The 57,671-nt window shown below is 35.7% G+C and carries 49 protein-coding genes, 3 tRNA genes and 1 other annotated feature (2 of these 53 cut by a window edge); of the genes, 2 read left to right on the top strand and 50 right to left on the bottom strand.

The genetic code is table 11. The features are described from left to right. From MWH28_RS00525 to glmS, 23 genes are all read right to left on the bottom strand, one after another. On the bottom strand, window positions 1-13 hold the start of the coding sequence (locus MWH28_RS00525) for a valine--tRNA ligase (RefSeq protein ID WP_248617305.1). Its footprint begins 2,648 nt before the window's first position; 13 of the gene's 2,661 nt are visible here — the first part of the coding sequence; its start codon is at window positions 11-13; its stop codon lies beyond the left edge, outside the window. A 333-nt stretch (window positions 14-346) separates the two neighbouring features. After that, window positions 347-570: a binding site (T-box leader), on the bottom strand. Between the two features lie 178 nt (window positions 571-748). Then, entirely contained in the window at window positions 749-1,333 is a 585-nt protein-coding gene (gene yihA / locus MWH28_RS00520) for a ribosome biogenesis GTP-binding protein YihA/YsxC (RefSeq protein WP_248617304.1), read from the bottom strand. After that, a complete protein-coding gene (lon, locus tag MWH28_RS00515; protein ID WP_248617303.1) occupies window positions 1,323-3,674 on the bottom strand; it encodes an endopeptidase La in 2,352 nt (783 codons plus the stop codon). The genes yihA and lon overlap by 11 nt, the downstream gene beginning before the upstream one ends. 112 nt (window positions 3,675-3,786) lie before the next feature. Then, window positions 3,787-5,475, bottom strand: a complete 1,689-nt coding sequence (gene lonB, locus MWH28_RS00510; protein ID WP_248617302.1) for an ATP-dependent protease LonB — start codon at window positions 5,473-5,475, stop codon at window positions 3,787-3,789. A 94-nt stretch (window positions 5,476-5,569) separates the two neighbouring features. Further along, on the bottom strand, window positions 5,570-6,823 hold the full coding sequence (clpX, locus tag MWH28_RS00505) for an ATP-dependent Clp protease ATP-binding subunit ClpX (protein ID WP_248617301.1): 1,254 nt from the start codon (window positions 6,821-6,823) through the stop codon (window positions 5,570-5,572). Window positions 6,824-6,843: 20 nt separating this feature from the next. After that, window positions 6,844-7,440 (bottom strand): ATP-dependent Clp endopeptidase proteolytic subunit ClpP, encoded by a 597-nt coding sequence (gene clpP / locus MWH28_RS00500; protein ID WP_248617300.1) that lies wholly within the window; start codon window positions 7,438-7,440, stop codon window positions 6,844-6,846. Between the two features lie 64 nt (window positions 7,441-7,504). Next, window positions 7,505-8,782, bottom strand: a complete 1,278-nt coding sequence (tig, locus tag MWH28_RS00495; RefSeq protein WP_248617299.1) for a trigger factor — start codon at window positions 8,780-8,782, stop codon at window positions 7,505-7,507. A gap of 306 nt (window positions 8,783-9,088) precedes the next feature. Next, window positions 9,089-9,165, bottom strand: a tRNA-Arg gene (locus tag MWH28_RS00490). 97 nt (window positions 9,166-9,262) lie between these two features. Next, window positions 9,263-9,339, bottom strand: a tRNA-His gene (locus tag MWH28_RS00485). A gap of 121 nt (window positions 9,340-9,460) precedes the next feature. Continuing rightward, window positions 9,461-9,537 (bottom strand) — tRNA-Arg (locus MWH28_RS00480). A gap of 115 nt (window positions 9,538-9,652) precedes the next feature. Then, window positions 9,653-10,156: a metallophosphoesterase family protein gene (locus MWH28_RS00475; RefSeq protein WP_248617298.1), complete on the bottom strand. Its 504-nt coding sequence runs from the start codon at window positions 10,154-10,156 to the stop codon at window positions 9,653-9,655. Further along, complete coding sequence (locus MWH28_RS00470; RefSeq protein ID WP_248617297.1) at window positions 10,156-10,755, bottom strand: XTP/dITP diphosphatase; 600 nt, start codon at window positions 10,753-10,755, stop codon at window positions 10,156-10,158. The genes MWH28_RS00475 and MWH28_RS00470 overlap by 1 nt, the downstream gene beginning before the upstream one ends. Before the next feature lie 2 nt (window positions 10,756-10,757). Then, window positions 10,758-11,504, bottom strand: coding sequence for a ribonuclease PH (gene rph, locus MWH28_RS00465; RefSeq protein ID WP_248617296.1), 747 nt, complete (start codon window positions 11,502-11,504; stop codon window positions 10,758-10,760). Between the two features lie 299 nt (window positions 11,505-11,803). After that, entirely contained in the window at window positions 11,804-12,733 is a 930-nt protein-coding gene (gene glsA / locus MWH28_RS00460; protein WP_345894737.1) for a glutaminase A, read from the bottom strand. 132 nt (window positions 12,734-12,865) lie between these two features. After that, window positions 12,866-13,762, bottom strand: a complete 897-nt coding sequence (locus MWH28_RS00455) for a histidine phosphatase family protein (RefSeq protein ID WP_248617294.1) — start codon at window positions 13,760-13,762, stop codon at window positions 12,866-12,868. A gap of 2 nt (window positions 13,763-13,764) precedes the next feature. Next, on the bottom strand, window positions 13,765-14,304 hold the full coding sequence (locus tag MWH28_RS00450) for a Fe-S-containing hydro-lyase (protein ID WP_248617293.1): 540 nt from the start codon (window positions 14,302-14,304) through the stop codon (window positions 13,765-13,767). A 15-nt stretch (window positions 14,305-14,319) separates the two neighbouring features. Further along, window positions 14,320-15,165 (bottom strand): fumarate hydratase, encoded by an 846-nt coding sequence (locus MWH28_RS00445; protein ID WP_428323565.1) that lies wholly within the window; start codon window positions 15,163-15,165, stop codon window positions 14,320-14,322. Beyond that, window positions 15,165-17,228 carry a sigma-54 interaction domain-containing protein gene (locus MWH28_RS00440; protein ID WP_248617291.1) on the bottom strand — a complete coding sequence of 688 codons (2,064 nt, stop codon included), beginning with the start codon at window positions 17,226-17,228 and terminating at the stop codon, window positions 15,165-15,167. Before MWH28_RS00440 ends, MWH28_RS00445 begins: the two co-directional genes overlap by 1 nt. Before the next feature lie 276 nt (window positions 17,229-17,504). Next, window positions 17,505-17,831 (bottom strand): DUF4387 domain-containing protein, encoded by a 327-nt coding sequence (locus tag MWH28_RS00435; protein WP_248617290.1) that lies wholly within the window; start codon window positions 17,829-17,831, stop codon window positions 17,505-17,507. Further along, window positions 17,824-19,197 carry an acyclic terpene utilization AtuA family protein gene (locus MWH28_RS00430; RefSeq protein WP_248617289.1) on the bottom strand — a complete coding sequence of 458 codons (1,374 nt, stop codon included), beginning with the start codon at window positions 19,195-19,197 and terminating at the stop codon, window positions 17,824-17,826. Before MWH28_RS00430 ends, MWH28_RS00435 begins: the two co-directional genes overlap by 8 nt. Window positions 19,198-19,512: 315 nt before the next feature. Then, window positions 19,513-20,754, bottom strand: coding sequence for a methylaspartate ammonia-lyase (locus tag MWH28_RS00425; protein ID WP_248617288.1), 1,242 nt, complete (start codon window positions 20,752-20,754; stop codon window positions 19,513-19,515). Window positions 20,755-20,971: 217 nt separating this feature from the next. Beyond that, window positions 20,972-22,420, bottom strand: a complete 1,449-nt coding sequence (locus tag MWH28_RS00420; RefSeq protein ID WP_248617287.1) for a methylaspartate mutase subunit E — start codon at window positions 22,418-22,420, stop codon at window positions 20,972-20,974. 1 nt (window position 22,421) lies between these two features. Then, on the bottom strand, window positions 22,422-22,862 hold the full coding sequence (gene glmS / locus MWH28_RS00415) for a methylaspartate mutase subunit S (protein WP_248617286.1): 441 nt from the start codon (window positions 22,860-22,862) through the stop codon (window positions 22,422-22,424). A gap of 613 nt (window positions 22,863-23,475) precedes the next feature. On the opposite strand from glmS, the gene MWH28_RS00410 reads away from it, so the two are divergent. Then, window positions 23,476-23,649 (top strand): hypothetical protein, encoded by a 174-nt coding sequence (locus MWH28_RS00410; RefSeq protein WP_248617285.1) that lies wholly within the window; start codon window positions 23,476-23,478, stop codon window positions 23,647-23,649. 133 nt (window positions 23,650-23,782) lie between these two features. Here MWH28_RS00410 and hutH read toward each other — a convergent pair whose 3' ends face one another. The 21 genes from hutH to MWH28_RS00305 all read right to left on the bottom strand — a co-directional run bounded on the left by hutH (window position 23,783) and on the right by MWH28_RS00305 (window position 48,932). Next, window positions 23,783-25,312 (bottom strand): histidine ammonia-lyase, encoded by a 1,530-nt coding sequence (gene hutH, locus MWH28_RS00405; protein ID WP_248617284.1) that lies wholly within the window; start codon window positions 25,310-25,312, stop codon window positions 23,783-23,785. A 224-nt stretch (window positions 25,313-25,536) separates the two neighbouring features. Continuing rightward, window positions 25,537-26,868, bottom strand: coding sequence for a Na+/H+ antiporter family protein (locus MWH28_RS00400; RefSeq protein ID WP_248617283.1), 1,332 nt, complete (start codon window positions 26,866-26,868; stop codon window positions 25,537-25,539). A gap of 187 nt (window positions 26,869-27,055) precedes the next feature. Next, the gene (locus tag MWH28_RS00395) at window positions 27,056-30,124 is read right to left on the bottom strand and encodes an AAA family ATPase (RefSeq protein ID WP_248617282.1); all 3,069 of its coding nucleotides are present in this window, start codon (window positions 30,122-30,124) and stop codon (window positions 27,056-27,058) included. A 215-nt stretch (window positions 30,125-30,339) separates the two neighbouring features. Next, window positions 30,340-31,587, bottom strand: a complete 1,248-nt coding sequence (gene hutI, locus MWH28_RS00390; protein ID WP_248617281.1) for an imidazolonepropionase — start codon at window positions 31,585-31,587, stop codon at window positions 30,340-30,342. Then, entirely contained in the window at window positions 31,587-32,489 is a 903-nt protein-coding gene (ftcD, locus tag MWH28_RS00385) for a glutamate formimidoyltransferase (RefSeq protein WP_248617280.1), read from the bottom strand. Before ftcD ends, hutI begins: the two co-directional genes overlap by 1 nt. Before the next feature lie 116 nt (window positions 32,490-32,605). Beyond that, window positions 32,606-33,208: a cyclodeaminase/cyclohydrolase family protein gene (locus MWH28_RS00380; protein ID WP_248617279.1), complete on the bottom strand. Its 603-nt coding sequence runs from the start codon at window positions 33,206-33,208 to the stop codon at window positions 32,606-32,608. A gap of 181 nt (window positions 33,209-33,389) precedes the next feature. Further along, window positions 33,390-35,414 (bottom strand): urocanate hydratase, encoded by a 2,025-nt coding sequence (gene hutU, locus MWH28_RS00375; protein ID WP_248617278.1) that lies wholly within the window; start codon window positions 35,412-35,414, stop codon window positions 33,390-33,392. Between the two features lie 138 nt (window positions 35,415-35,552). Next, window positions 35,553-36,368 (bottom strand): histidine racemase CntK family protein, encoded by an 816-nt coding sequence (locus tag MWH28_RS00370; RefSeq protein WP_248617277.1) that lies wholly within the window; start codon window positions 36,366-36,368, stop codon window positions 35,553-35,555. A gap of 271 nt (window positions 36,369-36,639) precedes the next feature. Further along, a complete protein-coding gene (gene glmL, locus MWH28_RS00365) occupies window positions 36,640-38,028 on the bottom strand; it encodes a methylaspartate mutase accessory protein GlmL (protein WP_248617276.1) in 1,389 nt (462 codons plus the stop codon). A 227-nt stretch (window positions 38,029-38,255) separates the two neighbouring features. Further along, the gene (locus tag MWH28_RS00360; RefSeq protein WP_248617275.1) at window positions 38,256-38,996 is read right to left on the bottom strand and encodes an MBL fold metallo-hydrolase; all 741 of its coding nucleotides are present in this window, start codon (window positions 38,994-38,996) and stop codon (window positions 38,256-38,258) included. Between the two features lie 242 nt (window positions 38,997-39,238). Further along, a complete protein-coding gene (locus tag MWH28_RS00355) occupies window positions 39,239-40,324 on the bottom strand; it encodes a GerAB/ArcD/ProY family transporter (RefSeq protein ID WP_248617274.1) in 1,086 nt (361 codons plus the stop codon). Window positions 40,325-40,366: 42 nt separating this feature from the next. Then, on the bottom strand, window positions 40,367-40,516 hold the full coding sequence (locus MWH28_RS00350) for a hypothetical protein (RefSeq protein ID WP_248617273.1): 150 nt from the start codon (window positions 40,514-40,516) through the stop codon (window positions 40,367-40,369). 16 nt (window positions 40,517-40,532) lie between these two features. Continuing rightward, the gene (locus MWH28_RS00345; protein ID WP_248617272.1) at window positions 40,533-41,678 is read right to left on the bottom strand and encodes a Ger(x)C family spore germination protein; all 1,146 of its coding nucleotides are present in this window, start codon (window positions 41,676-41,678) and stop codon (window positions 40,533-40,535) included. Between the two features lie 3 nt (window positions 41,679-41,681). Next, the gene (locus MWH28_RS00340; protein WP_248617271.1) at window positions 41,682-43,274 is read right to left on the bottom strand and encodes a spore germination protein; all 1,593 of its coding nucleotides are present in this window, start codon (window positions 43,272-43,274) and stop codon (window positions 41,682-41,684) included. A gap of 323 nt (window positions 43,275-43,597) precedes the next feature. Then, on the bottom strand, window positions 43,598-44,083 hold the full coding sequence (gene folK, locus MWH28_RS00335; RefSeq protein WP_248617270.1) for a 2-amino-4-hydroxy-6-hydroxymethyldihydropteridine diphosphokinase: 486 nt from the start codon (window positions 44,081-44,083) through the stop codon (window positions 43,598-43,600). 1 nt (window position 44,084) lies between these two features. Further along, complete coding sequence (folB, locus tag MWH28_RS00330; protein ID WP_248617269.1) at window positions 44,085-44,453, bottom strand: dihydroneopterin aldolase; 369 nt, start codon at window positions 44,451-44,453, stop codon at window positions 44,085-44,087. Window positions 44,454-44,461: 8 nt separating this feature from the next. Then, a complete protein-coding gene (gene folP / locus MWH28_RS00325) occupies window positions 44,462-45,253 on the bottom strand; it encodes a dihydropteroate synthase (protein WP_248617268.1) in 792 nt (263 codons plus the stop codon). A 392-nt stretch (window positions 45,254-45,645) separates the two neighbouring features. Next, complete coding sequence (gene folE, locus MWH28_RS00320; RefSeq protein ID WP_248617267.1) at window positions 45,646-46,209, bottom strand: GTP cyclohydrolase I FolE; 564 nt, start codon at window positions 46,207-46,209, stop codon at window positions 45,646-45,648. Between the two features lie 42 nt (window positions 46,210-46,251). Next, window positions 46,252-47,013: an aminotransferase class IV gene (locus MWH28_RS00315; protein ID WP_248617266.1), complete on the bottom strand. Its 762-nt coding sequence runs from the start codon at window positions 47,011-47,013 to the stop codon at window positions 46,252-46,254. Continuing rightward, the gene (gene pabB / locus MWH28_RS00310) at window positions 47,003-48,352 is read right to left on the bottom strand and encodes an aminodeoxychorismate synthase component I (protein WP_248617265.1); all 1,350 of its coding nucleotides are present in this window, start codon (window positions 48,350-48,352) and stop codon (window positions 47,003-47,005) included. Before pabB ends, MWH28_RS00315 begins: the two co-directional genes overlap by 11 nt. After that, complete coding sequence (locus MWH28_RS00305) at window positions 48,336-48,932, bottom strand: anthranilate synthase component II (protein WP_248617264.1); 597 nt, start codon at window positions 48,930-48,932, stop codon at window positions 48,336-48,338. Before MWH28_RS00305 ends, pabB begins: the two co-directional genes overlap by 17 nt. Before the next feature lie 226 nt (window positions 48,933-49,158). Between MWH28_RS00305 and MWH28_RS00300 the strand changes: the two genes are divergently transcribed. Beyond that, window positions 49,159-50,355, top strand: coding sequence for an amidohydrolase family protein (locus MWH28_RS00300; protein WP_248617263.1), 1,197 nt, complete (start codon window positions 49,159-49,161; stop codon window positions 50,353-50,355). A gap of 263 nt (window positions 50,356-50,618) precedes the next feature. Here MWH28_RS00300 and MWH28_RS00295 read toward each other — a convergent pair whose 3' ends face one another. From MWH28_RS00295 to MWH28_RS00270, 6 genes are all read right to left on the bottom strand, one after another. Next, window positions 50,619-52,565, bottom strand: coding sequence for a TRAP transporter permease (locus MWH28_RS00295; RefSeq protein ID WP_248617262.1), 1,947 nt, complete (start codon window positions 52,563-52,565; stop codon window positions 50,619-50,621). Continuing rightward, window positions 52,547-53,059 carry a DUF1850 domain-containing protein gene (locus MWH28_RS00290; RefSeq protein WP_248617261.1) on the bottom strand — a complete coding sequence of 171 codons (513 nt, stop codon included), beginning with the start codon at window positions 53,057-53,059 and terminating at the stop codon, window positions 52,547-52,549. Before MWH28_RS00290 ends, MWH28_RS00295 begins: the two co-directional genes overlap by 19 nt. Window positions 53,060-53,117: 58 nt before the next feature. Beyond that, window positions 53,118-54,080, bottom strand: coding sequence for a TAXI family TRAP transporter solute-binding subunit (locus MWH28_RS00285; protein WP_248617260.1), 963 nt, complete (start codon window positions 54,078-54,080; stop codon window positions 53,118-53,120). A gap of 616 nt (window positions 54,081-54,696) precedes the next feature. Continuing rightward, a complete protein-coding gene (locus tag MWH28_RS00280; RefSeq protein ID WP_248617259.1) occupies window positions 54,697-56,337 on the bottom strand; it encodes an ABC transporter substrate-binding protein in 1,641 nt (546 codons plus the stop codon). A 79-nt stretch (window positions 56,338-56,416) separates the two neighbouring features. Beyond that, window positions 56,417-57,385, bottom strand: coding sequence for an ABC transporter ATP-binding protein (locus MWH28_RS00275; RefSeq protein ID WP_248617258.1), 969 nt, complete (start codon window positions 57,383-57,385; stop codon window positions 56,417-56,419). A gap of 13 nt (window positions 57,386-57,398) precedes the next feature. Continuing rightward, on the bottom strand, window positions 57,399-57,671 hold the final stretch of the coding sequence (locus tag MWH28_RS00270) for an ABC transporter ATP-binding protein (RefSeq protein WP_248617257.1). It continues 717 nt past the right edge of the window; the window shows 273 of its 990 coding nt (coding positions 718-990); its start codon lies beyond the right edge, outside the window; it ends in the stop codon at window positions 57,399-57,401.

The raw sequence follows: 57,671 nt of genomic DNA, 5'->3' as shown, positions 1-57,671 counted from the left end.
TTTGTTCACCCATCTTTTTATTCCTCCCTTTTATAATTTTCTTTAAAATGAAACAATGTTGATATAAAGCTTCACAATTGACAATTGACGGAATGTACAATTTACAATGGATAGAAAAAAATCTAAGAGATGATTTTTTCATCACGAAGGGTTCAAAGAACCCGAAGGATAAGATCAAGTTCTTAAAAACTTAAGTTCTCTGAGAAACCCTGTAATAATAAGCTTTGTTTGATTTTGCTTATAAGATTTAAAGGTTTTAATTGTCAATTTTGTAAATTGTACATTGTAAATTGAAGTTAAGCTATTTTGTAATATGATAAAATAAAAAATCCCTCTCACCCTAATTGCTAAGGACGAAAGAGAAATTAATTTCCGCGGTACCACCTTAATTGATCACAAGACTCCACTCAACTTCTGCTAACGGTCAGATACCGGTTTAACCTACTTTAATTTCAGCTTAACAGCTCCAGAGCGACTTTAGTCAACCTTTCCTAGAGTGCCTTCCAGCTTAAAAACACTCCTCTCTAGCAAGAAAGTTATTAACTTACTACTCTCCTTCAACACCTTTCAACAATTATTCTATTGCAAATATATAATATAACTATTTAGACTGCTTGTCAATATTTATCATCAAATTTATCCTAAACAATTCATTGCTAGCTTTAATTTCCAAAATATAAAAGAATAAAAAAGTTAGGCAATATTACATAGCATATTATTACCTAACTTTTCAAATTTTATTAATTTTTTAATCCAAAAACTGACTAATAAATTCCATGATCTGACCTTTACCTTCTCCAGTTTTAGCTGAAAAGAAGGTGAAAGGAGTAAATTCAGTTAAATTCAATTTATTTTTAATCAATTTTTCCTGCTTATTTCGTTGACTATTTTTGACTTTATCTACCTTAGTAGCTACTACTAAAGTAGGCATATTCATCTCTAATAACCAGTTATACATCATTAAATCATCATCAGTTGGTTTATGTCTAGCATCGATTACCAATAATACACTCTCTAAATTTCTGCGATTAAACAGATAACTTTCAATCATACTCCCCCATTCATCTTTGACCTCTTGGGGAACTCTAGCAAAACCATACCCTGGCAAATCAACAAAGTAAAAATAATTATCCACTTTATAAAAATTGATTGTCTGTGTCTTACCTGGCTTAGAACTGGTAAAAGCCATCTTACGTCGATTAACAATATTATTAACCAATGATGACTTTCCTACATTAGAACGACCAGCTAAAGCTATTTCAGGAAGATGATGTCTTGGATAATCTTCAAACTTAGCAGCACTAGATACATATTCAGGATTATTAATCTTCATCTTCTTCCTCCCCTATAATAGCTGCTTCAAGGACTTGATCCATATCTTCTACAAAAATAAACTCTAAATCCCGCTTGATATTATCAGGAACATCTTCTAAATCTTTTTTATTCTGCTTACATAAGATTATTTTATCATTACCTGCCCGATGAGCTGCTAAAACCTTACTCTTAATTCCTCCTACAGGCAATACTCTACCACGTAAGGTTATCTCTCCACTCATAGCCACTCTTCCACTGACTGGCTTATTACTTAAAGCAGATACTAATGCTGTAGCTAATGTTATCCCTGCTGATGGCCCATCCTTAGGAATAGCACCCTCTGGAATATGAACATGAATATCATACTTTTTATAAAAATCTTCGATGAAATTAAACTCTTCAGTCTTAGTTCGCACATAACTCATTGCTATTTGAGCTGATTCTTTCATTACATCTCCTAGTTTCCCTGTTAAGATTAATTCTCCATCACCTGGGCTTATTGATACTTCTATATTCAAGATATTTCCCCCAGCTTGAGTCCAAGCTAAACCAGTTACCACACCTACCCTCTGTTCATCTTCTATTGTTCCATACTTATACTTGGGAATTCCCAAATACTTTTTTAAATTTCTGACAGTTACTCGACTTAGCTTTTCTTTACCATCTACAACTTCCTTAGCTACTTTACGACAGATAGTAGCTAATTTTCTTTCTAATGTTCTAACTCCAGCTTCCCGAGTATATCGTCTGATAAGTTTTCTTAAAGCATTTTCAGAAATATTAATCTGTTCTTCTGTCAATCCATGATCTTTAAGAGTCTCTGGCAACAGGTGTCGTTGGGCTATCTTTACTTTATCTTCTTCAGTATAGCCTGAAATATTGATTACTTCCATTCTATCTAATAATGGTGCTGGAATAGTATCTGTAACATTGGCCGTTGTAATAAAGATTACATCTGATAAATCAAAAGGAAGCTCTAAATAATGATCACTGAATTCATCATTTTGCTCTGGGTCTAATACTTCTAATAAAGCAGAAGCTGGATCCCCTCTAAAATCTCTATTAATTTTATCCACTTCATCTAATAAAAAGACTGGATTTTTAGTACCAGTATCACGCATGGCGTTAATTATTCTACCCGGTCGAGCACCTACATAAGTTCTTCTATGTCCTCTAATCTCTGCTTCATCACGTAGCCCTCCTAGAGATAACCTAACAAATTCTCTTCCGATTGATTCTGCAATTGATCTACCTAAAGAAGTTTTACCTACTCCCGGCGGGCCAAAAAGGCATAAAATCGGAGTCTTCATTTGATCACTTAATTTTCTAACAGCTAAATATTCTAAAATTCTTTCTTTGACATCAGTAAGTCCATAATGATCTTGATTCAACCGCTCTTCTACTTGATCAATAATTAATCTATCTTCACTATAATCATTCCACGGCAAATCTAAAATACAATCTAAATAATTCCTAACTACAACAGCCTCATTGGCTCTAGAAGGCATCTTCTTTAATCTATCTACTTCTTCTAATGCCTTTTCTTCAACATTTTCAGGTAAATCTGCTTCTTCTATTTTTTCCTTATATTCTTTACTTTCTTGATTGCCACCATCTTCTCCTAATTCTTTTTTGATTGCTTTCATCTGCTCTTTTAAATAATACTCTTTTTGCCTTTTTTCAACCTGTTTTTTAACTTCACTGTTAATTTTATTCTTAACTTTTAAAATCTCTAATTCTTTTTCTAAAATATTATATAACTTTTCTAAGCGTTTTCGATAAGAAATTGCCTCTAAAATATCTTGTTCTTGCTTAACTTTCAGTGACATATGAGAAGTGATGATATCTACTAAACGCCCAGGGTCTTCTAAATTTGTGATAGTCATCATCGTTTCTGATGGAATCTGCTTATTCAATTTGACATATCTTTCAAATTTATTAATTACACTCCTCATCAAAGCTTCTATCTCTGTATCCTTTTCTTCCTCACTTTCTACTTCAGTTATATCTACCCTGAAATAAGGCTTTTCTTGTGAAAAGCTTTCAATTTTAGCTCTTTTTAACCCCTCAACTAAGATTTTGATCGTCCCATCTGGTAATCTCATTAGCTGCTTAATTTCAGAAAGTGTTCCCAAACTATATATGTCATCTGTACCCGGTTCTTCTACTGCTTCATCATGTTGAGCAGCTAATAATATCTTTTTATCCTCAACCATAGCTTCTTCTAACGCTTTGATTGATTTATCTCTTCCTACTAGTAGTGGAATCATCATATTTGGAAAAACTACTATCCCCCGTAATGCTAACAGGGGTTTACTATTTTTATTTTCAACTTCTTCTTTTTTACTTTCTTCAGCCATAACTACACCTCCATTGATAATCTACACATTATTATTCTATTACTTTGCTTAATCTCCTGCACATTGCTTTAAAAATATCATACTTATTAATTTGGTTTAAGATTAATTAATCTTAAACCAAAGGGGCAGAATAAGCTTCTGGATCTAATTCAAGCTCTAGTTCATCGTCAATTTCTTCTTGCTCCGTTATTGCTTGATCTAAAGCTTCAGTTAAAGTTCCAATCTTTATAATCTCAACTCCAGAAAAGTCATCTTCTTTAAATATTTCTTGCCAATTTTCTGTAGGAATTAAAATTTTATCTACTCCTGCCCTAATAGCAGCTTTTACTTTAGGAATAATTCCACCTATTGGTCTAATAACACCATTAATAGAAATCTTACCTGTCATAGCTACCTTATTATCAATTGCTTTCCCTGTCAACGCTGAATACAAAGCTACTGCCATTGTTACTCCTGCAGATGGACCATCAACAACAGCATCACTTGTAAAGTCAATGTGAATATCATAATCTTTTAAATCAATATCTATTACCTTTTTTAAGACAGTAATTACATTTTCAGCAGAACCTTTAACCATACTCTTTCTTCTGATCTTTTTGTGGCGATTACCTTGCTCTTCTTCTTCAGCTACTCCTGTAATATTTAATTTTCCAGCTCCAGCACCTACTTTAGTCACTACTACTTCTAATTGATCAACAGTTCCAATATTAGCACCCATAACTGCTAAACCATTAACAACACCAACTCTAGGCCCTTCAGGAATCTCATCAGTCGGCCGGGGTCTATATTGTCCATTCATCACTACTCGCTCTATATCCTCTACAATAATTTTCTGGCGATCATAAGTTAAAGCAATTCCTCCTGCTGTCTGAATCATATTAACCGCTTGTCTACCATTAACAGCATATTTTTTAATAATCTCAATTACTTCTGGATTGACTTCAAAATCTATCTTATCTATTGCTGTTCGAGCAATCTTTTCGATATCAGAAGGCGTTAATAGACTAAAGAATATCTCCAGACAACGTGAACGAATAGCAGGTGGTATAGTCTCCGGTCTTCTTGTTGTAGCAGCTACCAATCTAAAATCTGCTGGTAAACCATTCTGAAAAATTTCATGAATATGACGAGGAATATTATTATCTTCTTCACTATAATATGAGCTTTCTAAAAAGACCTTTCTATCCTCCAAAACTTTCAATAACTTATTAATTTGAATATGATGTAGTTCTCCAATTTCATCTATAAATAACATACCACCATGAGCTTTAGTCACTGCACCTGGTTTAGGTTGAGGAATTCCAGCTGTCCCCATTGCACCTGCTCCTTGGTAGATTGGATCATGAACAGTTCCAATTAATGGATCGGCAATACCTCGTTCATCAAAACGGGCCGTTGTAGCATCTAATTCTATAAATTTAGATTCACTATCAAATGGAGAACCAGGATTCTTCTTTGCTTCCTCTAGTACCAATCTAGCAGCTGCAGTCTTACCTACTCCCGGTGGCCCATAAATAATGACATGTTGAGGGTTTGGCCCGCATAAAGCAGCTCGCAAAGATTTCAATCCTTCTTTCTGTCCAATTATTTCAGAAAAATTACTAGGTCTTATCTTCTCCGATAAAGGCTCAGTTAATGATCTACTTCTCATTCTATGTAATTTTTCCATTTCTTTTTTAGATTCTCTATTAATAGCTTTTTTGTTACTACGTTGTTTTTGTAACATATTCCAAAAATACATCCCAATTACAATTGCAAAGAAAAATTGAATTAAACTAAAAGCATTTAAAGCAAAATTCATAAAAACTCCTCCTTGAAAAGTTTAATTTATCAATATTTAGTATTAACTTCAGGAGAAGTTTTTATCCTTATAATAAAGAAGAAACTGCTTAAATTTAAGCAGTTTCTTCTTTAGGATCATCTATTTTGATTAATTGCGGGGTAGCATCATTATCAATTACCTCTTCATTAATAATGCATTTAGCAACATCCTCTTGAGAAGGAATATCATACATGATATCCAAGATAGCTTCTTCAACTACCGAACGCAATCCTCTAGCTCCAGTCTCTTGAGCTATAGCTTGATCAGCAATTGCACTTAAAGCTTCTTCAGTAAACTCTAATTCAACATTATCCAACTCAAAGAATTTAGTATATTGCTTTACTAGTGCATTACGTGGCTCAGTTAAAATTCTGACTAATTCTTCTTCATTTAATTTATTTAAGGTAACAGTTACTGGAATTCTCCCTGCAAATTCAGGAATCAAACCATACTTTAATAGATCCTGTGACATAACATGCTTCAAGATCTCACCAATCTCTTCTTCCTCTTTACTCTTAATATCTGCACCAAATCCAAGTACCTTTTCATCTATTCTAGATTTAACTACCTTATCTAACCCATCAAAAGCTCCTCCACAGATAAAGAGAATATTTGAAGTATCAATTTGAATAAACTCTTGATGAGGATGCTTTCTTCCTCCTTGTGGTGGAACACTTGCTTCGGTTCCTTCTAGAATCTTTAACAAGGATTGTTGGACTCCTTCACCTGATACATCACGAGTAATAGACGGATTCTCAGATTTACGAGCTACCTTATCTATCTCATCAATATAAATAATTCCTTTTTCTGCCTTTTCAATATCATAATCAGCAGCTTGAATTAACTTTAATAGAATATTCTCTACATCTTCTCCAACATAACCTGCTTCAGTCAAAGAAGTAGCATCAGCAATTGCAAATGGTACATCCAATATTCTAGCTAAAGTTCGAGCTAATAAAGTTTTTCCACAACCTGTTGGCCCAATCATACAGATATTACTCTTTTCTAATTCAATATCATCAACTTTCATTCCTGAATTAACACGCTTATAATGATTGTAAACAGCTACGGCTAAAGCTTTTTTAGCACGACCTTGCCCAATCACATACTCATCTAAAATTGATTTTATCTCTTTAGGTTTAGGTACAGTATCTAAGTTTAATTCAACTTCTTCATTTAGTTCTTCTTCTATTATCTCATTGCATAGTTCAATACATTCATCACAAATGTAAACTCCAGGGCCAGCTACAAGTTTCTGCACTTGGTCTTGAACCTTCCCACAGAAAGAACACTTCAGTTGTCCTTTCTCATCACCAAACTTGAACATTTTATCACCTCTTTAGTAGTCTATGCTTCCAACTCACTCTGTCGAGAGATAACCTCATCAATAACACCATATTCTTTAGCCTCTTGAGCTGACATAAAGTAATCACGTTCTACATCTTCTTCAATCTTTTCAACTGATTGCCCAGTATGCTTAGATAAGATTTCATTAATATTCTTCTTTAATAATAAAATCTCTTGGGCTTGAATTTCAATATCTGTAGCTTGACCTTTAGCACCACCCATCGGCTGATGAATCATAATTCTTGAATATGGTAATGCATAGCGCTTACCATCTGTTCCACTTGCTAATAATAAAGCAGCAGCACTAGCACTTAATCCCATACAAATCGTAGATACATCTGGTTTAATGTACTGAATTGTATCATACATCGCTAACGCAGAAGTTACCGATCCGCCAGGACTATTAATATATATATAGATATCTTTATCAGGATTCTCAGCTTCTAAAAATAATAGCTGAGCAATCACAGAATTAGCTACTTCATCATTAATTGGTCTCCCTATAAAAACGATTCTATCTTTTAATAATCGAGAATAAATATCATAGGAACGTTCTCCACGATTAGTCTGTTCTACCACCATAGGAACTAAATTCATATTTTCAACCTCCCCCTCTTATATATACCCATCTTTAACAAGTTTTAAACTTATTAATCTTAATTTAATTATTTTCCACTAAAAAACCAACAGTTTTTTGCATTTTTAAGCTATTTACCAAAGAATCTAACTGACCTTGCATCTGCAAAAATGATTTGACCATCTCCGGTTCCTGACCTTGTTGTTCAGCAATTTCAGCTACTTGTTCCTCTATTTCCTCATCACTAACTTCTATTCCTTCTGCTTCTGCAATTGCTTCTAAAGTTAAGTTAGCTTTAATTCTCTGTTCAGCTTGTTCTCGATACTCTTCTTTCATTCCTTCTTCATCTAAACCAGACATTTCTAAGTATTGATCAAACCCAATTCCTTGTTGCTGAATCTGCGCTTTAAATTGATCCAACATGCTTTCAATTTCTTGCTCAATCATTGTCTCAGGAATGCTAACTTTAGAGCTAGCAGCTATCTCTTCAATTAGTTTGTTTTCATACTTTCTCTTTGCTTTTTCTTCAGCTTCAGCAACTAATTGCTGATTAATACTCTCTTTTAAGTCAGCTAAAGAATCAAATTCTAGATCTTTAGCGAATTCATCATCTAATTCAGGAACTTCTTTTTCTTTAATTTCTTTAACTTCAACTTCAAAAACTACATCTTGCCCAGCTAATTCAGCAGCTTGATACTCTTCAGGAAAAGTAACTTCAACCTTTGTCTCTTCTCCAACTTTAGTACCAATTAATTGCTCTTCAAAACCTGGAATGAACTGTTCAGAACCAATTTCTAAATTATAATCTTCTCCACTACCACCTTCAAAAGCTTCTCCATTCAAAGAACCTTCAAAGTCAATTAAAACATGATCTCCATCTTCAACTTCTTCTTTATCAGTAGCTACTAATTGCGAATGTTGATGTCGCTTAGTTTCTAATTCATTTTCTAGCTGCTCATCAGTTACTTCAACTTCCTCTTTTTCAACTTCAAGTCCTGTATAATCTCCTAATTCAACCTCTGGCTTGACTTCTACTTCAGCAACAAAAGTAGCTGGTTTTCCTTCTTCAATAAATACATCAGTAATTTCTGGTTGATCAATTGGCTCAATTTCTGCTTCTGTAATTGCTTGATGATAATTTTGTGGAATTAAAACATCTAAGGCATCCTTATGTAGTACTTCCTTCCCAAATCTCTTTTCTAAAATACTTCTTGGTACCTTACCTTTTCTAAAACCATCAATTTCTACCTCTTTAACTATCTTCTGATAGGCTTTCTCTAAAGCTTCATCTACCTTTTTTTCATCAATTTCTACATTCAATTCAACTTTATTTTCCTCAATTTTTTCTTTAGTTACCTTCATTTATCCTTCCTCCTTATAATATTATGCGTATGTATATGATTTTTATTTCATTTTATTTATTTTCTACATCTATAAAGAATTAATTCTAGATATATATTATATCTCCTCCATATTATTTTATTATATTAGATATATTTAACAAATGATAAAATTTCTAAATAAAAACAATACCTCGGGGCACGACTAGAGTCGTTCCGAGGTTATATGATAGTTGAGATTAGTTTTTATTTAGATATTCAATTTTCTTTATTGCTCAGATATTAGTTTATTAAATATTAATTTAGCTATTCTTTATTCTCTGTTTTTTGGCGCGCCCGGGAGGAATCGAACCCCCAACCTCCAGATTCGAAGTCTGTCACTCTATCCAGTTGAGCTACAGGCGCATAATATCAATTGATAGTGTATAGTTTATAGTTAACAAGATAAAAGCTTTTGAATTTCAACTGTCAATTATCAACTATTAACTATCATCTGTTTTTTTGGGGTGGATGATGGGATTTGAACCCACGGCCTCAGGAGCCACAATCCTGCGCTCTAACCAACTGAGCTACACCCACCATATAAATTCAATTAATAGATAATAATTAATAGTGAATAGTTAAAACCTTAAAATCAAATTCTTTTAAGCTCTTGATTTTCAACTATTCTCTATTCACTGTTCACTATTCACTGATTTAATGGCGTGCCTGGGAGGATTCGAACCCCCGACCCACGGCTTAGAAGGCCGTTGCTCTGTCCAGCTGAGCTACAGGCACTGATTACTCTTTTATCTAGAACATCTAATAGTATAACCAAAAAAGCAATCAATATCAAAGCTCTAAATATACTAAAAATAATAATTAACTCATCTCTCATCGTATTTACTCTATATTACTCTTGTTTTCTCACTTTTAAATCTTCTTTTGTGAAATCATAATGCTCAGCCGTTATATTTCCATCACTAATTTCAATTATTCCATAAGCAGGAGCAGCTCCATCTCTTGGTAAAGATATACTACCAGGATTAAAAAACAAAATCCCCTCTTCTTCTTTAATAAATCGTGAGTGGGTATGGCCAAAAATAACTATATCTGCTTCTAACTCTTGAGCCCGATAATAAATTGAATTCAAACCACGCTTAATACTATAATTATCACCATGGGTTACAAATATCTTTTGACCTGCTATCTCTACTAGCTTTTCTCTAGGCAAATCAGGATTGAAGGTATGATTACCCCTGACTGCTACTACTCCAAGTTCGTCTAGATCAACATCTTTTAAATCAGCAAATTTATCTCCTACAAATACTAAACAATCAATCTCGGCTAATTTAGATAATACTTCATTAATTCTCCACCCTTGACCATGACTATCACTAAAGACAGCAATCTTCATTATCTATTCACCTGCCAATCTACTAAAAAATCCTTCATTTTTTCTAAAGCCTTGGCCCGATGACTAACTTGATTCTTAGTTTCAGCTCCTAACTGAGCAAAAGTCCGCTCGTAACCATCTACAATAAATAAGGGATCATACCCAAAACCAGCTTCTCCTTTAGGCTCTAAAGCGATCTTTCCTTCACACCTTCCCTGTACTACCTTCTCTTCTCCTGTTGGGCTCACAAATGCCATAGCACAGGCAAAGTAAGCTGTTCGCTCTTCTAACGGAACTTCTGCTAGAGATTCCAATAACTTTTGGTTATTTGCTTCATCTGTTGCATCCTCTCCAGCAAAACGAGCTGAATAGACTCCAGGTTGCCCATCTAGTGCTTTTACTACTAAACCAGAGTCATCAGCTATTGTAGGCAGTTGAGTCTGTTGGCCCAACTCTCTTGCCTTTTTCAAGGCATTACCAGTAAAGGTAGTAGCATCTTCTACTACCTCTGGTAATTCTCCAATATCAGCCTGAGACAAAATTTCAATCTCTGTATCACTTAAGATCTCTTTCATTTCTTTAACCTTATTTTCATTTCCAGTAGCTAAAAAAAGTTTCATTCTTATTCCTCCTTAGCAAAATCAGCAACCTCTCCTAAAGCTTCTCTTTGATACTTTACCAGCTCTTTAATTCCTTGCTCAGCTAATTCAACTAACTCAGTTAAATTTTCTCGAGAAAAAGGGCTTTCTTCTCCTGTACCTTGAATTTCTATTACTTCACCTTCTCCAGTCATCACAAGATTCAAATCAACTTTAGCATTAGAATCTTCTGCATAACATAAATCTAATAATAATTCTCCATCTACAATCCCTACACTAACTGCAGCAACAAGACCATTAACTGGTATCTTTTCAATCATTTCTTCTTTTATCATATAATCAAGTGCATCAATTAAGGCTATAAATGCTCCTGTAATAGATGCTGTTCTTGTTCCACCATCAGCTTGGATAACATCACAATCAACCCAAATAGTTCGTTCTCCTAAAGCTTCTAAATCAACTGCTGAACGTAAAGCTCTACCAATTAAGCGTTGAATTTCTTGAGTTCTGCCACTCAGTTTTCTTTTAGCTGCTTCTCTGATATTTCTATCCTCAGTTGCTCTAGGTAACATTGAATACTCTGCTGTTAACCAACCTTTATTCTGCCCACGCAAAAAGTAAGGAACTCTATCTTCTACTGAAGCATTACAGATCACTTTAGTCTCTCCTGCCTCGATCAATACTGAACCTTCTGCATATTTAGTGAAATTTCTAGTTATCTTAATCTCCCTTAATTGATCATTTGCTTCTCTTCCATCAGGTCTTGTCATATTACTTCCCTCCATTAATTTGGCTTATTAAAATTAACCCTTAATCTTCATCTTTAATTCTAATATGCTCATTAATATAATATTTAATCACTAGCTTCTGTCTTCAATATTTTTACCTTTTCAATCAATTATATTAGAGATTTACTTCTAATACTACTTTAATTCACAGTTCTCCAACCTAAACTAAATTTTTTTATCTTTTCTTTTAACTAATTACAAGTTACAAGTCACTAGTTACTATTATCTGATGTCTATTATATCAAAAGCTTCTACAATTAACAATTATATAGAAATTGTGTTTAAAAAATACTTAAGTTTAACTTCTCAGATAACTCTTTTAAAACCCTCATTCCTACTATACTATTTCCTTTGTCATCTAATGTTGGCCCATAAACACCTATTCCAAACCTTTCTGGAACCTCAGCCATTATTCCTCCTCCAACTCCACTCTTAGCAGCTAAACCTACCTCAATTGCAAAACTACCTGATTTATCATACATGCCACATGTAGCCATTAAAGTTCTAACTATTCTTGCAATCTTTTTGGGAATAATTCTTTCTTCAGTTACTGGATCTATTCCTTGATTGGCTAAGATAACTGCCATATTAGCTAGATCTATACAATTAACTTTAATTGAACATTGCTTAAAGTATAAATCTACTATCTCCTCTATATCTCCTTCGATTATATCTTGATCCCTCATATAATAGGCTAAGGATCTATTTCTATCTCCAGTATCTTTTTCAGAAAGATAAGTCTCTTGATCTAGCTCTAATTCATCATTTTTAGCTAATCTCCTAAAGAATTTAAGTATCCTATCAAATTTTTCCTCATTATCTTTACCTTTAATCATCGATGTTACAGCAATAGCTCCTGCATTAATCATTGGATTGTATGGTTTAGCAAAACCAGTCAATTTAATTATTGAGTTGAAAGGGTCTCCTGTAGGTTCTACTCCTACTTTATCAAAGACTAATTCTGTGCCATTGTCCAGAATTGCTAATATTAGAACAAGTGGCTTAGAGACACTTTGAATAGTAAAATTTGTTTCAAAATCTCCTGCTGAATAAAAATCACCTTCAACATCGACCATACTTATCCCTACTGCTTTAGGATCTGCTTTAGCTAAGGTCGGTATATAATTTGGAAGCTCACCTTGTTTATAATAGTTTTGATTATTCTTCAAACTATCTTCTAATATTTGGGTTAACTCTTTTTTACTTCCAATAACCTTCACTCTTTTCACTCCTTAACATCTATTTTTAAGATTAAAGTATCATTTTTTACTTTTTCCTCCTAAATTAAAAAGAAAACTCCTTTGATTAAATGAGTAAGTTTTCATCAAAGGAGAATCTCTCTACTATATTTGACTTAATTTAAATTGACTCTTCTCTTCTCCTACCAATCCAGCTAATAAATACATCCCTGATTTAGAATCATACTGTAAATCTTTTAATTTAAAACCTTTAATTTGACCAGTTCGTGTAACATTAATCCTTGGTCCGCTACATGCATGGACTTCCTCTCCTATTTTAATATGCTCATCATCATAATATTTAACCGGTAAATCCTGTTTTATGCAGTCTTTAACTTCTTGCTCTATTTTAGAAATATCAAATTGAATTTTCTCATTAAATTGCAACACAAATCCACTCTTTATATCACTATAATAAGGGTCAATTCTTCGTCCTAATTTTTCTTTTAAAATTCCTACAGTCAAGATTTCAGCAGTATGGGCCATCCACCTATAACGAATCGATTCAAAGACGATATCAGCTATCTCTTTAGGATACGGGCCAAATAATCCAGGTCTAGTGACCAATACTTCCTCTCCAATTCCAATCAACATATCTGCCCTTAAATTTAAATGCTGTGCTAGTAAGTCAAAATGTTCAATTACAACTTTTTTCTCATCTTTAAGTGCCTCTTTAATTGCCTCAGCTAGCTGCCAAGGCTGAGTAAATGCAGTTTCAAATCTAGCATCAAGATGATATGTATGACTGGAATAATCACTATTTTCTACATCCTCAAGTAATGGCAACGGACGAACATTGATCCCTCGATCATCATTGGTCAAACATAACCCCGGGAACATTCCTCGGATTAATAATGACTTACCTGCCCCTCCTTCACCGATCAAACCAATCAATTGATCTTCAGGGTCCATATATCTTTGTGAAATTTGATTGCCTAAGTTCATCAACCTCTTTTTGCCACGTGGAGCAAAATAGATTGATTGGGCAAAACCTGTATTCATACTCATTCACCTGCTCTATGATAAAGATTATTACCGTTACTATCTATTACACAGATCAAAGGTAGATCTTCTACCTCTAACCTTCTTACCGCTTCCGTACCCAAATCATCATAAGCAATTACTTCAGCTTGCTTAATACATTTAGCAATCAAAGCTGCTGCTCCACCAATTGCTCCTAAATAGACAGCACCCTCTTCTTTCATTGTCTCAATTACTTCTGTGCTTCTTTCACCCTTACCGATCATAACTCGTAAACCTTCCTTGATCAAACGTGGAGCAAAGGGGTCCATCCGATAGCTGGTCGTTGGCCCGGCTGAGCCTATTACTTGACCTGGCTTAGCAGGGCACGGGCCAACATAATAAATCCCTTGGCCCTCTAACTCCATCGGCAATTCCTCTCCTCTTTCTAAAGCATCTACTAACCTAGCATGGGCTGCATCTCGAGCTGTATAAAGTACTCCAGATAAAGCTATCTTATCACCAGCATTTAATTCTCTAATTTCAGCCTCAGTTATTGGCATTTCCAATTTGATTTTTTCCATTATTATACACCACCTTTAACCTAAAGTAATTTCTTTATGTCTAGTTACATGGCAATTAATATTAACTGCCACTGGTAAACCAGCAATATGGGTCGGATAATCATTAATATTAACTGCTAAAGCCGTCGTCGCTCCACCAAAGCCTTGCGGGCCAATCCCTAATTGATTGATCTCAGTCAATAACTCCTCTTCTACTTGGGCCAACTCTTCTTTTTGATTATGAAGACCAATTGGTCTAACTATCGCCTTTTTAGCCAATAAAGCTGCCTTTTCAAAAGTACCACCAATTCCAACTCCAACTACAATTGGTGGACAAGGATTAGAACCTGCTTCCTCAACGACCTGAAGTACAAAATCTTTGACCCCTTCTACTCCATCAGCAGGTTTTAACATCTTAATCTGGCTCATATTCTCACTACCAAAGCCCTTAGGAGCTACCGTCAACTTAATCTTATCTCCTGGCACCAATTCAGTATGAATTATCGCAGGCGTATTATCTCCTGTATTCTGGCGTTCCAAAGGATCAGCCACTACTGATTTACGTAAATAACCCTCTTGATAACCTTGCCGCACCCCTTCATTAATTGCCTCAGTCAAACTTCCACCTTCAATTTCAGCATCCTGACCCAACTCTAAAAAGATAACTGCCATTCCTGTATCCTGACAGATAGGCATCTTCTCTTCTTTAGCAATCTCTGCATTCTCAAGCAAAGTCTCTAACACCTCTCGAGCCACCTCAGATTCTTCCCGCTCTAAAGCCTCTTGATAACCCTCCAATATATCTGCTCCTAATATATAATTAGCTTCCTTACACATTTTAGCTACTGCTTCTGTTACTTGCTCCACATGAATAGCCATTATTATCTAACCTCCTTCTTTGTCATTGCCTTCAAAAATTTAATCCCTTTAGAAATAATTTCAGTTCCTTGCCTACCTCTACCGATACTGACTAGCCCATACTCTTCTAACTTCTTCAACCTGCTTCTAACCATCTGTGACGAAAGGTATAATTCATTGGCTTCAGCATTATTAGCAATCTCTCTTCTTCCTATCTTCTCCCCTAATTGCTTAGCTAAATATAACTCATTCAAAATAAAAATATACTGATCTATCTTGCCTAATTCATCTAACTTCTCTTCTATCTCTCTGATATCCTGTTGCTTTTCTTGTCCATTAGTAGGCCTTAAATATGATGGTAGATCTGCTAGCTTCACTTCACTCTCACAGACTTGAGTAATATATTCAACACAATTTTCTAACTGTCTGATATTACCCTGCCAGTCATAATTATATAACCTACTGATTGCTTCTTTGCTCAATCTTAAATCTTCTCTAGCAAACTTATCTAAAAAATAATCGATCAAGACTGGAATATCCTCTCTTCTCATCCGTAAAGGAGGAAGCTGTAACGATAAAATATTCAACCTATAATAAAGATCTTCCCTAAATTCACCGGCTGCTACTAACTCTTCTAAATCCTTATTGGTAGCAGCTAAGATCCTAATATCAATCGGAATTACTTGCGTAGCACCAATTCTCATGACCTCTTTTTCCTGTAAGACTCTCAATAACCTAGCTTGAATATTTAACGGAATATCACCTATTTCATCTAAAAAGATACTCCCTGTATGAGCTTGTTCAAAGACCCCAGGTTTCCCTCCTTTTTTGGCCCCAGTAAAGGCCCCTTCTTCATAACCAAACAGCTCACTTTCCAATAGATTTTCAGGCAATGCAGCACAATTGATTGCTACAAAAGGTTTGTTGCTCCGTTGAGAGTGGTTATGAATCGCACCCGCAAATAACTCTTTTCCTGTTCCACTCTCCCCTTGCAATAAGACAGTTGATTTACTTTTAGCCAACTTCTTTGCTTTCTCAATCACCTGCTTTACCTCTCGACTCTCCCCTATTATATCTCTAAATTTATACTTGGCCACATGACCTTTATTCTTTAATTTTCTTCGCAGATCTTCTTCTAATTTTTTTACTTCCGTTACATCCTTAAAAGTTGCTAATGCTCCAATAATATCTTCCTCTCTTTTTAAGGGCACTCTAGTAGTAACTATCTTTTTATCTCCTACATTTTGTAATGCATTGATCTCTTTGAAACCATTTTTCAAAACACGATTCAAATTGGTATTAGCAATCTTATTTCCAATCTTTTGACCCAACATTTCCTCAGCTTTAACCTCAAAAATCTCCTCAGCCCGACGATTAAAGACTTCTATTTCTTCATTTTCATTAATATATATTATCCCATCATGGACATGATTAAGCACCGCATCTAACTTTTTGTTGGCCCGTTCCATATCTATAATCTTTCTATTTAAGCGCTTACTAAGCTCAACTAATTGCCTTACTTGCTCAGATATTAAAAGATTTGCTCTCTCCCCTAATAAATCAAGTTTAATTAAAATTTCAACAATGGTAGTTAAATCAAGAATTCGACTTCCAATATTAATTACTTTAGTTATCGAATCAGGAATATACTTTTCTTCACCTAAATTAATTGCTAATTCAACTTCCTTAACTTCTTCTTTATCGCAACCTGGATAAAAGGGTATCAATTCTAAATGATCAATTCCAACTTCTTGTAATAATGAATGCGTCTCTAAAACTGCTAATTTAGTATTATTGATCAATAAAGCCTTTTTAGCAGTAGGTAATTTAATCAGCTTTTCTAGTGTCGATAAGTCCAAAGCCCTTCTAGCAAAGATGACTTCACTATCTTCTGCTATATAATTCTCTATTTCAGCACCTAAGGATTTAGTCGTCAAAACCAGATCAGCATCAACCTGCTCAACTATTGAATCATCAAGTGAATATCCTCTTACCTCTATTCTGTTTTTTAAAACATCTTCTAATTGCTCTTTGAATAATTGATTAGTTGCTTGACTCATTGTAATTATTGCTAACTTCTGTTCCATTTACTCTGCCACCTCTAGCTTATTTATTAAAGCTTTAATCTACTTAAACCTATTTCGGTAAAGTAGAATAAATCCCTTTATCTAATCATTTAATCTTTATAGGTAGCAGAATAATCGTTACACTTAATGCTAAGTTTAAAGCTAAGTCTAAGTTCAAGTAAAACCTAAACCCTTATGTTTTTAACGGTTGGCTTAGACTTAAACTTAAACTCAACCTTAAACTTAAGCTATAAAGGCCATACCAGAAAAAAACTGATATAGCCTTTATTATTATCATTATTGAATTGGCACTTCTATATTCAACAAAGGTGCATGTTGTTGAGCTCCATAAACATCCCGCTCTCCAATTGCTCCTGAAGAGTAAGGTCGAACAATTGTTGCCTTGATCGCTTTAGCTGGATCATAATTAATTACTGAAATCACTTGCTCTAAATCTATACCATACAGTTGAGCAATCAACTCTTCATTGATCACTCCTGACTTCTTTACCTGTTCATAAATCTCAAAACTCTTAAAGATCAGATCAAAAGTCAATTCATACGGGCCAGCATTCTTACTCCGCACAACATCAACCAATTCTCTGATATTTTTAGCTTCAGCCAATTGTCTCACCTACCTCTTCTATCTGAACTGGAAATAATTCTGTCGGATCATCGACCTTAATCAAATGATGTACATTAAATTCATAAACCTCTCCTGCTTTCAAATCTGATGGAGAATAAGGAAAAGCTAGATTCCCTGCAGTAGCTACCCGACCTGGATAACCATAGTGCAACATCGTTGAACGAGCAAAACTACAGATTGTATTGGCTAATTCTTGGCTCTTAGCTACAACCTCAATAATAATTCCTACCTCATGACCTGATACCTCTTGCTCTGGCTCGAGGTTACCCATTACTCCATCTCGACCATAAATCCTAAAGAGCAAATGATAATCATCAGCAGCTAAGTCAACAAAGTTATCTTCAACTGTTTCTTTAACTACTTCAATAATATGATCTAGCTGCTCAATCATAATTGGATCTCTAGTCCCTGCAATCGATACCGTTCGATAACCAACCTGTTTAGCTCCTTCTAACTTGATGGTATACTCATCAGCAGCAACAAACTTACTTCCGCTCACTTTGACAGTCCGCTCATCATACTGTTCAAATTCAGTTTCTGATAAATCAATAACCCCACCTGGTCCTGGAAGTTTAGTTGGATTGGTCTTTTCATATAGGGTATGAGCTGCTACTGAAGTAGTAGTACATCTTCGCTTCGGATTTAACGGTTCTAACAGAAAATGGTCATCACGCAAGATACCGAACATAGCATCACTACCACTACCAGGATTTGCTGCTATCGATGCACACTCCATAATTTTACCCATATGTAGTGCCAAACCTGCTGGCAAACCTTCTCTAATACAGAAGCTAGCAAAGACCGTCGGATCATAGGCCCTTCCAGCAATAATTACCTCTGCTTCTTGATCTAAAGCTTCAATAAAAGGCTCTACTCCCATCTGACCTACAATTCTAGTACTACTTTTTAGCTCTTTCTCAGTCAGCTCTGGAGCAGGATATAACGGACTTATCTGTCCTGCTTGAAACTTCTCTAAGATAAACTCTTGCTCCTGTTCAGCTTGAATAGTCGCTAATTTAAAACTTAAATCTTCCTCTTGAGCAATCTCCTCTACAATCTCAGTACACCACTCCAAATGAGAAGCAGCTCCTGCACCTCCAGCAGTTCCTACAATTACAGGAATATCCTTTTCTTGTCCAGCCTTGATCATTAATTTAAGATCCCTTTTAACAGCGGTCTTATCTGTAAAAGAAACTCCTGCCCCTAAGTAATAAGGGCCAGGGTCACTTGAACCAGCATCGACTGCAATCAGATCTGGTTCTTTATCTAATCCACGTTCAAAGGATTCAACTGGAAATCCATAACCCAAAATTGCTGTTGGGGATAGAACTCTAATTTCTTTCATATTATTCATCCCACCTTTCTTTATCAGTTGACAGTTTACAGTGTACAGTGTACAGTTGACAGTTAAAATCATTAAAACCATAAAAACAAATCCAAACTATCATGAGGAATGTTTCGCAGTGACATCTAGATTTTTTCGTTTAGTTTCTTGATGAACCGAAAATCAAATTAGAGCATGAATTAGTTAATTTTCCTATTTTAAAATTAACTTGCTCTTGTTTGATTGAAGGTGAGTCTTAGAAACTCAGAAAAAATCTTTCCGAACGAGAAACTTTCCTCATATTAATAACATATCGAAAGTGACACAATATTGTAATTAAGATCTAGTTTTAAGTAAAGCCAAGACTCGCTCCATCTCATTTTTAACGATCATAAATCCTTCATCAACACCCATTCCTGGTTTAGCTAACATCTGATCAGGTCTGGTTGCCAAGGCTAAATTAACACAGACTTGAGCAGAACGATCCGTTTCATTACAGGTTCCGCCCTGATAAGCTCCTACATCATTCTTTTTACAATATAATACCGCTTCTATTGTATTATTAATTCCACCTAGATCAGGTGTCTTAATCTGGACAACATCTGCTGCCTCTTGATCAACAAACATCTTGATATCTTCAAGGGTATTACACCATTCATCAGCCACCAATTCGACTGCTATCTCTCTGTTTTGGACTTCTTCCCTTAAAGCCTTCATATCCTTAATCTGTTGTTCTCTGCTACCAGAATCCATTGGCCCTTCAATTCTGAGAGTATGTGGCTTGGCAGCCTGGGCCAACTCTTCTAAATAATCTGCCATCTGCTGCGGATCATTATCGAATGCTAGACCGATCGTACCATAGACATCTATATGAAAGATAGGTAGATAGTCTGAGCTCGGTCGTAACTTCCTAACTCTCTTCTTTAACCAGCTAACATACTCTAATAACTTCTCCCCGTCTTCACCTAGCTTCTCTTCAACATTATTGATCAACGCATGAGGCATTACATCTGTATGCTTAATCACCATCTTATCAACGTTAACATATCTATCATCACCAGTCTGGGTAAAGATCGGTACAGGCTTAGCAATCAATTCTAAATCATATTCTTCAACTACTATCTCTGTCATCGTCTTTCGCTTAGCTTTAGCCACTGCATCCAATAGTGCTTGAGTGATACCATAGCGAATTGCTGTGTGTAACCTCTCTCCATCTCTAGAAAATTGCTCGATCTCCTCTGCTAATTCCTTAAAAGAATCTAACTCTCTTCCAATTAAATGAGGGGCAATCTCTTCTTCAATCACTGGAATAAACTCCTGGGCCAAAAATAATGGATCTCTTCCTCCAGCTCCAGAATACTGAACTGCCGCACAATCACCATAAGCTACTTGATCATCTTCTAAAATAAGCATTACTGAAATTGATTCTCCAGCTTGACGAATTGAACTAAATCCTTCAGTCTTAGCTTGACCTACATAAGAGAATTCATCATTTTCAGCACCATCCTTAATCGCTTGCTGATCATCAAAATAAAATCCTGTCATTCCTGGAGAAGTAATTACTTGCTTAATTTTCATCTTAATCCCCCCCTGTTTACTATTCACTACTTTTAACTGAATTTAATTCCATCATCTCAATTTCTAGCATAACTTTAAATTTTTCTGCACTCTCGTTCTAGTTTACAGTGTACAGTTTACAGTGTACAGTTAAACCCTTTTAAAACCTCAAAATCAAGACCAAATAAAACAAAATTTTGCTCTTAACCGTCAACCGTTAACTGTCAACCGTCAACTATTACTCCCGCGGTCTTCCTACTAGTTTACCCTTACCGATAGCATAAATATCATCAATTACCATCTGGAAGTTAGGCTCTCGTAACTCCTCTTTTCCACGCTCTTCTAATTTAGCTTGATTAAATTCTAATACTTCATCTGAGAAAGGTAGATTACCTGGATTTAAATATCTTACTGCTCCTTCATTATCTCTAGCAGGCAAGATATTACCAGCATTATACCTACTTGGTGCAAAAGGTATATCTATAATCCCTGATGTAAAAGCTTTAACCGTACCTTGAGCTATATCACCATCACCTAACTCAAAGACCCGATCTAAAATCTGTCTAGTCTCTTTTTTAATCATCTCTTTTTCTTTTTCTAATCTGCCATTAGAAGCAAACTCTTGATCTTTAAGCATATTGATCAACTGCTTAGTAGTTCTTAAACCTTGGGCATTTGCTTCTTTAGTTGGAATCCCTAACGCTTCATGTGGTGTCTTAACAATAACCTTAGTTGCTTTAGCTAAAGCAGCTGTAGCAGCTCCCCACGAAATAACTCCAAAAGCTTGTGCTTCATCTTGAGGGAAACCACCCATCCATTGATGAAAGACTGTAGTCAACATTATATCATCATAATCAGCTAAGTATTCTTCCGCCAATTCCTCTAAAGTCTTAATCGCAGCAACATCCTGAATCAAATTACCACACTGACCATATCCTAAAGTTAGATTCTTAACCCCCTGTTCAACGGCCAATAATGCCTCTATAATTGCTACACTATGAGAAACAGAAGGTGGTACTAAAGTTCCAGTCAACGGGCCAAACGGCTCACGATTGATCTTGACTCCCCGCTCTTCATAAAGTCCAATCAAACGATCAACATACTGCCAATCATATAATGTCTGTTCTATTGAGACATCCTTAGCATAAGGGATATTATAAGAGATTCCTCCCCCTTCATAATCAGTAAATCCACCTGCTAAAGTAATCTCAGCTAATAATCTAGCATCTGGAGTACCATGTCTAACCTGCAATGGAGCATCTAAAGCTTCAACTAGCTGTCTACAACCGTCAACTCCATGATTAACCGCTGGAAATCCATTTAATAATGATCTACCTTCATTACGGCTCTCCTCAATCCCATCCGCTGCTTCTTGATAATTATTCTGTCTAGTATAACTATCGATCGTAGTCGGTAATACATCCGCTCTTCCTTCTTCCCTTAAAAACTGTAATAGCTCAATATGTTGATCAATCAAAGCTACTCCTGCTCGCGGCTGAATTAAAGAAACCCCTTCTTTTTTAGCTGTTGCTAATTTATTAGCCATCACCTTCTCTGGTGCTAAATTTTTATGATAAGCAATAGCTTCATCTAAATCTACTGCGTCTCCTGTCGGCCATTGCCCTAAAACTTCTGCTCTAATTTGGTTGAATTTTTCTAAGTCCCACTTCTGATTTTTTAGTTCCATTCTACTTTCCCTCCTGATTAGTTTCATTATTTATTCCTAAATCCTGCCTCAAATCAGCAATTGGCTCTTCAGGTAATGTACCTGGAGGATAGACCCTATCAAATCCCATCTCTAAAAACTTTTTCTCAGTTGGTTCCCACTCCTGCTTACCAACTACTAAATTACCACCAACATATAATATAATATCATCCAAGCCGGTTTCAACACATTTAGCTCTAAACCCTTTGCAATCAAGTTCTCCATGACCATACAGTGAAGAAACCAAAATAGCATCTGCATCTGTTTCAATAGCAGCATTAATAAACTCTTCTTGCGGGGCCAACACCCCAATATTGACAACATCAAAGCCTGCTTTTGTAAACGCTTCTTCTAAAATTCTATTGCCTACTGCATGAACATCTGAACCAATAACCCCCATTACAACCGTCTTCTTTTCTACCATAGACTCTCCCACCTCTAATCTAATTTTATTGTAAGCAAAAATATCAAAAATTTAATCTTTATTGTAAGCTCACTATACATAATCATACCTCTACTAAAATCTTAATGCAAGTTAGATACCATTCTTAAAAAAATTAATTACTTAACTGATTTTGTGTAATAAACAACCATTTAAACCTTCTAGCAGACTCCTTATTCAATATTTTCAACATAATCAAAATAAATTACTCAATTATAATAAGTTTAAATCAATATTGAATGGGTTATCTGATTGAAAAATAATAATTTATTAAAGTGATTAACCCAATCCCTACTTAAAATATATTTTAAGTTAATCATAAAGTATCAACGTCAAATAAAGGTCAATTTATAAATTTAAGTTTAAGGTTAAGGTTGAGGTTAAGTAAGAGCCCTAAACTTTTATGCTTTTTTATGATTGACTTAGTCTTAAACTTAACCTTAGACTCAATTTTGTTTTCTTACGATAATTCTTTAAAGCAATAAAGGATTTTTGTAAGCCATGTCGAATAAATTAGTTAAGAGCAATTTAAATAGATATCTAAATTTAAAACTATAAACTAATCTAAATTGGATAAAGAAAGGAGGGAACAAATATGAATCAAGTAGAAACACCTACTCCTAAAGATTACAAAATTGATAAATTGACGACAGAAATTTTAGATAATATTGACATCTCTAAAACAGATGAAAAATATTCTAAAAAATATACTGAGATTTATAACTTATTACGTAACAAAAAATTTAGTGCTGTGCAATATGGATGCTAAACAAAATGGCCTTCGGCCATAGTCTAAGAATAAGTCTAAGTTTAAGTAATTCAAAAACTTATCAACAAAAAACTAGAAGCACCCTCCCCCAAGGATGCTTCTAGTTTATCTTCAAATTTTTTATTATTATACTTTAATCTAATTGACCTACTGCTTCTTCTACAGCTTCAACTATAACATTTTCTTCAATTAAAGAAGCAGATTGGTTAATATCTAGATACATGATTCTATCTTCAGTCAATTTATCTATACTTTCTCTAATTTTTTTGTAAGCAACTTGGGTTCCTTTTCCTAACTGCTCAGCTTCAATTCTTAAATCTATTGCTTGAGCTGCTGCCATCAATTCAATTGCTAAGACATTTTTCGCATTATCTAAAATCTGCTTGGTCTGTCTGGCAGCAGTAGTTCCCATACTTACATGATCCTCTTTATTGGCTGAAGATGGAATCGAATCAACACTAGCTGGATGGGCCAGCACCTTATTTTCAGAGACCAATGATGCTGCTGAATATTGAGTAATCATAAAGCCAGAGTTAACCCCACCATCATCGATTAAAAATGGTGGCAAACCACTTAAGGTTGGATTTACAAGCCGCTCTATCCTTCTTTCTGCAACATTAGCTAATTCTGCTAAAGCCATCCCTAAAAAATCAAGCGGTAAAGCCATCGGCTGTCCGTGGAAGTTACCACCAGAGATAACTTGATTCTCTTCAGCAAAGATCAAAGGGTTATCGGTTGCAGAATTGATTTCAACCTCAACCTTCTCTTTGACATATTCAATAGCATCTTTACTAGCACTATGAATCTGTGGTAGACATCTTAAGGTATATGCATCTTGAACTCTTACTTCCCCTTGTCTAGTTGTAGATTCGCTACCTTCTGTCAACTTCAATAAGTTTTTAGCACAATTAATCTGATGTTTATGTGGTCTAGCTTGATGAACCTTTTCATCAAACGCATCAGTAATTCCATTCAATGCTTCGACTGTTAAAGCTGAAGAAATCTCTGCTATCTTAGCTAAGTTAATAGCATCATAAACGGTCAATGCTCCTACAGCAGTCATAATCTGAGTTCCATTAATCAAGGCCAATCCTTCTTTAGCTTTAAGCTGAACTGGCTCTATACCAGCCTTTTCCATTGCTTCTTTTCCAGAGATTCTTTCACCTTGATAAAATGCTTCTCCTTCACCAAACATAACCAATACCATATGAGATAATGGAGCCAAATCTCCACTAGCACCTAAAGAACCCTGTTGAGGAATCACAGGATGTACCCCTTGATTAAGCATCTCAATTAATGTATTTAAAGTCTTTAATCTAATCCCTGATACTCCCTTAGCAAGAGCGTTGGCCCTTAGAAGCATTACTGCTCGAGCTACTTCTTCTTCAAATGCTTCACCAACTGCACATGAATGGCTAATAATTAAATTCTTCTGTAAATCTTCAGTCTTATCTTTAGATATATAAACATTACTGAGTTCTCCAAAGCCAGTAGTAATTCCATAAACAACCTCTTCTTGTTCAACGAAATGATCGACTACTGCTCTAGCTTCCTTCACTTTCTTGACAGCATCATCTGTTAGTTCGACCTTTACTCCTTCTCTAGCAACCTTAATTACATCTTCTAAAGTTAAACTATTACCATCAATTAAAATAGGATTCATATTATCTACTCCTTAATTTTTTTTAGATAAAATTAAAAACCATCTTTTTATTTTATATTGTAATGATTAATGCTGGGAAATAAGTTATTATTAATATAATAATTAGTTGGTATATCAGACCTTTAAATTATTAATTTTTAGGATCTTTTTATCAAGTGACAAACTAAATATTTCAGGGAAGTAGTCCATTACTCCCCTGAAAATTAGTTGATTATTAGACATAATTAAAATATCAATGCTGCTATAATTCCAAAGATCATAATTGGAATATTAAAGTGTAAGAAAGTAGGAACACAAGTATCCCAGATGTGATCATGTTGTCCATCTATATTCAGACCGGCCGTTGGCCCTAGAGTACTATCTGAAGCAGGAGATCCAGCATCACCTAACGCTGCAGCAGTACCGATCAAAGCAATAGTAGCCATTGGACTGAATCCAGTAGCAGATGCTAAAGGAACATAAATCGCTGCTAAAATAGGAATAGTTCCAAAAGAAGTTCCAATTCCCATTGTGACTACTAATCCTACCAAAACCATAATTATTGCTGCGATCAGTTGACTCCCACCCATCATTCCTGAGGCTGTGTCCACCAATAAATCTACTCCACCAGTCTCTCTAATTACTTCTCCATAACCAGAAGCTACTAACATTACAAATGCTACAAAGCCCATCATTCCAATTCCACTTTGTATCAACTCATCGATATCTTCCCATTTAATTGCTCTAAAAACTAGCATAATACCAAGACCAACCATGGCTCCTAAAGGTAAAGAATCAGTCAGTAATTGAATAACTAAAGCAGCACCAGCTCCTACTAATGATGCATAATGAACTCCAGTCATCTTTACATCCTCTGTTGTAGCAGCCATTTCAGCAATAGCATCATCTTGAATTCCTAAGTTAGATTCTTGTAGTGGACTATACTCTCTATCCTTTCTATAAGTAAAGAAGATTGCCACAAGCAATCCTAATAACATCCCTAAACCAGGTATCCACATTACTCTCCAGATCATAGGTGTAGCTACTTCCATCCCATTAGCTATCATTTCATCCCTGATAATATTATGGAAAATCAATCCAAAACCAGCAGGGATAGCTACATAAGGAGCCTTCAATCCAAATGTCAAAGCACAAGCAACAGCCCTTCTATCTATCTTCAATCTATTCATAACACCAATCAAAGGCGGAATCAAAATTGGAATAAAAGCAATATGAACTGGAATCAGATTTTGAGAGAACATAGAGATAAATGCAATGATTCCAACCAAAATCATTCCTTTACCCTTAACCCAACTAGCTATCTTTTTAGCTAAGATCATAGCAACTCCTGTCTTTTGAACAGCAGCAGCTAAAGCACCTAACAGAATATAACTTAAAGCAGTTTCAGCATTACCACCCATCCCACCAATTAAAGTTGACATCGTTTCATCGATTGGCATTCCGGCTAATCCTCCACCAACAAGACCAGCTACTATTAAAGATAAAATTACATTTAGCTTTAACAAACACAAAACAGTCATTACAAGTACTGAAACAACAACAGGATTAGTTAACAAAGTAATACCCCCTCTTTGATATTATTTCTTTAGACTAGCTCCTAGCTTTTATTATCACCTCCTCTTTAAAACCTTAAATTCTTCATATATATCCACTAGTTTCAAAAACTTATTAGTAATTTTGCTAAAGATTTAGACTATTTGCTCATTTATATATTAACAAGTAATCGTCAATTAGACGTCAAAATTATTCAACCTTATTAAAGTCACCTTGTACTAACTTGACCTCATAGTTGGCCCCTATTTCTTCTAAAATCAAGGAAGCTTGTTCTGCATAGTCACTATAATTTTGATCTAAATAATCTTTAAACTTCCTTTTTAACTCACTATCTTTTCTCATTTTGCTAGCAATTTCAGCCTTGACCCGATACAAAATTCCAACCCAATATCTCTTATGATACTGTTTAATAACAGCATCAGCAGTCTTTAAGTACTGATAAGCTTGCTCATAATTATTGGCTCTAATAGAAAGTAAAGCCATAAAACCATTAGTAATCGTGGAATAGCCCCAAATTGTCTTCAATTGCCCAAAAATATCTAAAGACTTTTCAAAATAGGCTCGGGCTTTGTTATAATCTTTAAGCTGATAAAGAACTTGTCCAGCATTGGTATAAAAGATTCCAAGGCCACAGAGAATATCTTGCTCTTCACAAAGGTTAATTCCACGTTCATAATAATTAATAGCCTCAGTAAATTGCCCTTGATGCCTTTTAACCTCTCCCAAATAATTAAATACGGCAGCAATACTTAAAGTATATTTAGTTCCCAACGTTTGGGCTTCCTTAAAAGTCCTTAATGATTGATTAAATAACCTTTCAGCTGCTTTATAATTCTTTTTATAAATTTTAACGATTCCCAAAAAGCGTAAGGCTAGTCCCATTTTTACATCATTTTTCATATTTTCAGCTAAGTTATACATCTTTTCTGCATTATCTTCTAACAAAGAAATATCTTCTTTTTGGATTCCTATTCCAACCAACTTCTGATACCCCATTAATATACTTGACCAGTCATCTACTGACTTAGCTTCAGTAATCATCTCTTTAACATCAGAAATAGCCTGCTCATACTCTCCCTCACAGATTAAAAAAGAAGCTCTCATCATTAAGAATTTAACTTCCATCTTTCGTAATAAAGGTATTCTACCCTTTTCTTGTTCTACCTCTTGTAACAACCCTTCAATCTCAACCAAATACCGCCTTGATTCGTCTTGATTGAGTGATAAAATTCTACTTTTCTCTAAATTTTTATCATTATTAACTGGAAAAAGTTCATGGGTATGATGAAAGTAGACCTCTGCTTCTTTAATTAAATATTCTAACTGCTTTAACTTATCTCCAGCTCGAGAATAATGATATATTAATTTAAGGTACTGATCTCGTACTCCAACTCCAGACTGCAACCGTTCTTCTAGCAGTTGAGCAATCCTTTTGTGAAGTAAGTTGGCCCTGGAAAAAGATTGTTCTTTATAAATAAACTGACGTATTTTTGAATGAGTAAACTTATAAGCTGGCCCTTGCCCTTTCTTCCCAGCTAGCTCTTCAATTAAATAATGATTCTCTAATTCTTCAAGTAACTCTATTAATTCAAGATCATTTTTACCGCTAATAGCTGACAATAAATCATAACTAACCTGATCAAAACAGACAGAGATTAACTTTAAGATTTTCTGTGCTTCTTGAGAAACTGATTGGACTCTATTTCTTAAAATATCTTTAGTCTTAGTAGTAAGTAACTGGGATAAAGCATCTGCCCCTTCTTCTTCTAATAAATTTAAAGCTTCAACTAAAAAGAAAGTATTGCCCTCTGTCTCTTGATAAATCTTCATTAATACTTCTTGGGAAAAATTATAATTTGGCAATGTAGCTTGGGTAAGTTCTTCAGTTTCGGATAAAGTTAACCGACCTAGCTTAACCTCTTTCATAAGTTCATATCTCTTTAAATTTGAAAATATCCTTTCTACTCTTTCTTTTCGTTCATTACGAGATGTTGCCATAACTAAAATATTCTGCTCTTGCTCTTGGATTAAATCCCTTAATAAAAAAAGACTCTTATCATCACACCACTGTAAATCTTCAAAGACAAACAGTAACTTTTTCTCTTTAGCTGCTTCCTTCAAAAGAAAGATAAGGGCCTCTATAGCGGATTGGCTCTGGATGGATTGAAAATTAAAGATTTCTTTAGGTAATAACTCCTCCTCTTCAGCTAGAAACGAAGGGAATAGAAAAGAAATTATCTTCTTCCAAGGCAAAGAAGTATTTATCTGTTCAAAATTGATCTTACCTTTAAGCTGTTGTAAGATATTCTGCCACGGCTTAAAGATATACCGCTCTTCTGCTTGAAAGCAGTTAGCTTTTAAAACTAAACAGTCATCTACTTCAAGCATAGATAATACTTGCTTAACTAAAGCAGTCTTTCCAACTCCCGCTTCCCCAGTCACCAAATAAGAATAGCTTTCTTTATCCCTTAAAAACCTATATAAGTTATCTGTCAACCTCTTTAATTCTTTTTCTCGAGCAATAAAATTATTGCTTTTTATCGCACAATCCTCAATTTTATTAAGTGAGTTTTCTCTAATCTTTTGCAAAAGCTGCCTAGTCTTTTTATCAGGGGTAATTCCTAATTCTTGCTCTAACCGCTTCTCTAAATCTTTATAAGTATCCACCGCTTTAGCTATAGCACCTTGCTTAGCATGTAATTTCATCAAATCACGATAAGCAGCCTCATCAAATTCATCAATTTTAATTAATAGCTGTACATGATCGATTGCTTCGCTCAATTTCTCTTGATCTTTGAGACTATTAATATAATTCTTTAAGGAGCTGATATATAATTGTCGATAATAACTTCTTTCTTCAAAAATCCAATCTGTAAAGGTAGCTGCATTTTTAATTAAAAAATTATTCAGGAATTCCCCTTGATAAACTTGAATAATCTCTTGGGCACTACCAGTTTCAAAAACATCTAAATCTAAACTCAAATCATAATCATCATTAACGACAATAGTAAATCGATCTGGAGTTAAAAGAATTTCATCTCCTACAACCTTTTTAAGTTGATAAAGAGCATTACGAAGGTTCTTTTTAGCCTTACTATCTAACATATCCCCCCACAATAAAGAGGCCACCTTCTCCCTCATTACTTTCTTTTTTACTATCAGATAATAAAAGAGGGCTTCAACCTTTTTATAAGGAAAATCGATAACTTCTCCATTTAAACTTACCTTTGGTATTCCCAGTAGCTCAACCTTTAACATCTTTATTAGCCCCTCCTGTGTAAAATGTCGTTATTTCTGTTTTTTGGATGTTCCATGTTTATTCTATCCTGTTAATAACATAATTTCAAATAATAATTGATGTTATTTTATTCATAATACCTAATTGTATTTCTAAACAACAAAATATGCTAGGTTTGCTCATCTAAAAGATTTGCCAAACCTAGCATATTATAATTAATAAACCTTATATTTAATTAACCGTTCACTACCAACTGACCATTCTTAATAACCTTATCTACAATATTAACTCCGATATGATATGCCAAATGAGTATAAGAAGGAGCATCAAGAATTACTAAATCCCCTGCTTTTCCTACCTCAATACTACCTATCTTAGCATCTCTATCAATAGCAGCTGCTGCATTAATAGTTAAGGCTGTTATTACTTCCTCTAAAGTCAATTCCATCTGTAATGTAGAAAGAGCAATTAGCAGTGGAATTGATTCTGAATAACAGCTACCAGGATTAAAGTCTGTAGCCAAAGCTACTGGCAGCCCATTATCGATCATATATCTCCCCCGAGCATAAGGCTCTTTAAGACTAAAAGCAGTAATCGGTAGCAAAGTACCTATTACACCCTCTTCAGCCATCAACTTTATTCCTTCATCAGAAGCTTTAAGTAAATGATCAGCTGAGACTGCTCCTAGCTCTGCTGCCAATTCTGCTCCTCCAACTTGAGCAATTTCATCAGCATGAATCTTTGCCTTCAATCCTAACTCTTGCCCTTTTAATAAAAGTTTACGAGCTTCATCTACTGTAAATACTCCCTGATCACAGAAAATATCACAAAATTCTGCTCCACCTTCTTCAACTGCTAGAGGCATAACTTCTTCTATCAAATAATCTATGAATTCTCCAGACCGCCCTTCATATTCAGAAGGAATAGCATGGGCACCCATAAAAGTAGGGCTAATATCTACCTTATGTTCCTCTTGTAATTCTTTCATTACCCTTAACTGCTTTAATTCAGTCTCTAGCTCAAGACCATAACCACTCTTTCCTTCAGTAGTAGTTACTCCAAAGGAAAGCATAGAGTCTAATCTCTTCCAAGCACTCTCTTTTAACTCTTCAAAAGAAGCCTCTCGAGTACCTGCTACAGAGTTGATAATCCCTCCGCCTCGTTCCATAATTTCAGTATAAGGTACTCCCTGCAATCTCCAACTATACTCATCTGCTCTATAACCCCCAAATACAAAATGAGTGTGAGAATCAATAAACCCTGGTAACACAGGTTTCCCAGCAGCATCAATAACTTCAAATTCTTCTATATTAATATTTTTTAAAATCTCATCTGTCTTACCTACTTGAGTAATCAGACCACCTTTAATTACTACTGCACCATCAGTAATAATCCCTAGTTCATTCATCTCAGAACCAGTCTTAGGAGCTTGGCCCTGACAGGTAATTAGTTCTCCAGCATTCTTGACCACTACATTCTTCATTATAGATCCTCCAATAATCTATTTTCCATTATCTGTTCTGGAGAGAAGTCTTCAACTCCTAAATAATATTCTGCTACATCAAATAATGCTTGAGCAGGTAATAACCCAATTAGCTCACTACCGATAATATTGACACCATATCTTTTAGCTTCAAATTTGATCATTTCAAATGCTTGATACAGTGAAGTTTTAGTATAATTTGTTAAATTCATAGACACCTGAACAATACCTCTCTCACTCAAATCAATACCGATAGCCTTACAATACCTCAAACCTCCACCAGAGTGACGAATCTTGCGAGCAATATTATTTGCAAGTTCCAAATCATCTGTATCAAGATTGACATTATAAGCTACTAACGGCATCCGAGCTCCTATCACGGTAGCTCCTGCAGTTGGGTGAACTTTAGCCGGGCCAACATCTGGCTTCCATTCTGGTTGTTGTACCTTCTCAGCCATCGCTTCATATTCACCCCGTCGAATGTCAGCTAAATTCTTTCGTTCAGGACTTGTCGCAGCATCTTCATAGAAATAGATAGGAAGATCAAACTTTTCAGCAGCCTCTTGAGCTACCTCTTTTGATATCTCTACAGCTTCTTCCATGCTTACATTCCGAACTGGAGTAAATGGTACTACATCTACTGCTCCCATTCTTGGATGCTCTCCTGTATGCTCATTCATATCGATCAGATCAATAGCTATTTCCATTGCCTCTAACATAGATCTCTTCAAACCAGCTGGACTTCCAATCATCGTAACTACAAGTCGATTATGATCTTTATCCGCTGAATAGTCCAGTAACTTAACCCCATCAGTCTGCTTAAATGGTTCTACAATCTTCTCTATCTTTTCTTCATCTCTTCCTTCACTGAAGTTAGGAATACATTCTAATATCTGACTCATTATTAACACTCCTTTAGAATTAAGTTTAAGGTTAAGTATGAGTTTAAGTAAGAGCTAAACCCTTATTTTTTTAATGATTGACTTAACCTCAACCTTAAACTTAAGCTATTTTGTAATTAAATCTTACTCTCAACAATCTCTTCAATCTCAGCAGCTAATCGTTCTGACTTAGAAATTATCTCACTAGCTTCATCTTTTAACTCTGTAGCAACTTTTTCATCTTTTAACGACTCAGCATTGATTAAAACATTATAGCTACCACCTTTAACCGTACTTAGAGCCATCAATCCAGCTACTCCTATATCAGAAGCTGCATTAGGATTTCCTTCCGTAGCTACCTCCCTGGCAATCTCTAAGACCTTGAGACCTAATTTCATTGTATTAAGTGGTGTAATACTAGCTCCCTTTAATGCTTCTTGAATCTGCTTACTCCGCTCTTCTTGCTCTGCTTCAGTCTCCTTAGGTAATCTAAAAGCAGCCATCACCTTATCGAAGCTCTCAGAATCTTCATCAATCAACCTTAATGCTTCGGATTTTAGATCTTCTAACTCAGTAGTAAATTGCTCTATCTCAGAATCCTTAGTCAACCTAATCACCATCAAAGCTAACGCAGAGGCTAAAGCTCCACCTAATCCCGCAGTACTTCCTCCACCTGGCGTAGATGATTTGCTAGCTAATTCTTCTACAAATTCATTTAAAGTATAATCAGAAAAACTCATCTTTTCTCCCCCTTTATATATCAGTGTACAGTTTACGATTTACAGTTGACAGTTAAGAACATTAAATCCTTAAAATCAAAAAGCATATAAACCTGTAGGCATAGGGCTTTTTAGAGGTCTCTATTTTTTAGCTTTTGAGTTTTAACTGTAAACTGTTCACTGTTAACTGCCAACTCAATCATTACTCTTTATCTAAATAATCAGCAACGATACCCTCAACCAATCCTTCTTCTGGTCGATAAGGAATTGTTACATGACCTCTACCTTCATTTCTTTGATTCCAATCTTGCATAGTTTCAATTGCATGTTCGTTTCTAGCCCAAGCTCTTCTAGCAACTCCGCCGTGAACATCCCAATCTAAAGCTGATTTGATAATCTCATCAACCTTCTTACTTCCATCAAGTACTAAACCAAAACCACCATTGAATGATTTACCAATACCAACTCCACCACCATTACTCTCTACAGCTAAAGTCATTCCTCGAGCACAGTTTCCAGCAAAACACTGCACAGACATCTCAGCCATTACATTACTACCATCCTTAATATTAGCTGTTTCTCTAAATGGAGAATCCGTTCCACTAACATCATGATGATCACGTCCTAGCATCACCGGGCCAATCTCACCTTTACGAACCAATTCATTAAACTTAAGTGCAATCTCAACCCGTCCTTGACCATCAGCATACAAGATTCTAGCTTTTGAACCTACTACCAGATCATTCTCTTCAGCATCATTAATCCACTGATAATTATCATAATCTTGTGCTCTTCTGTCTGGATCAATACAGCTTTTAGCAGCTTCATCAGTCTTTCTTAAGTCTTCATCCTTACCACTTAAGCATACCCAACGAAATGGCCCATAGCCATAATCAAAACAGATTGGCCCCATTATATCTTCTACATAAGATGGGAAGATAAATCCTTGGCTTGGATCTGCTTCATTTTTAGCTATCTCTTTGACCCCAGCATCATAAACAGCCTTCATAAAGCTATTACCATAATCAAAGAAGTAAGAACCTCGATCTACCAACTCTTCAATGAAACCATAATGCTTTCTTAATGTCTGATCTACCTCTTCTCTAAACTTAGCAGGATCAGTATTCAATAACTCTCTACCTTCTTCAAAATTATATCCTACTGGGTGATAGCCACCTGAATAAACAGCATGGCAAGAAGTCTGATCAGATAATAAGTCTACCTTAATATTATTTTCAACAACATACTCTAATAAGTCAACTACATTACCATGATAAGCAATTGAGACTGCTTCGCCTTTTTCCTGATATTCTGCTACCCAGTCAAAAATCTCATCTAAATCATCCGTAAACTCACTTAACCAACCTTGTTCATGTCGTGTCTTGATTCTAGACATATCAACTTCAGCGATCACTCCAACTCCTCCAGCAATCTCTATTGCTTTAGCTTGAGCTCCACTCATACCACCCAAACCAGAAGTAATATAGAACTGACCAGCTAAGTCTTCATCTTTGTCATTTCCTAAAAACTTCCGACCTGCATTAAGTAATGTAATATAAGTACCATGTACTATTCCCTGCGGGCCAATATACATCCAACCACCAGCAGTCATCTGTCCATAATTAGCAACTCCCATAGCTGCTGCTTTATTGAATGCTTCATCATTATCGAACATTCCTACCATTAAGCCATTAGTAGATATTACCCGTGGAGCATCCGGTTTAGATGGGAATAAACCCAATGGATGACCAGATTGAACTACTAAAGTCTGATCCTCAGTCATCTCCTGCAAGTATTTCATAATCAATCTATACTGCATCCAGTTTTGGCATACCTGACCAGACTCACCGTATGTCACTAGCTCATAAGGATAAAGTGCAATATCAAAATCCAAATTATTATCGATCATTAATTGTAATGCCTTACCTTCTGTCGTTCTTCCTTCATATTCATCAATAGGCTTAGCCTTAATATTTCCACTAGGACGATATCGATAACCATAAATTCTTCCGTGCGTCAATAACTCCTCCATAAATTCCGGAGCCAACTTGTGATGCAACTTAGGTGGGATATACCTTAAAGCATTCTTTAAAGCAACTTTCATCTCATCTTGATTTAAATTAAGTTCCCTTTTAGGTGCCCTACGAATTCCCTCTTCAAATTCAGGCATTTCTGGCAATTCATCAGACAAAGTAAATTTCATAGCTTTAGAAACATCAAATTCCATTTTATAATCCCCCTTCAATTATTTAATTAAAAATCAATTAGCTCAATTAATTTTTATATCCTATTCTATCAGAATGTTGTAATTTAATTATATGAGGGCATCGTCAAATAAAAGTCAATTTCTTTAATTTTTACTCTATTAAATTAAAATAGTACCTTGACATGTAACATCGACTTCTGTTTCCAAAAAAGCCTCCTTAACTATAAATCCCTTGCCAGCAGAAGCAACTATCTTCACTTTAATAACCCCTCCTGGCTGCTTGACATCAATTTCGATTGACTCTTTTCTCTTCCTAGCTAAATGAATCCCCATAGCCAAAGTCCCTGAGCCACATCCTCGTTCAAAGACCAAACTTCCAGTCTGCTGGACATAGACACAAGGTTTAATCGAGTAACCTTCTTGCTTGTTATATATAATTAAGCCTACAGCTTCTGCATCAATCTCTGAAGCTAACTCTTTAAGTAACTGCTCTATCAGTTGATCAGTTAAAAACTCTCTATCTTCAATCAATAAATGAGTGATCCCTTCAAACTGAACCATCCTTCCTGCTAACTTTAGCCCTTGAAACTTATAATTCCAGTTTCGGTAATTATAATCCACAGGCATTGCTGATCTAACCTGATAACTATGCTGCTCAGACTGCTCAGCATAACAGTCTAAAGGATGATTGACTCCAGAAGATTCCAACTTGAAATTATTATTAGAAGTTAACTCTAAATGTTTGGCTAAAGCTGCTGCTGCCAAAACTCCATTACCACAAAACTCCCCTCCAGACATCTCTAACCTAAAGAGTGATTCTCTATCTTGAGGCTTTTCAATAAAGCCAACCTGTTCTGCATTAAGATAAGTATAATCCATCACTTTACTAGCCACTTCAGGATATAATTTATTTTGAAGATAATTATTGATTAAGATAGTAGTATTCTCTGCAGGACTGAGTTTTATAAAGTTCAATTTGATTTTAATCTCCCCCTCACTAAAGATTAGTATTCTTGATATAAAGCTTAAGTTTAAGGCTGAGTTTAAGTCAACCATTAGAAACATAAGGGCTTAGCTCTTACTTAGACTTAGACTCAAACTTAAACTAAATTGTAATAAAGCTCCTCTTTAAGGTTAAATATTTATCTAAAGCTACTTATAACTGTTATCTTTACCGCTAGAAATCATTCACATCTCACAGTCACACAAATATAAAATCTCCCCTTTTGACTCAGTTTAATAGATCTTAAACCTCTGTTAAATAATTTTTAGATAACTGTAAAGCTTCTTTTGGTTTAATCTCAGCTAGCAATCCAATCGCTGATAAGATATAATCTTGGTCTAACATCAACTTAGGTTCCAACGGGGCCAAAATCTGTGGTTCTTCCTCATTAAATAATCCCTCTTCCAAAATTTCAGCCGGCTTCTCACTATGAACCACTACCCCACCAGTCCCAATTATCAAATCTAACTTGGTTAAATCCTTACCATACTGAACATATTGCTGACCAAAAGGACTATAGACCGTCTCAATCCGTCCCACGTGTCTATTAATTGCAGCATTAGTAGCAGCCTTGGCAAGTGCTAAATCAAATTCTTTTTCTTCTTGTTCAGTAGGTACATAATCAACCTCTACTCCAATCTTATCTATATAAGCCAATAACTGATCTTTTAACTCCTCTTCAACAAAACTTAATACCTCTTCCTCTCCAACACTCTCCATTAAAGATGAAGCACTATAACGCATCCCTAAATCCCCTTCAACAGTCCGCTTAACATAAGGCTCTTCTAATCCTCTTAAGTTGACTCCTCCTTTAGTTGGTTGGCCCTTAGCCGCTGAATGAATATCAGTGGTAGCCCCTCCAATATCGACAATCATCAACTCTCCTAATCCTTCTTCATGGGCAGTACCTTCAGCAATCAACTCTGCTGCTTTCATCACTGCAGAAGGTGTCGGCATGATTACCCCTTCTAAATAGCCTTCAACCTGATCTAACCCTTTAGCATAAATAATCTGTTCTAAAAATACCTCCCGAATCTTTTGACGAGCCGGCTCAATATTCAACTCTTCTAACTTAGGCATTACATTATCGGTCAGATAAACCTCTTTTCTTCCAGCCACTAAGGTCTCTTCAACCTCCTTAGCCACTACTTTATTGCCTGCTACTATCACTGGAGCAGCCAATTCAGATTCGGCTAACCGTTTAGCATTCTCTAAAATTATATCTTGATTCCCTCCATCAGTTCCTCCAGCCAACAATATCACATCTGGTTCAGCTCCAATAATCTCCTCTATCTCATCTGCTGTTAGCTCATATGAATAAACATCAGCAACTTTGGCCCCTGCTCCCAAAGCAGCCCGTTTAGCAGCTTCCGCAGTCAGTTCAGGTACCAATCCTACTGCTACCATCTTCAAACCACCTGCTGCACTGCTACAAGCTAACTTATGGTCGATCTCTTCAAGTTCAACTCCCTGTTCAGTTAACTTATCAAAAACCTCTTTTAAACCCTGATCTATCCCTTCTTTAATCGTAGTAAATGCTTTTACCGTCGCTTTTAAACTAAGCTCTGTCAAATTAAAGACGGTAGCTTTAGTATATGTACTCCCAATATCAACTAATAAAGCTAATTCCATACTTCCACCCCTCTTAGTAAAAATTGATAATTGATAGTTGACAATTGTCAGTTAAAATCAAAATCTAAAATTATTCACTCATTATCAAATGCAAAAATAATACCAAGCACCAATTCACCATTGATTTCATCAATTCTCGTCATTGTTTACCAACTAAAATTTTTAAAACAACCCAACAATGGGTTGTTTATAAAGATTAGCTATTATAAGATATGTAATTAACCCACTTAAAAAGAATATTCCTCTAATACTCGGGCCAACTCTACCTCTATTTCAGCTTCTGGTATTTCAGCAGCAACTTGACTTTGCTCATACTCGGGCCAAAAATGGGTCAATAATACCTTCCCAACTTGAGCTTCAATCCCCAATTGAGTAGCCTGCTTGACAGTCAAGTGGCCTGCCTTTGTATACTGACTATCTTTTTCTAACAAGCTCGCCTCTGCTAACAATAAATCTACATTCATAGCGAACTCGACTAATGACTCATCCCAACCAGTATCCGCAGTATAGACAAACTGCTTAGCTCCATCATCAACCTTGATTGCATAACACTCCTTAGGATGATTACTTCTTTGAAAACTGACCTTTAAATTCTCTAGCTTAAGCTCCGTCTCTTGAGTAATCTGCTGTAAATGAAACTCATCTCCAACCTTAGCCTGAATAAATTGCAACTCATCCCCACCATCAAAAGGCAGATAGACTGCTAATGCTTCCTCTCTCTTTCCTTGTTCGATACTCTTCGCCATCCCATAATGCATCGGCAATAGATCTAAACAATGGTCTTGATGTAAATGAGAGATAATGATCGCATCCAATTGATAGAAAGGGATTATCTGCTGTAAATTACTCAATGTCCCCGGGCCAACATCAATTAAGATCTTCTGCTCTCCAGATTGTAGTAAATAACCTGAACAAGCAGCATCCTTAGTCGGATACGGAGAACGATTACCTAAGACAGTCAATTTCATGATTAACACCCCATTTTCTCTTTAGTTTCTATTATAACATACTCTGCCTGACTCGCAATCAATATTGATATTTAGTGGCAAAGTGCCACTAAATATCAGTGTACAGTTTACAGTTTACAGTTGACAGTTAAAAACCTAAATTCAAAACCAGTCTAAATCTGTAAATATAAGGCTTTTCAGAAGTCTTAAGCTTTTAAGATTTTGATCTTAACTGTAAACTGTTCACTGTTAACTGTCAACTATTAATCGCTTTCCCCGACGCCTCTCACCCTTGCAATCAAATAATAGACCGGAAAGAGCCCAGCTAATGGAAGAACCAGATACATTGACAGATCCTCAAGCGAATTCTTCAACATTTCAAAATTCTCTGGTACCATCGCTACTCCTAGTACAATCAAAGCCAACGGTAAGACCAACGGTTTATAATCCTCTAAATTCAGCCATTGACCAATTCCTACTGCTACGGGAAAGAAATAACCTGCTATCGTCATATAGGCGATTGGAAACCAAACAATTGTCAAGATCCCTTCAAATCCTTTTAAAAAATCAGCAATCTCTAGTAATCTAGTTACAGAAAAGATAGGAAATGTATGAAATAGAGTGCTCTCCACTCCTAAGACACTGATAATCAAAACAACAATCATCAACATCTGAACCATAACAATAAAAAAGCCGCCTCCACTTATCTGTTCCATCAGATCTAATTTCCTCAAATAAGCCAGCCAAAAAGCCATAAATACTACTCCCATACTTAACAGAGCAATCACCCGCAGACTACCTATGAAGACAGGTTCCATTCCAAATTCTAAAAATGGTCTAAACCGCTCCAAACTCCCCCGTTCAATCCCTACTAAGAAGATAATTATTAATCCAGTCAAAACAAAAGGAACAAAGAACTGACATGTCCTAACATAAACCTCAAACCCTTTCTTTACCACATAGATAGTCAAACCAACCATTAATAAATTAAAGGCCAGAGGAGGAGTTTCCGGCATCAAAATAATCAATACCTCAGTATTTAACCGCGTAATAAGTGAAACATAAAGAATAAAAGAGATAATATAAACAAATCCCAAAAACTTACCTAAAATTGTTCCTAAAACTTGTGGTAAGTATTCAATAAATGTCTGCTCAGGAAAGAGGTTAGCCAGCTTAATTATAAATAAGCTCAAACAAAACCCAGCCAAGTAACCACCAGGTACTGCCAGCCAGCCATCCCTACCAGCTACTTCTGCTAAGTAAGTATTAATTATCAAAAATTTAGTATTGAACAACCCTACAAAGAGCAAAAAGACTGCTTGCCCTCTTGATATTATCTCCCTATTCAAAATTTCACCCCTTCCTTAGTTCACACAATCAACATTTAAAATCTATAAAATCAAATACAGAGCTAAACTGACCCCACCTCCTAAGAGAATAAAGAAGGTAATCAGCTCTTTCCACAACTTCAGAGCAATCATTTTAGGTACTTCAATTAAACTGATCACTAAACCAACCAACAACAGACCAATTATCTGCATTTAATTTTACCACCCTTTAATCTAAACTAGGAAATGTTCGCGTTACAAATGTTCGACGTATCTTAGCCTCTACATCTACCTCTACTTCTAAAGTAGCAAATTCATCTTCCCAATCACCTTCCATCCTTCTCCACTCCTCAGGATATTTACGATAGACCTCATCAGCAAAACCGAATATATCAGCTTCAAATTCACGTTGGGCCAACTCTATAGTATCCTCTATTTCATTTTCTATATTTCTTACCAACTTTTCTTCAACTAAAAACCATCTATCTAATCTAGTCAAATCGGCTGGAGTATGCTGTTCAGCCAAGCCCCCTTCTGTCTCGATCTCAACCTCCATGACTAACCTTCCATCTCTAAAAACTGGCTCTACACTTGATTCAGAGCGCTGAATTTCGATACTCAACTTCCGTTCATCTTCCCATTCCAACACCATAATTGTACTCCCGATTCCATCTACAACCCAATTATACCCTCGCGTCTCTCTTTTATCCAAAAAACCTTGTAATCGATCCTTTTTAAAGACTGCTCCTCCTTCTATATGTAGTTGCTCACCATTCATCAATTCTACAACCCCTACTACTGGAGCACCAGCCCTACTATTATATTGTTCCAAAAAATCAAATAGATCAACATCAATAATTCCCCCCATTGCCTCCTGTTCTCTTAACATATCAACAATTGCCATCGAAGGAATCCGTTCTAAATCATGTGTCGCTCCAATAATATCTTTGGCATCTCCTCTAGTAATTACAACTCTCTGCCCTAATCTCAACTCATGATCCCTAATAAAGAGTTCAAGCAGAGGCAACATCCCCGCTCTAGCTGCTTCCTCACCCACCACAATCAAATTATTATACTGCCAGAATAGCCGTCGCCCTGCTTGCCTGACAAAATTTCGAATCGCATCAAAGATTGTCTCCCCTTGACTACTGACAACCCAGATTGGATTTACATCAGGGGCAGGTTCTCCTGCTGCAGGAACCCCGATCTCATGTGGTTTCAACAGTTGGGTCGTTACTTCTATCAGATCATTATCTGCCAAATCTATAGCAGTCCCTACTACAAAGGTACGATCCTTCATCTCAGTATAGTTCCAACAACCAACTAGAAAGATTATCAAGCTGAGCAAGATTAAAATTAAAACTTTTTTCCTCATCTTTTAAGAATCATCCCTTTCCAGCTCATCCCGATAAGGACTAGGCCTTTGCCCTAGTTTAGCTCTTTGCCGATTATCTTTGCTCAACAACTCAGGTCTGCTAACCATTAACCACCACGGAACTCTAATGAATACATCCTTCCAACTCTTAATATCTAAAGGAGCTAATGGATATAAATAAGGCACCCCAAAAGAACGTAAGGAAGACAAATGGATTACTAACCCAATAATAAATGTTAAAATTCCTGGCAAACCCATCACAGATGCAAATGAAATCGCTACCAGCCTCAATATAGTAATCGCATCGGTCAATGGAGGAACGATAAAACTAGAAATAGCAGTCAAAGCAGTTACAATCACAACAGGAGCTCCTACTAAACCAGCATTGATCGCTGCATCACCTAAGATCAGTGCTCCTACAATACTGATCGCCTGCCCTACAGCCCGCGGCATCCGAACTCCTGCTTCTCGTAAAATCTCAAATAAAAAACCCATAACTATTACCTCTACTGCCTTAGGAAAAGGAACCCCTTCCGAGGCAATTGCTACAGAAATAGCCAATTCTGTCGGTAACAACTCAGGATGAAAGCTAACGACTGCAATATATGTTGCTGGCAATAAGAGTGCAAGTACAAAAGCAGCATATCTAATAATTCTAATTAACGAAACTAAATAAGGAGCTGAATAATAATCTTCTGCTGTCATCAAACTCTCAACAAAGATATGAGGAACCGTCAATACAGTTGGCGTTCCATTGACAAATACTGCAATTCGACCTTCTAATAGCTTACCTGCTACTATATCAGGCTTTTCACTATTGGCCACCGTAGAGAAGACTGACAAGGGATGATCTACAATAAACTCTTCTATATAGCCTGACTCTAAAATAGCATCAAGTTCTATCTCACTAACCCTACTTCTTACTTCATCGACAATCTTCTCATTAGCAACCCCTTTCACATAGGCTAAACAGACATCTGTCTTAGTCTGCTGACCTAAGATAATCTGCTCCAACTTTAGATTTGTATTATTCAGCTTTCGTCTTAGTAATGAAGTATTTACAGCCAGATCTTCAACAAAACTCTCTTTTGGCCCTCTGATTGTCGTCTCTACTTCTGGTTTCTCCACTGCTCTACTCTCAAATGCAACACTATCAACCAAAATCACCTTCTGCTCTCCATCTAAAAATAGAGCAGCCTTACCACCTGTCACCCCTTCAACCACTTCTTCTATTGTAAATGCTTCACTTATATTAGGAGTGGAGATGATTGATTTAGTTATTTTGTTTAAATCGATTGCCTTTTCGGCACTATTCATCAATGGCTTTAAAATATTTTCACTAATAACCTTCTCTTCAGTCATTCCATCAATAAAGACTAAAAAGGCATCTTTAATATTATGTTTACTAACTGAAAATTCTCTGATACAGATATCATAATTGTCAGCAAAGACATCTTCAATTAAGATTTGGTTCTGCTTTAGTTTCTTTGCTATCTTCTTCCCTTCCACTATTTCAGTAGGGAGCTGATCTTGAGCTTCTTGATTATCTCTTAACAATAACCAGCATTTAACCTTATCGAGCAGTTTTTGAAACACTATTTAACCTCCAAATAAAATGACTTATGACTTCTTAGTCTAAGTTTAAGTAATTCAAAAGCGTTAACCAGTCAATTCCTTAGTATTTTTGCCCACTAAATCAAATATTATTCTTTCCATCCAAAAATAAAATGACCTACGGTCATAGTCTAAGGCTAAGTCTAAGGTTAAGTAAACCATTAAAAATAAAAGTTATCTACAATCTATAAAAAACATAATTTCCCAAACACTAAAAAAAGATCAACATTTTAAATGTTGATCTTTTCTCTGGTTTATTATTTTTGTTTTAATGCTTTTACTTAAACTTAAACTCAACCTTAACCTTAACCTAACTCACCATATTCCTTTATTCCTTGCTCATCAAGTAATTCGATCCACTCCACTACACTTTTACCCTTAATAACTAACTCTTGATCCAGATCTGCTAATGGCTTCAAGACAAAAGCCCGCTCTTGAATTCTAGGATGAGGGATAGTCAACTTTTGATCAGTCAAAACCAGATCACCATATAATAAGATATCGACATCAATACTCCTTGGCCCCCACCTAATCTTCCGCTCCCTCTTTAAATCCTTTTCTACCCCTTGACACTCTGCTAATAATTGATAAGGGGCCAAATCAGTCTTAACTTCTAGGCAAAGATTTAAAAAGTTATCCTGCTCAGTATAACCCCACGGCTCAGTTTCATAAACCTTAGAGACCTTGATCAATTCCGTTTGAGGAAATTTATCAATCAACTCTATCGCCTGTCTCAAATTCTGCTCTTTATCTCCTAAATTTGTTCCTAGCCCTAGATAAACTGACTCCATTCTAATTACTCCCTCGACTTCTGGTAATCTCTACTCCAAAGTGATCAAATATAGCATCAACTGGTGCTTCCGGTTTCTTAACTCTAACCATCACTTCTTCAATCTTTAAAAAATCATCTAAAATACTACTGGCTATATCTTCCGCTAAAGCTTCAATCAGGCTATAATCTTGAGCATAAAATATCTCTTTGATTAATTCATAAACTTCAGCATAGTTGATTGCATCATCTAATTGATCACTCTTACCAGCTTTTCTTAAATCCGAATACAACTCCAAATCTATAAAGAATTTCTGACCAATTTCATTCTCTGCATTCAATGCTCCATGATAACCATAAAAGGCTAAATTATTCAAGATTACTTTATCCATTATTATCCCTACTTTCTAAAGATAGCATCAGTTACTTGGGCACCTCTTAAATTCTCCTTAATATCATGAACCCTAACGATATCTACACCCTGCATAATGCCCATTACAGTTGTAGCTAGAGTTCCTTCAACCCGTTCTTTCGGAGGTAAATCTAGTATTTCACCTAACATTGACTTTCTAGAAGTACCTAGCAATAAAGGATGTCCTAACTTTTTTAATTCTGATAATCTTCGCATAATTTCCATACTTTCTTCTGCACTAATCCCAAAACCAATTCCAGGATCTAAGATAATATTTTGCTCTTTAACCCCTGCATCTTTAGCAAGGCTAATACTCTTGCACAGAGACTTCTTAATCGACTCAATAATATCTCCTTCATGATTACAAAAACGGCCATTATACATTGTTACAACTGGTACATCATACTCTGCAATTACCTGAGCCATATCTTCATCCCATTGTAACCCTCGCACATCATTAATAATATCTACTCCTAGCTCTAAAACCTCTTTAGCTACTTCTGCTTTATATGTATCAACAGAAATAGGAACATCAATTTCAGCTACAAGTTTATTTAATACAGGAGTCAGCCTTCTTAACTCTTCCTCAGCACTTACCTTCTCCGATCCAGGACGAGTTGATTCTGCTCCTACATCTATAATATCTGCACCTTGAGCTACCATCTTTTTGGCCCGCTTTACCGCTTCATCCTTCTGGAAGTACTCTCCTCCATCTGAAAAACTATCAGGAGTTAAATTTAAGATTCCCATGATATATGTTTTAGAACCAAAGTCAAACATACTATCCCTCCATCCTTCCACTATTTATTAATTGATATAAAGTGGCACTTTGCCACTTTATATCAGTTGACAGTTTACAGTGTACAGTTGACAGTTAAAATCATTAAAACAAATCCAAACTATCATGAGGAATGTTTCGCAGTGACATCTAGATTTTTTCGTTTAGTTTCTTGATGAACCGGAAATCAAATCAGAGCATGAATTAGTTAATTTTCCTATTTTAAAATTAACTTGCTCTTGTTTGATTGGAGGTGAGTCTTAGAAACTCAGAAAAAATCTTTCCGAACGAGAAACTTTCCTCATGTTAATAGCATATCGAAAGTGACACAATATTGTAATAAAACTTCACTCTAAAGTTAGAGACCTATATTTATTTCTAATTTTTACGACAATTATTTATTATTAATCAAAGACATTACTTCATTTCTAGCAGCAGTATCTTCAGTAAATTTACCCCTAACTGCTGAAGTTATCGTCTTAGTTCCAGGCTTTTTAACCCCTCTCATCGTCATACACATATGTTCCGCCTCAATCACTAACACTACACCATACGGCTCTAAAACTTCCATTATATTATCTGCTACCGTCTTAGTCATCCGTTCTTGCAGTTGCGGCCTTTGAGCTATTGTTTCTATAACACTAACCAATCTTGACAGCCCAGTTACCCTGCCATCTTTAGGGATATAAGCTACATGTGCCTTCCCAAAAAAGGGTATCAAATGATGTTCACAGATTGAATAAAAGTTTATATCCTTTAATAATACCAACTCTTCATAACGTTCATCTTCAAAATGAAGCTCAAGCATCTCTTTAGGATCTTTATTGACTCCAGAAAAGATCTCTCCATACATCTTAGCTACCCTTTTTGGAGTATTTCTTAACCCCTCCCGTTCAGGATCTTCACCTATCGCTTCTAAAATATCTCTCACAGCATTCTCTATCTTCTTCGTATCCACTCTTCACTCATCCCTTCTAAATTTTAAGTTAGATTGTTTAGATCATTTTAAAAAACCATATACCTGTTCCTTAAAGCATTGTTTAATCTGAGCAAATAATCGATTATTATCCTCATATGATATATCTTCAATCTCTTTGACCTTGATCAAATCCACCAGACTATTAGTAGCAAATACAGCTTCAAATCTATCTAATTCAGCTAACTTAATCTCAGTCAACTCAAGCTCAACCCCTAGCTCCTTAACTATCTCAATTACCTTCCCCCTAATTATTCCTGGTAACAAACCCAAATCACTCTTAGGAGTTACTACTTTATCTCCTGCAATAAAGAAGAGATTGGTCATCGAGCCTTCTAATACTAAGTCATCTAAATTAACGAATAATGCTTCGTCATATCCCTTTTTCAATGCTGCTCTTTTGGAGTAAAGACTAGCAAAATAATTGGTCGTTTTGTACTGATATAAAGTACTCTGCCCTCTCTTAAGCGGGGCCAACATCACCTTGTAACCACGCTGATAATCTTCTGGCTGATAAGGTATCTCACGAGTAGAAAAATTATATCCTTCATCACAGACTGTAACCCGCAATGCTTGATCTTCCATTCCCTCGACATAATCCAAAATCTCCTGCTCTAACTCTTCCTTACTAACTTCAATTGGAATTTCCAAATCAGCAAGACCATCATACAACCTATCTAAATGCTCCTCTAAAAATATAACCCTACCGCCAATCACCTTCATCGTTTCAAATAATCCCACACCAAACTTTGCCAACTCACTACTAAAAGAGAGCTTATTCTTCATAATAACCCCTCACAGCATTTATTATCGACTTGGCTTTATCAAGTGTTTCATCATACTCCTCTTCTGGATTAGAATCCCAAGTTATTCCACCACCAACTTGAAAATAAATATCTTCATTCTTTTTAACAATAGTTCTGATTGCTATATTTAAATCAAGACTACCATCAAATCCAAAATAACCGATCGAACCTGTATAAACATTTCTTTGGGTCGGTTCTAACTCATCTATAATCTCCATTGATCTAATCTTAGGTGCTCCCGTAATCGAACCCCCTGGAAAGGTTGCTTCAATCAGATCAATTAAATCATTATCCTCTTTTAACTCTCCTTCTACTGTAGCTACTAGATGATGTACATTAGCATACTCTTCTAACTCAAATAGTTCAGGAACTTTGACCGTTCCTGTCTTAGAAACCCTCCCTAGATCATTTCTCTCTAAATCAACGATCATTAATAACTCAGCTCGATCTTTTTCACTATTATATAGCTCCTCTTTAAGTCTCAAATCTTCCTCAGGGGTTTCACCACGTGGCCTAGTCCCTTTAATCGGCCTCGTTTCAACCACCCGATCCTCAACCTTAATAAATCGCTCAGGTGAATTAGAAAGAATATCTACCTCAGCAAAATTTAAAAAAGATCCAAATGGAGCTGGACTAATCCTTCTTAAATCACGATATAATTCATAACTTGACATCTCTACCTGACCTTTAAATCTCTGCGTCAAATTGGCTTGATAAATATCACCAGCCATAATATAGTCTCTCACCTTTTCGATTGCTGCTAAGTAATCATCTCTTGCAAAGTTAGACTCTATTTTAACCGCAGGGTAATCCGGCTGTTGGTAGCAGATAGCTGGTATTCCTTCTTGCTCCCCTAATTCAATTCGCCTCAGCACCTCTGTCATTAATTTCTCTTCTTTGACTGGATCGAGATCTGGGGTAGCTAGATAAGTCTCATCTTCAAAGTGATCAACAACTATTACCCAATCATATAAACCAAAATAAAGATCAGGTATCTTGACATCATCTACCGCTGTCCGTGGCAAACCCTCTATATAATGGCATAGATCATAGGATAAATAACCTACTGCCCCCCCAACAAATGGAAGATGAGTCTCATTTTCTACTTCATAGTTAGCTAATTCCTTACGCAACTCGTCTAGTGGATTTAAATCACTATCCTTATACTTTAAAATCTTAAATGGATTGGCACTTATAAACGAATATCTTCCTAATCTATTTTCATGTAATGAACTATCAAGAATAAAACTATGATCATCATCCTTAAATAATGTATATATTTCAAATACATCTAGGTCTGTCTTAATTTCTGTGATCATTATTACTTGCTCCTTTTGCTTCAATAATAAAATTCTCTAATAAATTATGTCCTTGCTCTGTCAAGATTGCTTCAGGATGGAATTGAACTCCTTCTATCAAATAATCTCGATGTCTAAGCCCCATAATCTCTCCCTGCTCAGTTTCGGCTGTAATCTCTAACTCTTGTGGTAAGCTATCCCTTTCGACAACTAGAGAGTGATACCTTGTCACCTTTAAAGGATTATTAAGTTCTTTGAAGACACCTTTGTTTTGATGTTCAATAGCATGTACTTTGCCATGAACAGGCTTCAGTGCCTTAACTACCTTACCTCCAAAGACATAAGCGATAACTTGATGCCCTAAACAGATTCCTAAAATAGGCTTCTTCCCTTTAAAATGGGTCACTACCTTTCTTGAAATCCCTGCTTCTAAAGGAGTACAAGGACCAGGCGAAATAACTATCAACTCTGGATTTAGCTCTTCTATCTCCTCAATCGTAATCTTATCATTTCTCTTAACTACTAGTTCCTCTCCTAGTTCTTCTAAAAATTGGACTAAATTATAAGTAAATGAATCATAATTATCTATCATTAAAATCAATGGGATTCCTCCTATCCCGCCTTATTTTCAACATCCCTAATTATATCAAAATAGTCTCAGCTTGACAAATTTTTTAGAAAATTTAGATACTATCATTTTAAACTACTAAAAAATTTATTATAATAGGGACTAGGCCAACTACCTCAATAACAGTTCGACAGTTAACTCGATTTTTCCTTGTACCATTTAATTTTAGATAAAATTAATTAATAAAGGAGCATTACTGATGAAGATTAAACAAATTAATCCTAATGAAAAAGTAGCTATTCTGGTCGGAAAGTTAATTGATGGAATCACTAATCAACCACAACAAAAGCAAGCTATACTTATTGAAGAAGGCAAGATCAAAAAAATCATAGCGCAAGAAAAATATTTCAACCAAAACTTTGAACCTTACGAACAACTTACTCTAAATAATTTCACTATCCTACCAGGCCTAATTGATGCTCATGTCCACCTAGCATTAGATGGGGCCAACTTCAAAAAGACAATCGAAGAGTGGAAATCACCAGTTAAAACTAACAAAAGAATCACTAAGCAGCTAACAGCTACCTTACAGCAAGGAATAGTAGCAGTCCGAGATGGTGGCGACCGGGCCAACATCGCCCTCAATTATCAACAAAAAGTGGCTTCTAGCTCAACTCTCATTCCGAAGATTATCGCTACTGGTCAAGCAATCTATAAAGAAGATCACTATGGCTCATTTCTAGGTACCGCTGTCAAAACTAAATCAGATCTAAAACGAAGAATCAAAGAAATTTATAATTCAGGTAGCGACCAGCTAAAAGTCCTAGTCTCAGGGATCATCAGCTTCAGCAATTATGGAGAAGTAGGAGAGATTCAATTCAGCGAGCAGGAGTTAAAGCGGATTGTTGCGTTGGCCCGGCAATATGGTTTAAAAGTAATGGCTCATGCTAGCTCCGATCAAGCAGTCCGCCGTGCTATCAAAGCTGAAGTAGATAGTATCGAACATGGTTATTTTATATCTAAAGAATCTCTAAAACTACTAGCTGAAACTCAAATCCCCTGGATTCCAACTGTAGTACCAGTCGCCAATCAGTTATTGGTAGCAGATGAGTACTCTCCAAACCAACAGGAAGTAATCAAGAAATCCTACCACACCCAGCTTGAAATGATCGATAAAGGAGCTGATTTAGGAGTTAAGTTAGGGATTGGAACCGATGCAGGAGCTTACCAAGTTAAGCATGGTCACTCCTTGTGGCAAGAGTTGAATTTATTCAACCAAACTTCCTTATCGCCATTAGAGATTATCAAAGTTGCTACTTATTCCAATGCTCAAATAATTGGTCAATCAGAGCTAGGAAGTATACAAAAAAGTAAAAAACCCCAATTAATTGGGGTTAAAGGAGATCCAACTCAAGATCTTTCTTTATTGAAAAATCCTGAGTTGTTGATTTATTAATATTTAGTGGCACTTTGCTACTAAATATCAGTGTACAGTTTACAGTAGATATGGTTTCTATGGGTTTCACGAAAGGTCTTGACAAAGACCTGCAGGGACGGTTGACAGTTAAAACCATTAAAATCTCAAAGTCAAAACCACTCTAAAGCTGAAAACATAAGACATTTCAGAGGTCTTAAGTTTTTAAGGTTTTGATCTTAACTGTAAACTGTTCACTGTCAACTGTCAACTATATTGTGGCACGAAAGTGGCACAATATTACCTTACACTTCACTCTCAACTGCCTGCCCTAATGGTTGACTCTGCATAAACCAAACTACACCTAAAATTATTAAACCAACAAGATCTGCTAATAAGTAAGGCGTTAATAGAGCCAACCCACCGACTAATAACAAGAGTCGTTCTACCATACTAACTTCTCGCTTTAAATAGCCCAGTATTCCTCCTGCTAAGGCAAAGACACTTATAATAGAAGTGACTATAATTAAAACAACTTCTAAAGTAGTAGTATCAATTAATAACAAGGATGGTGAATAGGCAAAGACAAACGGAACTACAAAACCAGCAATCGCCAATTTAATCGCCGTAATTCCAGTCTTAAAAGGATTAGAACCTGCAATTCCTGCTCCAGCGTAAGCTGCTAATGCAGCTGGTGGCGTCAAATCTGCCACTACCCCAAAGTATAATACAAATAAGTGTGCTGCTAAAATTGGAACACCTAACTCTACTAAAGCTGGGGCTGCCATTGAAGCTAAAACAATATAAGTAGCTGTTGTAGGTAACCCTTTACCTAAGATAGTACAAGCAATCATCGTATAGAATAAAGCTAAAAATAAATTCCCTTGAGCTAAAGAGATGATTAAGTTAGCAAATCTAAGACCTAACCCTGTCAATGTAGTAACCCCTACTATAAAACCAACACAAGCACAAGCAGCTGCTACACCTAAAGCAGATTTGGCCCCTTCTTCTAAAGTATCAACTATATCCTGCCAACTCATTCTTGTTTCCTCTCGTAAATAACATAATACAAAGGATAAAACAATCCCAATAAAAGCAGCTCTTAAAGGAGTATATCCAGCGAATAAATAATAGAAAATAGCTACTAAAGGAATTATCATTTGGCCCTTTGTCTTTAAAACTTCCATAACATTAGGAACGTTCTCTTTGCTCATTCCACTTAGCCCTAACCGCTTAGCTTCAAAGTGAACCATAAAACCAACTGCTAAATAATATAACAAAGCTGGTAAAATAGCTGCTCTTGCTATCTCCATATAAGGTACTCCAATAAACTCAGACATAATAAAAGCTGCTGCTCCCATAATTGGTGGCATTATCTGTCCCCCAGTAGAAGCAGCTGCCTCTACTCCTGCTGCAAAATAACCCTTATAACCTACATTCTGCATTAGAGGAATTGTAAAAGAACCAGTTGTTACTGTATTGGCAACAGAACTTCCTGAAATTGAACCCATAAACCCACTAGAGATTATTGCTGCTTTAGCTGGGCCACCAGTCGTTCTACCTGTTAAAGCCATTGCCAAATCAATAAATAAATCACCCAATCCTGTCCTTTTAGCAAAAGCACCCAATAGTAAAAATAAGAATACATATGTAGCTGAAACCCCTAAAGGAATACCAAAAATCCCTTCAGTTGTAAAGTACATGTGGCTAGCAATTCTAGTAAAAGAATAACCTCTATGTCCTAACATAGCTGGCATCTGAGGGCCAAAGTAAGCATACAATAAGAACAATACGGAAATTGCAGGCAACTCCCAACCGATTGACCGCCTTGTTGCTTCTAATACTAAAACAATTGCAATTACTGCCATCACCTGATCTAAGGTAGTAAAAGCTCCTGCTCTATGAACTAATTCTTGATAGTTAACGACTAAATAACCACTGACGATAACCCCTAAAGTAGCTAATAAATAATCAACCTTCCTCAACAGCTTATTGTCAGCTAACTTTCCGCGAAGCGGATAAATCAAAAAGATTAAAACTAAAACAAAACCTAAATGAACTGCTCGTTGCTTTAAAGCCAATAAAACTCCAAACCCTGCTGTATAAAGATGAAATAATGACATCATAACTGCAAGTACTGTAACAAAAATTGCCATACTCCCCTTGTATTCCTTTAATTCACCTATAACACCAACTTCTTCTAATAAATCTTCATCACTCTTAGATTCTATACTTAATTTCTTGTCATCCATCTTACTACCTCCCTCTTCCAAATTCTAAATTTTCTATCAGTTATAAGGTCAATTTTGACTCTTTTCGTTGGTTCTACTACTTTATATAATTCATACTCCTGGCCTTCAATTAAAAATTTATGTTCAGTTTCATTTCCAATTAACAATGGAATATAATCTAACCTTTGGTCAATCTCCTCAATTTTAAATTTATCATCTTGAATACTATGATTATTCTGATCTAAAAAAGGCAAGCCAGCTCCATAAGATTGATACTCAGTTGCCACTAAATATAACTGTCCATCCTTAATTTTAAAAAACTCCCAAACAGGGGTTTTAGCTACTGAATGTAGATATCCAATTGCAAATTCCAACTCATCTTGACTAGCAACTTCCCATCTGATATTCTCTGCTCCATCTTTAATTACCAATAGTTCATCTTCTAATAAAAAGAAACTAACTACAACCATAATAGTTACTATTATCACAACCGATTTTTTAGAAAAGAAGTCCATAAAATGATATCCGGACATTTGAACTAATGCCCGGATTCCTCCTCTCACTATTTAGAACTTATTCTACTTCATTAAAGTATCTTTCTGCACCTGAATGAAGAGGAACAGTCATTCCATCTTGAGCTGTATCAACAGTAATTTCTTCTGCTCTATCATGAGCACTAATTAAACTGTCTCGATTCTCAAATATAGCCTCAGTGATGTCATAAACCAAATCTTCTTCCAAATCTTCTTGGACAATCAATGTCGCCTGCAATGCAACTGTACTTGCTTCAGAATCCTGACCCCGATAAGTCTCAGCCGGAACTTCAACCCCAGTCAAATAAGGATATTTAGAATTTAATTCATCTATCTGCTCTTGACTAAAGTTCAACAAATCAATATCTTGTGTTGCAGCAACATCCATTACTGCCGCTGTTGGTGTTCCAGCTGTTAAGAATGCAGCATCGATCTGCCTATCAGATAATCTACCAGCCGCTTCAGAGAATGATAAATAATCCTCATCCAAATCATCATATGTAATTCCGAAGGTATTTAAAATCTGCTTAGCATTTGCTTCTACCCCACTACCAGGAGCACCTACTGCTACACTTTTACCCTTCAAATCAGAGATTTCTTCTATTCCTGCCTCATCTCTAACTACAATCTGAATAACTTCAGGATATAAAGTTGCAATTCCTCTCATATTTTCTACTGGCTCATCAAATTGCTGTACTCCATCGTAAGCATAACTAGCCAAATCATTTTGGATAATTGCTATTTCAACTTCCTGATTATCAATCAATCTAATATTTTCCACAGAAGCTCCCGTTGATTGAGCTGAAGTACTAACATTAGCTACTTCATCGTCAATAAGGTTAGCTATAGCACCACCAAGCGGATAATAAACACCTGCTGTTCCACCAGTCCCAATTGAAAAGTACTCAGTCTGTGCTGTCTCCTCTCCTCCACATCCTACTAAACCTATCGTTACAACTAGTAATGTAATTACACCTAAGATTGCTTTTTTACTTTTAAACATATTCACTTCTCCCTTCTACTTTATCAAATTTAATTAAAGTCAATTCACTGTTTAATAACTCCTAGTATAATTATATGAGCCACTCCTTTTGAGTCCTCAGCACCAGTTCCTATTCAATCCCTCCCCTCTAGTCTAGGAATTAATTTCTTATACTATATATTACAATTTGCTAATTAAAACTTGCAAAATTCATGCCACAATTTTAAGAAAATTTAAAATATAGTCTCCTCCTTTATATTTCACCTGTTAAACCAAATATACCCTTTGCCCCTTGGTAATATTATCCTTTCTTATTCCTTACTCACTCTTACAACGGGTTAATTTTTGGGGAAATTTAATTTGATTTAGATTATTAACCCATTAATCACTACTAACCAAATGACTTATAAAAATTCAGATGCATTAATTTGAGACAGTTTATTATATTATGGTGAATATAATAAACTGTCTCAAACTGATATCAGAATTCTTAATCATCCTCATTTTCTAATAAAATAATATAATTATAGTCATTATTATATTAAACTCTTATCTTTATGTCAAGTTTTTGTAAGCTTGGTGAAAATAAAGAAGCGATTGGTGTTTAAACACCAATCGCTTCAAAATCAAAACTATCTTATTGATAATTTGGATGTAACCAAACATCTGTTAATGGTTCTTCTCCTCGAGCAGTTACCTCGAAGTCATTTACAAACGGCTTTGTCAATACAGTATTAGAATAATAATAAATTGGCATCCACGGTGCATCTTTTATCAATGTTTCATTAATTTCTGAATATAATTCTGCACGTTCAGAACCTGGTGCCATGCCACGACCTTTTTCTAACATCTCATCTGTTTCTGGATCATCATACCAAGATCCATTAGTCGCTCCAATATTACTAGAGTGGAAGTTATTATATAAGAAGTTATCTGGATCAGGATAAGTTGATACCCAACCTAACCTAAACATTTCAGTATCTCCTTCATCAATCTTTTCTAAATAAGTTCCCCACTCCACATTTACTAATTCAACATCAACATCAATAGTTCGTAAGTTAGCTTGTAAAGCCTCTGCTACACTCTGATTTGCATCATCTGTATTATAAGCAAGCTCATAAGTGCCAGGTAACCCATCCGGATACCCTGCTTCAGCTAATAACTCCTGAGCTTTTTCAGTATCTTGTTCATAATATCCTTCTAATTCTGGATCATAACCGTCCATTCCAGGAGGCAGGATTCCTGTAGCAGGCTCTTCAATTCCAGCTCTAATAACATTAACTATAGTATCTCGATCAACAGCATAATTAAGTGCTTTTCTTACCTTAAGATTATCAAATGGTTCCTCTTGGACATTGAACCCAAAATAATATGTTCCTAAACGAGGTTCAACAACTAATTCTTCATCAAATTCTCCTGAATTTAAAATACGATCCATCTGTCCATCTGGAAGGTCACCATCGATCTGTTCATAAATATTGCCCTGTTCATACTCAGCAAATGCTGAAGAAGACTCAGAAATAACTCTAAAGACAACCTCATCTAAATAAGGAAGTCCATCTACATAATAATCATCATTTCTTTCTAGGACAATTTGATGGTCACTTTGCCATTCTACAAATTCAAATGGTCCAGAACCAACAGGATTATTAGCAAAGTCATCATTACCATACTTCTCCACTGCATCTTGTGGTACAATTGAAGCACTATCTACTGCCAAAATAGATAATAGTGGAGTATATGATTCTTCTAACTGAAATTGTACTGTATAATCATCCACAGCAACTAAACCAGGTACTTCATCAATTTCTCCATCTCGAAATTCACTTGCACCTTCAACTCGATCGTAATAATTAGCTCGGTCTGATTGAACTGCTGGATCCAAAATTCTAGTGAAAGTAAAGACTACATCATCAGCAGTTACTTCACTACCATTGTGGAACTTAACACCTTCTCGCAAATAAAAAGTCCATGTCAATCCATCTTCACTTATTTCCCAATCTTCAGCTAAACCAGGAACAACCTCTGCATCTCCATCAAATTCTACTAATCTGTCAAAAATATTCTCAATCACCCTTGATGAAGTACTATCCGTAGAATGTGCTGGATCTAAAGTTGGTGCATCTGACCCCAACCTAGCATAATAAGTACCACCATACCTATCCTCTTCTGTAACCTCTGCTGCCTCTTCTGTCGCTTCTTCTACTCCTCCACAGCCAACAACTAAAGCTGCTAATAAAACCAATAACAAACCAATTCCAACTGATTTTTTAAACATTTTTAGCTCTTCCTCCTCAATTCTTTATATATATATTTATTAAATTAATAGTTTTAAAACTATTAACTTAACATCTCCTCTAATCAACTAAATGACAAGCTACAAAATGCTCTTCTTCTTGTTCTGCAAACTCCGGAACTTCTCTTTTACAAATCTCCTCTGCAAAGGGACAGCGAGTATGAAAAGTACACCCACTAGGAGGATTGATTGGACTCGGTACATCCCCTTCTAGAATAATCTTCTCCCTTTTCACCTCAGGATCAGCTACAGGAATAGCTGATAACAATGCTTTCGTATAAGGATGCTTAGGATCTTCATATAATTTATTCTTATCTGCTAACTCAACTATCCTCCCTAGATACATCACAGCCACTCGATCACTAATATGACGCACAACACTCAAATCATGAGCTATAAAGATATAAGTCAGCTCCAACTCTTTTTGTAAATCCTTCATTAAATTAATTACCTGTGCTTGAACGGAAACATCAAGTGCTGACACAGGCTCATCACAGACAATTACCTTAGGATCAACAGCCAAAGCTCGAGCAATCCCAATCCTTTGTCGTTGTCCTCCACTGAATTCATGAGGATATCTAGATATATAATCAGGAACTAATCCTACTTTATCCAGCAGATCCTTCACTATTCTCTTCTTTTCTCTTCCTTTAGCCAAACCATGAATCTCTAAAGGCTCACCAATGATGTCTCCTACTTTCATCCTTGGATTTAAAGAAGCATAAGGATCCTGAAAGATCATCTGCATCTCTCTACGAAGACTACGTAGTTCTTTTTTATTTAAGGAATGAATATCTTGGCCCTCAAATAAAACTTCTCCTTCAGTAGCATTTAATAATCTCAATAAGACTCGACCAGTTGTAGATTTACCACAACCTGACTCACCAACCAAGCCAAGAGTCTCTCCTTTTCTAACATTAAAACTCAAGCCATCTACTGCTTTAACTACTTCCTGTTGCTTATTGAAAAGCCCCCCTTTTACTGGGAAATGCTTTTTTAAATTATTAACTTCTAAAATTGCTTCTGCCATCAACTTCCACCTCCTATTCTGCTTTTAAATTCAATGAATCATGCTTCCAACAACGAACAATATGACCAGAATCAAGCTCTTCTAATTGAGGTTCATATCGTTGGCATTTATCAACTGCATAGTCACAACGATTAGCAAATTTACAACCATTAGGAAAACTGAATGGATCAGGTACAATCCCTTTAATTGGTTCTAAACGATTAGTATCTGCCTTTAATTTAGGTATTGAATTAATCAATCCAGCGGTATATGGATGCTGTGGGTTCTTAAATAGAGTCATAACATC

Origin of the sequence: Natroniella sulfidigena (assembly GCF_023223645.1) — a bacterium.
GTDB lineage: Bacteria > Bacillota > Halanaerobiia > Halobacteroidales > Halobacteroidaceae > Natroniella > Natroniella sulfidigena.
This window is presented reverse-complemented; position numbering and strand designations above follow the sequence as displayed.

What these genes read in the sequence shown, in the direction of transcription:
- yihA (WP_248617304.1), bottom strand. Translation starts at nt 1,333, where the DNA reads ATGAAGATTAATAATCCTGAATATGTATCTAGTGCTGCTAAGTTTGAA.
- lon (WP_248617303.1), bottom strand. Translation starts at nt 3,674, where the DNA reads ATGGCTGAAGAAAGTAAAAAAGAAGAAGTTGAAAATAAAAATAGTAAA.
- lonB (WP_248617302.1), bottom strand. Translation starts at nt 5,475, where the DNA reads ATGAATTTTGCTTTAAATGCTTTTAGTTTAATTCAATTTTTCTTTGCA.
- clpX (WP_248617301.1), bottom strand. Translation starts at nt 6,823, where the DNA reads ATGTTCAAGTTTGGTGATGAGAAAGGACAACTGAAGTGTTCTTTCTGT.
- clpP (WP_248617300.1), bottom strand. Translation starts at nt 7,440, where the DNA reads ATGAATTTAGTTCCTATGGTGGTAGAACAGACTAATCGTGGAGAACGT.
- tig (WP_248617299.1), bottom strand. Translation starts at nt 8,782, where the DNA reads ATGAAGGTAACTAAAGAAAAAATTGAGGAAAATAAAGTTGAATTGAAT.
- MWH28_RS00475 (WP_248617298.1), bottom strand. Translation starts at nt 10,156, where the DNA reads ATGAAGATTGCTGTCTTTAGTGATAGTCATGGTCAAGGGTGGAGAATT.
- MWH28_RS00470 (WP_248617297.1), bottom strand. Translation starts at nt 10,755, where the DNA reads ATGAAACTTTTTTTAGCTACTGGAAATGAAAATAAGGTTAAAGAAATG.
- rph (WP_248617296.1), bottom strand. Translation starts at nt 11,504, where the DNA reads ATGACAAGACCTGATGGAAGAGAAGCAAATGATCAATTAAGGGAGATT.
- MWH28_RS00455 (WP_248617294.1), bottom strand. Translation starts at nt 13,762, where the DNA reads ATGAATACAGGTTTTGCCCAATCAATCTATTTTGCTCCACGTGGCAAA.
- MWH28_RS00450 (WP_248617293.1), bottom strand. Translation starts at nt 14,304, where the DNA reads ATGGAAAAAATCAAATTGGAAATGCCAATAACTGAGGCTGAAATTAGA.
- MWH28_RS00440 (WP_248617291.1), bottom strand. Translation starts at nt 17,228, where the DNA reads ATGGAACAGAAGTTAGCAATAATTACAATGAGTCAAGCAACTAATCAA.
- MWH28_RS00430 (WP_248617289.1), bottom strand. Translation starts at nt 19,197, where the DNA reads ATGAAAGAAATTAGAGTTCTATCCCCAACAGCAATTTTGGGTTATGGA.
- MWH28_RS00425 (WP_248617288.1), bottom strand. Translation starts at nt 20,754, where the DNA reads ATGAAAATTAAGCAAGTAATTACTTCTCCAGGAATGACAGGATTTTAT.
- MWH28_RS00420 (WP_248617287.1), bottom strand. Translation starts at nt 22,420, where the DNA reads ATGGAACTAAAAAATCAGAAGTGGGACTTAGAAAAATTCAACCAAATT.
- glmS (WP_248617286.1), bottom strand. Translation starts at nt 22,862, where the DNA reads ATGGTAGAAAAGAAGACGGTTGTAATGGGGGTTATTGGTTCAGATGTT.
- MWH28_RS00410 (WP_248617285.1), top strand. Translation starts at nt 23,476, where the DNA reads ATGAATCAAGTAGAAACACCTACTCCTAAAGATTACAAAATTGATAAA.
- hutH (WP_248617284.1), bottom strand. Translation starts at nt 25,312, where the DNA reads ATGAATCCTATTTTAATTGATGGTAATAGTTTAACTTTAGAAGATGTA.
- MWH28_RS00395 (WP_248617282.1), bottom strand. Translation starts at nt 30,124, where the DNA reads ATGTTAAAGGTTGAGCTACTGGGAATACCAAAGGTAAGTTTAAATGGA.
- hutI (WP_248617281.1), bottom strand. Translation starts at nt 31,587, where the DNA reads ATGAAGAATGTAGTGGTCAAGAATGCTGGAGAACTAATTACCTGTCAG.
- ftcD (WP_248617280.1), bottom strand. Translation starts at nt 32,489, where the DNA reads ATGAGTCAGATATTAGAATGTATTCCTAACTTCAGTGAAGGAAGAGAT.
- MWH28_RS00380 (WP_248617279.1), bottom strand. Translation starts at nt 33,208, where the DNA reads ATGAGTTTTTCTGATTATACTTTAAATGAATTTGTAGAAGAATTAGCT.
- hutU (WP_248617278.1), bottom strand. Translation starts at nt 35,414, where the DNA reads ATGGAATTTGATGTTTCTAAAGCTATGAAATTTACTTTGTCTGATGAA.
- glmL (WP_248617276.1), bottom strand. Translation starts at nt 38,028, where the DNA reads ATGGAATTAGCTTTATTAGTTGATATTGGGAGTACATATACTAAAGCT.
- MWH28_RS00360 (WP_248617275.1), bottom strand. Translation starts at nt 38,996, where the DNA reads ATGAAATTGACTGTCTTAGGTAATCGTTCTCCGTATCCGACTAAGGAT.
- MWH28_RS00350 (WP_248617273.1), bottom strand. Translation starts at nt 40,516, where the DNA reads ATGCAGATAATTGGTCTGTTGTTGGTTGGTTTAGTGATCAGTTTAATT.
- MWH28_RS00345 (WP_248617272.1), bottom strand. Translation starts at nt 41,678, where the DNA reads ATGAGGAAAAAAGTTTTAATTTTAATCTTGCTCAGCTTGATAATCTTT.
- folK (WP_248617270.1), bottom strand. Translation starts at nt 44,083, where the DNA reads ATGGAGTCAGTTTATCTAGGGCTAGGAACAAATTTAGGAGATAAAGAG.
- folB (WP_248617269.1), bottom strand. Translation starts at nt 44,453, where the DNA reads ATGGATAAAGTAATCTTGAATAATTTAGCCTTTTATGGTTATCATGGA.
- folP (WP_248617268.1), bottom strand. Translation starts at nt 45,253, where the DNA reads ATGTTTGACTTTGGTTCTAAAACATATATCATGGGAATCTTAAATTTA.
- MWH28_RS00315 (WP_248617266.1), bottom strand. Translation starts at nt 47,013, where the DNA reads ATGAAGAATAAGCTCTCTTTTAGTAGTGAGTTGGCAAAGTTTGGTGTG.
- pabB (WP_248617265.1), bottom strand. Translation starts at nt 48,352, where the DNA reads ATGATCACAGAAATTAAGACAGACCTAGATGTATTTGAAATATATACA.
- MWH28_RS00300 (WP_248617263.1), top strand. Translation starts at nt 49,159, where the DNA reads ATGAAGATTAAACAAATTAATCCTAATGAAAAAGTAGCTATTCTGGTC.
- MWH28_RS00295 (WP_248617262.1), bottom strand. Translation starts at nt 52,565, where the DNA reads ATGGATGACAAGAAATTAAGTATAGAATCTAAGAGTGATGAAGATTTA.
- MWH28_RS00290 (WP_248617261.1), bottom strand. Translation starts at nt 53,059, where the DNA reads ATGGACTTCTTTTCTAAAAAATCGGTTGTGATAATAGTAACTATTATG.
- MWH28_RS00285 (WP_248617260.1), bottom strand. Translation starts at nt 54,080, where the DNA reads ATGTTTAAAAGTAAAAAAGCAATCTTAGGTGTAATTACATTACTAGTT.
- MWH28_RS00280 (WP_248617259.1), bottom strand. Translation starts at nt 56,337, where the DNA reads ATGTTTAAAAAATCAGTTGGAATTGGTTTGTTATTGGTTTTATTAGCA.
- MWH28_RS00275 (WP_248617258.1), bottom strand. Translation starts at nt 57,385, where the DNA reads ATGGCAGAAGCAATTTTAGAAGTTAATAATTTAAAAAAGCATTTCCCA.